The 56,568-nt window shown below is 40.7% G+C and carries 66 protein-coding genes (2 of these 66 running past the window's edge); 12 read left to right on the top strand and 54 right to left on the bottom strand.

Annotated features, from left to right (window positions below):
* Together BMY70_RS27950 and BMY70_RS27945 are read right to left on the bottom strand one after the other, a co-directional pair.
* On the bottom strand, positions 1–2,556 hold the 5' portion of the coding sequence (locus BMY70_RS27950) for a TonB-dependent receptor (RefSeq protein ID WP_090341265.1). It extends 216 nt beyond the left edge of the window; 2,556 of the gene's 2,772 nt are visible here — the first part of the coding sequence; the start codon lies at positions 2,554–2,556; the stop codon falls past the left edge of the window.
* Positions 2,553–3,287 carry a hypothetical protein gene (locus BMY70_RS27945; RefSeq protein ID WP_229209806.1) on the bottom strand — a complete coding sequence of 245 codons (735 nt, stop codon included), beginning with the start codon at positions 3,285–3,287 and terminating at the stop codon, positions 2,553–2,555. The genes BMY70_RS27950 and BMY70_RS27945 overlap by 4 nt, the downstream gene beginning before the upstream one ends.
* 259 nt (positions 3,288–3,546) lie before the next feature.
* Between BMY70_RS27945 and BMY70_RS27940 the strand changes: the two genes are divergently transcribed.
* Together BMY70_RS27940 and BMY70_RS27935 are read left to right on the top strand one after the other, a co-directional pair.
* Positions 3,547–4,608, top strand: coding sequence for an NAD-dependent epimerase/dehydratase family protein (locus tag BMY70_RS27940; RefSeq protein ID WP_090341263.1), 1,062 nt, complete (start codon positions 3,547–3,549; stop codon positions 4,606–4,608).
* Positions 4,609–4,695: 87 nt separating this feature from the next.
* On the top strand, positions 4,696–5,541 hold the full coding sequence (locus BMY70_RS27935; RefSeq protein WP_090341261.1) for a hydroxymethylglutaryl-CoA lyase-like TIM-barrel protein: 846 nt from the start codon (positions 4,696–4,698) through the stop codon (positions 5,539–5,541).
* Between the two features lie 20 nt (positions 5,542–5,561).
* On the opposite strand, the gene BMY70_RS27930 is transcribed toward BMY70_RS27935, so the two are convergent.
* Genes BMY70_RS27930 through BMY70_RS27920 form a run of 3 tightly spaced genes read right to left on the bottom strand, consistent with a single transcriptional unit; the run spans position 5,562 to position 8,445 of the window.
* The gene (locus tag BMY70_RS27930) at positions 5,562–6,332 is read right to left on the bottom strand and encodes a hypothetical protein (protein ID WP_143072163.1); all 771 of its coding nucleotides are present in this window, start codon (positions 6,330–6,332) and stop codon (positions 5,562–5,564) included.
* A gap of 59 nt (positions 6,333–6,391) precedes the next feature.
* Positions 6,392–7,273 (bottom strand): PorV/PorQ family protein, encoded by an 882-nt coding sequence (locus BMY70_RS27925; protein WP_090341257.1) that lies wholly within the window; start codon positions 7,271–7,273, stop codon positions 6,392–6,394.
* Positions 7,274–7,308: 35 nt separating this feature from the next.
* Complete coding sequence (locus tag BMY70_RS27920) at positions 7,309–8,445, bottom strand: DUF8457 domain-containing protein (RefSeq protein ID WP_090341255.1); 1,137 nt, start codon at positions 8,443–8,445, stop codon at positions 7,309–7,311.
* A gap of 115 nt (positions 8,446–8,560) precedes the next feature.
* On the opposite strand from BMY70_RS27920, the gene BMY70_RS27915 reads away from it, so the two are divergent.
* A complete protein-coding gene (locus BMY70_RS27915; protein WP_090341253.1) occupies positions 8,561–9,163 on the top strand; it encodes a thymidine kinase in 603 nt (200 codons plus the stop codon).
* Between the two features lie 49 nt (positions 9,164–9,212).
* Here BMY70_RS27915 and BMY70_RS27910 read toward each other — a convergent pair whose 3' ends face one another.
* The gene (locus BMY70_RS27910) at positions 9,213–11,300 is read right to left on the bottom strand and encodes a S46 family peptidase (protein WP_090341483.1); all 2,088 of its coding nucleotides are present in this window, start codon (positions 11,298–11,300) and stop codon (positions 9,213–9,215) included.
* 234 nt (positions 11,301–11,534) lie between these two features.
* Between BMY70_RS27910 and BMY70_RS27905 the strand changes: the two genes are divergently transcribed.
* Complete coding sequence (locus tag BMY70_RS27905; protein ID WP_090341251.1) at positions 11,535–12,167, top strand: GDSL-type esterase/lipase family protein; 633 nt, start codon at positions 11,535–11,537, stop codon at positions 12,165–12,167.
* 134 nt (positions 12,168–12,301) lie between these two features.
* On the opposite strand, the gene BMY70_RS27900 is transcribed toward BMY70_RS27905, so the two are convergent.
* Positions 12,302–13,396, bottom strand: coding sequence for a chorismate mutase (locus BMY70_RS27900; RefSeq protein ID WP_090341249.1), 1,095 nt, complete (start codon positions 13,394–13,396; stop codon positions 12,302–12,304).
* Between the two features lie 186 nt (positions 13,397–13,582).
* Here BMY70_RS27900 and BMY70_RS27895 point away from each other — a divergent pair, with 186 nt between their 5' ends.
* Both BMY70_RS27895 and BMY70_RS27890 read left to right on the top strand, forming a co-directional pair.
* Positions 13,583–14,785 carry a proline dehydrogenase family protein gene (locus BMY70_RS27895; RefSeq protein WP_090341247.1) on the top strand — a complete coding sequence of 401 codons (1,203 nt, stop codon included), beginning with the start codon at positions 13,583–13,585 and terminating at the stop codon, positions 14,783–14,785.
* Between the two features lie 51 nt (positions 14,786–14,836).
* Positions 14,837–15,661 (top strand): lipoprotein signal peptidase, encoded by an 825-nt coding sequence (locus BMY70_RS27890; RefSeq protein ID WP_090341245.1) that lies wholly within the window; start codon positions 14,837–14,839, stop codon positions 15,659–15,661.
* 45 nt (positions 15,662–15,706) lie between these two features.
* Here BMY70_RS27890 and BMY70_RS27885 read toward each other — a convergent pair whose 3' ends face one another.
* The 8 genes from BMY70_RS27885 to BMY70_RS27850 all read right to left on the bottom strand — a co-directional run bounded on the left by BMY70_RS27885 (position 15,707) and on the right by BMY70_RS27850 (position 25,774).
* Complete coding sequence (locus BMY70_RS27885; protein WP_090341243.1) at positions 15,707–17,323, bottom strand: hypothetical protein; 1,617 nt, start codon at positions 17,321–17,323, stop codon at positions 15,707–15,709.
* Positions 17,324–17,625: 302 nt separating this feature from the next.
* Positions 17,626–18,285, bottom strand: a complete 660-nt coding sequence (locus BMY70_RS27880; RefSeq protein ID WP_090341241.1) for an OmpH/Skp family outer membrane protein — start codon at positions 18,283–18,285, stop codon at positions 17,626–17,628.
* Between the two features lie 10 nt (positions 18,286–18,295).
* Positions 18,296–18,916 carry an OmpH/Skp family outer membrane protein gene (locus BMY70_RS27875; protein WP_090341239.1) on the bottom strand — a complete coding sequence of 207 codons (621 nt, stop codon included), beginning with the start codon at positions 18,914–18,916 and terminating at the stop codon, positions 18,296–18,298.
* A 50-nt stretch (positions 18,917–18,966) separates the two neighbouring features.
* A complete protein-coding gene (gene bamA / locus BMY70_RS27870) occupies positions 18,967–21,558 on the bottom strand; it encodes an outer membrane protein assembly factor BamA (protein ID WP_090341237.1) in 2,592 nt (863 codons plus the stop codon).
* Between the two features lie 6 nt (positions 21,559–21,564).
* Positions 21,565–22,317, bottom strand: coding sequence for an undecaprenyl pyrophosphate synthase (gene uppS, locus BMY70_RS27865; RefSeq protein WP_090341235.1), 753 nt, complete (start codon positions 22,315–22,317; stop codon positions 21,565–21,567).
* A gap of 322 nt (positions 22,318–22,639) precedes the next feature.
* The gene (locus BMY70_RS27860; RefSeq protein ID WP_090341233.1) at positions 22,640–23,422 is read right to left on the bottom strand and encodes a LytR/AlgR family response regulator transcription factor; all 783 of its coding nucleotides are present in this window, start codon (positions 23,420–23,422) and stop codon (positions 22,640–22,642) included.
* A 73-nt stretch (positions 23,423–23,495) separates the two neighbouring features.
* Entirely contained in the window at positions 23,496–24,929 is a 1,434-nt protein-coding gene (locus BMY70_RS27855; RefSeq protein WP_090341231.1) for a histidine kinase, read from the bottom strand.
* Positions 24,930–25,138: 209 nt separating this feature from the next.
* Positions 25,139–25,774 carry a 3-keto-disaccharide hydrolase gene (locus BMY70_RS27850; RefSeq protein WP_090341229.1) on the bottom strand — a complete coding sequence of 212 codons (636 nt, stop codon included), beginning with the start codon at positions 25,772–25,774 and terminating at the stop codon, positions 25,139–25,141.
* A gap of 94 nt (positions 25,775–25,868) precedes the next feature.
* Here BMY70_RS27850 and BMY70_RS27845 point away from each other — a divergent pair, with 94 nt between their 5' ends.
* Positions 25,869–26,390, top strand: a complete 522-nt coding sequence (locus tag BMY70_RS27845) for a fasciclin domain-containing protein (RefSeq protein ID WP_090341228.1) — start codon at positions 25,869–25,871, stop codon at positions 26,388–26,390.
* A 72-nt stretch (positions 26,391–26,462) separates the two neighbouring features.
* On the opposite strand, the gene BMY70_RS27840 is transcribed toward BMY70_RS27845, so the two are convergent.
* On the bottom strand, positions 26,463–26,882 hold the full coding sequence (locus BMY70_RS27840; RefSeq protein ID WP_090341227.1) for a nucleoside-diphosphate kinase: 420 nt from the start codon (positions 26,880–26,882) through the stop codon (positions 26,463–26,465).
* Positions 26,883–27,084: 202 nt separating this feature from the next.
* Between BMY70_RS27840 and BMY70_RS27835 the strand changes: the two genes are divergently transcribed.
* From BMY70_RS27835 to BMY70_RS27820, 4 genes are all read left to right on the top strand, one after another.
* The gene (locus tag BMY70_RS27835; protein ID WP_090341226.1) at positions 27,085–28,119 is read left to right on the top strand and encodes a DHH family phosphoesterase; all 1,035 of its coding nucleotides are present in this window, start codon (positions 27,085–27,087) and stop codon (positions 28,117–28,119) included.
* A 46-nt stretch (positions 28,120–28,165) separates the two neighbouring features.
* On the top strand, positions 28,166–29,071 hold the full coding sequence (locus tag BMY70_RS27830; RefSeq protein WP_090341225.1) for an FKBP-type peptidyl-prolyl cis-trans isomerase: 906 nt from the start codon (positions 28,166–28,168) through the stop codon (positions 29,069–29,071).
* An 82-nt stretch (positions 29,072–29,153) separates the two neighbouring features.
* Positions 29,154–29,729: an RdgB/HAM1 family non-canonical purine NTP pyrophosphatase gene (gene rdgB, locus BMY70_RS27825; protein ID WP_090341224.1), complete on the top strand. Its 576-nt coding sequence runs from the start codon at positions 29,154–29,156 to the stop codon at positions 29,727–29,729.
* A 77-nt stretch (positions 29,730–29,806) separates the two neighbouring features.
* Positions 29,807–30,697, top strand: coding sequence for a polyphosphate kinase 2 family protein (locus tag BMY70_RS27820; protein WP_090341223.1), 891 nt, complete (start codon positions 29,807–29,809; stop codon positions 30,695–30,697).
* Positions 30,698–30,776: 79 nt separating this feature from the next.
* Here the strand turns inward: BMY70_RS27820 and BMY70_RS27815 are convergent, their stop codons facing one another.
* The 6 genes from BMY70_RS27815 to eno all read right to left on the bottom strand — a co-directional run bounded on the left by BMY70_RS27815 (position 30,777) and on the right by eno (position 36,606).
* Complete coding sequence (locus BMY70_RS27815) at positions 30,777–31,733, bottom strand: DUF8428 domain-containing protein (protein WP_090341222.1); 957 nt, start codon at positions 31,731–31,733, stop codon at positions 30,777–30,779.
* A gap of 310 nt (positions 31,734–32,043) precedes the next feature.
* Entirely contained in the window at positions 32,044–32,643 is a 600-nt protein-coding gene (locus BMY70_RS27810) for a hypothetical protein (protein ID WP_090341220.1), read from the bottom strand.
* 114 nt (positions 32,644–32,757) lie between these two features.
* Positions 32,758–34,290: a 2,3-bisphosphoglycerate-independent phosphoglycerate mutase gene (gpmI, locus tag BMY70_RS27805; RefSeq protein ID WP_090341218.1), complete on the bottom strand. Its 1,533-nt coding sequence runs from the start codon at positions 34,288–34,290 to the stop codon at positions 32,758–32,760.
* A gap of 63 nt (positions 34,291–34,353) precedes the next feature.
* The gene (locus tag BMY70_RS27800) at positions 34,354–34,857 is read right to left on the bottom strand and encodes a low molecular weight protein-tyrosine-phosphatase (protein WP_090341217.1); all 504 of its coding nucleotides are present in this window, start codon (positions 34,855–34,857) and stop codon (positions 34,354–34,356) included.
* 96 nt (positions 34,858–34,953) lie between these two features.
* Complete coding sequence (locus BMY70_RS27795; protein ID WP_229209805.1) at positions 34,954–35,253, bottom strand: FtsB family cell division protein; 300 nt, start codon at positions 35,251–35,253, stop codon at positions 34,954–34,956.
* Positions 35,254–35,334: 81 nt separating this feature from the next.
* On the bottom strand, positions 35,335–36,606 hold the full coding sequence (eno, locus tag BMY70_RS27790; protein ID WP_090341213.1) for a phosphopyruvate hydratase: 1,272 nt from the start codon (positions 36,604–36,606) through the stop codon (positions 35,335–35,337).
* 128 nt (positions 36,607–36,734) lie between these two features.
* Between eno and BMY70_RS27785 the strand changes: the two genes are divergently transcribed.
* Entirely contained in the window at positions 36,735–37,442 is a 708-nt protein-coding gene (locus BMY70_RS27785; protein ID WP_090341212.1) for a thioredoxin domain-containing protein, read from the top strand.
* 67 nt (positions 37,443–37,509) lie between these two features.
* Here the strand turns inward: BMY70_RS27785 and carA are convergent, their stop codons facing one another.
* The 32 genes from carA to fusA all read right to left on the bottom strand — a co-directional run.
* The gene (gene carA / locus BMY70_RS27780; RefSeq protein ID WP_090341210.1) at positions 37,510–38,613 is read right to left on the bottom strand and encodes a glutamine-hydrolyzing carbamoyl-phosphate synthase small subunit; all 1,104 of its coding nucleotides are present in this window, start codon (positions 38,611–38,613) and stop codon (positions 37,510–37,512) included.
* A gap of 192 nt (positions 38,614–38,805) precedes the next feature.
* On the bottom strand, positions 38,806–39,372 hold the full coding sequence (rplQ, locus tag BMY70_RS27775) for a 50S ribosomal protein L17 (RefSeq protein ID WP_090341208.1): 567 nt from the start codon (positions 39,370–39,372) through the stop codon (positions 38,806–38,808).
* A 77-nt stretch (positions 39,373–39,449) separates the two neighbouring features.
* On the bottom strand, positions 39,450–40,439 hold the full coding sequence (locus BMY70_RS27770) for a DNA-directed RNA polymerase subunit alpha (protein ID WP_090341206.1): 990 nt from the start codon (positions 40,437–40,439) through the stop codon (positions 39,450–39,452).
* 137 nt (positions 40,440–40,576) lie between these two features.
* Complete coding sequence (rpsD, locus tag BMY70_RS27765; RefSeq protein WP_090341204.1) at positions 40,577–41,182, bottom strand: 30S ribosomal protein S4; 606 nt, start codon at positions 41,180–41,182, stop codon at positions 40,577–40,579.
* 91 nt (positions 41,183–41,273) lie between these two features.
* Positions 41,274–41,669: a 30S ribosomal protein S11 gene (gene rpsK, locus BMY70_RS27760; protein ID WP_090341202.1), complete on the bottom strand. Its 396-nt coding sequence runs from the start codon at positions 41,667–41,669 to the stop codon at positions 41,274–41,276.
* A gap of 42 nt (positions 41,670–41,711) precedes the next feature.
* Complete coding sequence (rpsM, locus tag BMY70_RS27755; RefSeq protein ID WP_090341200.1) at positions 41,712–42,089, bottom strand: 30S ribosomal protein S13; 378 nt, start codon at positions 42,087–42,089, stop codon at positions 41,712–41,714.
* 6 nt (positions 42,090–42,095) lie between these two features.
* Positions 42,096–42,212, bottom strand: coding sequence for a 50S ribosomal protein L36 (gene rpmJ, locus BMY70_RS27750; RefSeq protein WP_090341197.1), 117 nt, complete (start codon positions 42,210–42,212; stop codon positions 42,096–42,098).
* 48 nt (positions 42,213–42,260) lie between these two features.
* The gene (gene infA / locus BMY70_RS27745; protein ID WP_090341195.1) at positions 42,261–42,479 is read right to left on the bottom strand and encodes a translation initiation factor IF-1; all 219 of its coding nucleotides are present in this window, start codon (positions 42,477–42,479) and stop codon (positions 42,261–42,263) included.
* Between the two features lie 12 nt (positions 42,480–42,491).
* Positions 42,492–43,289, bottom strand: a complete 798-nt coding sequence (gene map / locus BMY70_RS27740) for a type I methionyl aminopeptidase (RefSeq protein WP_090341194.1) — start codon at positions 43,287–43,289, stop codon at positions 42,492–42,494.
* A gap of 6 nt (positions 43,290–43,295) precedes the next feature.
* Positions 43,296–44,609 (bottom strand): preprotein translocase subunit SecY, encoded by a 1,314-nt coding sequence (gene secY / locus BMY70_RS27735; protein ID WP_090341193.1) that lies wholly within the window; start codon positions 44,607–44,609, stop codon positions 43,296–43,298.
* 65 nt (positions 44,610–44,674) lie between these two features.
* Positions 44,675–45,121, bottom strand: coding sequence for a 50S ribosomal protein L15 (gene rplO / locus BMY70_RS27730; protein WP_090341192.1), 447 nt, complete (start codon positions 45,119–45,121; stop codon positions 44,675–44,677).
* A 14-nt stretch (positions 45,122–45,135) separates the two neighbouring features.
* Complete coding sequence (gene rpmD / locus BMY70_RS27725) at positions 45,136–45,315, bottom strand: 50S ribosomal protein L30 (protein WP_090341191.1); 180 nt, start codon at positions 45,313–45,315, stop codon at positions 45,136–45,138.
* Positions 45,316–45,351: 36 nt separating this feature from the next.
* The gene (gene rpsE, locus BMY70_RS27720; RefSeq protein WP_090341189.1) at positions 45,352–45,867 is read right to left on the bottom strand and encodes a 30S ribosomal protein S5; all 516 of its coding nucleotides are present in this window, start codon (positions 45,865–45,867) and stop codon (positions 45,352–45,354) included.
* A 15-nt stretch (positions 45,868–45,882) separates the two neighbouring features.
* Positions 45,883–46,236: a 50S ribosomal protein L18 gene (gene rplR / locus BMY70_RS27715; protein WP_090341183.1), complete on the bottom strand. Its 354-nt coding sequence runs from the start codon at positions 46,234–46,236 to the stop codon at positions 45,883–45,885.
* Positions 46,237–46,285: 49 nt separating this feature from the next.
* A complete protein-coding gene (gene rplF / locus BMY70_RS27710; RefSeq protein ID WP_090341181.1) occupies positions 46,286–46,840 on the bottom strand; it encodes a 50S ribosomal protein L6 in 555 nt (184 codons plus the stop codon).
* A 21-nt stretch (positions 46,841–46,861) separates the two neighbouring features.
* Complete coding sequence (gene rpsH, locus BMY70_RS27705) at positions 46,862–47,260, bottom strand: 30S ribosomal protein S8 (RefSeq protein WP_090341180.1); 399 nt, start codon at positions 47,258–47,260, stop codon at positions 46,862–46,864.
* Positions 47,261–47,337: 77 nt separating this feature from the next.
* Complete coding sequence (gene rpsN / locus BMY70_RS27700; protein ID WP_090341179.1) at positions 47,338–47,607, bottom strand: 30S ribosomal protein S14; 270 nt, start codon at positions 47,605–47,607, stop codon at positions 47,338–47,340.
* A 27-nt stretch (positions 47,608–47,634) separates the two neighbouring features.
* Positions 47,635–48,195, bottom strand: coding sequence for a 50S ribosomal protein L5 (gene rplE, locus BMY70_RS27695; RefSeq protein WP_090341178.1), 561 nt, complete (start codon positions 48,193–48,195; stop codon positions 47,635–47,637).
* Positions 48,196–48,273: 78 nt separating this feature from the next.
* Positions 48,274–48,615 carry a 50S ribosomal protein L24 gene (gene rplX, locus BMY70_RS27690; protein ID WP_090341177.1) on the bottom strand — a complete coding sequence of 114 codons (342 nt, stop codon included), beginning with the start codon at positions 48,613–48,615 and terminating at the stop codon, positions 48,274–48,276.
* A gap of 49 nt (positions 48,616–48,664) precedes the next feature.
* Positions 48,665–49,033, bottom strand: a complete 369-nt coding sequence (gene rplN / locus BMY70_RS27685; protein WP_090341176.1) for a 50S ribosomal protein L14 — start codon at positions 49,031–49,033, stop codon at positions 48,665–48,667.
* Positions 49,034–49,036: 3 nt separating this feature from the next.
* Entirely contained in the window at positions 49,037–49,300 is a 264-nt protein-coding gene (gene rpsQ, locus BMY70_RS27680; RefSeq protein WP_090341174.1) for a 30S ribosomal protein S17, read from the bottom strand.
* Positions 49,301–49,315: 15 nt separating this feature from the next.
* Positions 49,316–49,510, bottom strand: a complete 195-nt coding sequence (rpmC, locus tag BMY70_RS27675) for a 50S ribosomal protein L29 (protein ID WP_090341171.1) — start codon at positions 49,508–49,510, stop codon at positions 49,316–49,318.
* A gap of 42 nt (positions 49,511–49,552) precedes the next feature.
* The gene (rplP, locus tag BMY70_RS27670) at positions 49,553–49,978 is read right to left on the bottom strand and encodes a 50S ribosomal protein L16 (protein WP_090341168.1); all 426 of its coding nucleotides are present in this window, start codon (positions 49,976–49,978) and stop codon (positions 49,553–49,555) included.
* 47 nt (positions 49,979–50,025) lie between these two features.
* Positions 50,026–50,844 carry a 30S ribosomal protein S3 gene (gene rpsC / locus BMY70_RS27665; RefSeq protein WP_090341165.1) on the bottom strand — a complete coding sequence of 273 codons (819 nt, stop codon included), beginning with the start codon at positions 50,842–50,844 and terminating at the stop codon, positions 50,026–50,028.
* Between the two features lie 18 nt (positions 50,845–50,862).
* Entirely contained in the window at positions 50,863–51,264 is a 402-nt protein-coding gene (rplV, locus tag BMY70_RS27660) for a 50S ribosomal protein L22 (protein WP_090341163.1), read from the bottom strand.
* 55 nt (positions 51,265–51,319) lie between these two features.
* A complete protein-coding gene (gene rpsS, locus BMY70_RS27655) occupies positions 51,320–51,598 on the bottom strand; it encodes a 30S ribosomal protein S19 (protein ID WP_090341161.1) in 279 nt (92 codons plus the stop codon).
* 10 nt (positions 51,599–51,608) lie between these two features.
* Positions 51,609–52,433, bottom strand: coding sequence for a 50S ribosomal protein L2 (gene rplB / locus BMY70_RS27650; RefSeq protein ID WP_090341157.1), 825 nt, complete (start codon positions 52,431–52,433; stop codon positions 51,609–51,611).
* A gap of 45 nt (positions 52,434–52,478) precedes the next feature.
* Positions 52,479–52,766 (bottom strand): 50S ribosomal protein L23, encoded by a 288-nt coding sequence (rplW, locus tag BMY70_RS27645; protein ID WP_090341154.1) that lies wholly within the window; start codon positions 52,764–52,766, stop codon positions 52,479–52,481.
* Positions 52,767–52,768: 2 nt separating this feature from the next.
* Positions 52,769–53,398, bottom strand: a complete 630-nt coding sequence (gene rplD / locus BMY70_RS27640) for a 50S ribosomal protein L4 (protein WP_090341152.1) — start codon at positions 53,396–53,398, stop codon at positions 52,769–52,771.
* Positions 53,399–53,402: 4 nt separating this feature from the next.
* The gene (gene rplC / locus BMY70_RS27635; protein WP_090341150.1) at positions 53,403–54,023 is read right to left on the bottom strand and encodes a 50S ribosomal protein L3; all 621 of its coding nucleotides are present in this window, start codon (positions 54,021–54,023) and stop codon (positions 53,403–53,405) included.
* Positions 54,024–54,305: 282 nt separating this feature from the next.
* Positions 54,306–54,611 (bottom strand): 30S ribosomal protein S10, encoded by a 306-nt coding sequence (rpsJ, locus tag BMY70_RS27630; protein ID WP_015813787.1) that lies wholly within the window; start codon positions 54,609–54,611, stop codon positions 54,306–54,308.
* 137 nt (positions 54,612–54,748) lie between these two features.
* Positions 54,749–56,568 carry the 3' portion of an elongation factor G gene (gene fusA / locus BMY70_RS27625; RefSeq protein WP_090341147.1) on the bottom strand. Its footprint extends 301 nt past the window's final position, so 1,820 of the gene's 2,121 nt are visible here — the last part of the coding sequence; its start codon lies off the right edge, out of view; the stop codon is at positions 54,749–54,751.

The following is a 56,568-nucleotide window of genomic DNA, read 5'->3' as shown; positions in this document are numbered from 1 at the left end:
CGGAATCCTGAACTGGTTTCTATCCGCATAATAAACCCGTTGAGCACCATCAATGATGTACTTACCAATCGGCGGCGTGTAAGGCCGGCCTGTGCTGTATGTAAAGTTGAACGAAACACTGAATCGGTGAGATAAACGATAATTACTGATCATTGTAAAATCATGCGGCTTGTCGTAATTGCTTGGATAATAATTTCCCTTATTCGGTGCGTCAGGCGACTCCCGGTCCAGCGCGCGAAGCAGTGTCCGTGAATAGGTATATCCCAGCCAACCGTTCAATTTTCCAGTCATCTTTTTTACCATAAATTCCACCCCGTATGCTTTGCCTCTTGTTCCCAAAACAGCTGCTTCAATTCGTGGATTCATGATCAGCGAGTCGCCGCCTTTGTAGTCCAGGAAATTCTGGATATTCTTATAGTAACCTTCCAGTGAAACTTCGATTTTATTTCCTCTGAAATTTTTATACAGACCAACAGATACCTGATCTCCAGTTTGCGGTTTAATATACTGATCGCTCAACTTCCAGATATCCGTGGGAGACACCGTCATGGTGTTCGTAAGCAAGTGAATGTATTGCCGAAGCGTATTATAACTAACTTTCAGAGCAAGATTATCGTAAATCGTGTAGCGAAGAGAAAGACGGTATTCCGGCCCTCCATATCCTTTGATCTTTTTCCCGGAAGCATACTGCTGCGTTCCGTCTTCATATATTTTATCGATAGGGAAACCTGGAACATATTTATTGACCGTTCTCGGGCCGAGATATTGATAAAGTGAATAACGAAGACCGGCAGTAACAGAAAGTCTTGGGTTCACTTCAAATTTATCTTCGAGGTATACTGCACTTTCCAGAGCCTGCTCCTGTTCCAGTTGTTCCTGAATCACAAGCGACTCGGTTCCTTTTGGAGAAAAAAGTCCCGGATGCAGTTTGTAGTAAATCGAGCTTACCCCAAAGTCCAGCGTGTGTTTTGGATGAAGAACGTAATTAAAATCGGCCTTAAACTGCGACTGGTTAATATCAAATTTTAAATCGAAAGCATTCAGCGGCAATCCCTGGCTTTCCATCTGATAGTTGTACTTGCTATGGGAAGCAGTAAATTCTCCGTATAATTTCGTGTTAAATGTATGCTTCCATTTAATTGACGCGATCTGGTTTTGGTAAGAATACGTTGTGTCTCCAAACAATTTAAACCTGTCTTTGCTCATGTAGCCCGTCACGTAAATACTATTCTTCTCGTTGATCTCGTGGCTGATATTTGCATTCACATCATAAAAAGACGCCGAACTATTATTGTATTTAGCATCGTCCAAACGGCCCAGGAGCCAGCTTGAATAGGTTGAACGACCACCTATAATGAAGGAAGTTTTGTCTTTGATTATTGGGCCTTCCAAAGTCAGTCTGCCAGTGACCAGACCGATACCGCCAGACGCAACGAATTTCTTTTTATTCCCGTCGCGGCTATTGATATCAAGAACAGAAGACAACCTGCCGCCAAACTTTGATGGAATTGTACTTTTATATAATTCAACGTCTTTTAAAATATCAGGATTAAAAGCGGAGAAAAATCCGAAAAGGTGGGACGGATTGTAAATGACAGCGTCATTGAACTGAATAAGGTTTTGGTCCGTCGAACCTCCGCGAACGTTCAATCCGGTACTGTTTTCTCCAACCGATTTTACACCCGGCAATGTCATTACCGTTCTCAGCAAATCGGTTTCCCCGAAAACGGTGGGTACCTGTTTCAGGTTTTTGATGGTCAATTTTACCTGGCCCATTTGTGTACCTACAACATTCTTGTCCATACCCGCTTTGACAGAAACTTCCTTCAAAGCAATCACACTTTCACGCATTTCGACATCCAGTTTTCCGTCAGAGTAAAGAATAATCTGCCGCTGTGTTTCCCGCATACCGAAACTTTTAATTTTCAGTTTTTGCTTGCCTCGCGGAATTGTTAATGAGTAAAACCCTAACGCGTCTGTGGTAACACCGATGGATGGCGACTCGATAAAAACCGCAGCTCCGACAACTGGTTCTCCGGTTACTGCACTGCGGATATAACCGGTGATCGTAGAATTTCCAGGCGTAATCTTATACCGTTTGACGCCAATTTCATGCACTTTGCTTTCCGCGGTTGAGAGTAGTTTTTCCTGTGCCGCATTATCTGGAGTCGCGTAAGTTACGGCCTCGTTTCCATCGCCGCTGTTGGGATTAAATAAACCGGGTTGAAATTGTGTAATAATTCTCTGGCCTTCTGTGATGTATACACGTTTGTTTGCATCGATCGCATAGGTGAAGTCGGATCCTCTGAAAACTTGCTCTAAAACATTCCGGATAGTTTGATCTTTTACTTCCAGATCAATCGTCAAACTGTCAAACCTTGCAGCATCATAATAAAAAAAGTAACCGGTCTGCTGTTCCACGTCTTTCACAAAATCATTGAAACGCGTAGAATCCAGACGCATGGTTATGCGTGGTTCCGTGACTGTCTGCCCCCAGCTAAATTGTGAGAAAAGAATCAGAGAAAGAAGTAGCGTAAAGTTTCTGAATATGTTCATGGTTTAGTTAGTTCATCATAACGGGCGACCATAGCGACAATAGCCTTTTCACGATTCTTACGGAATTTGTTTTTCTGTTCACGCAATTCTTTTCGCAATTCCCTTTTCTGTTCCGGGAAAAGCGCGAACAATGACTTCTTAGAATGTACCGAGTGATACTTTCCATCTTTAAAGACGTAGAAAAAATTCTTATCCGGAAACAGTGCGATCACCTTTTTCTCTACAATTTTTTCCTGCCGCTGCTTTGTTCGCCGCACGAGTATTTTGGTTTTTCCCATATAAACCTGATCGTAAAACCCGGTTTTCATATCAGCATTAATTCCCTGACCTGACTCGAAACGTTTGAAATTATGATCGTGAACTGAGAAGTATTTGACTTTTGGAGATTGGAGCAGGATATTTTCATAACCATTTGCATGCGTTATAATTAATTCATCCCTGACAATATCATACATCATAGGAATATCTTCGTAACGCTGCCCGTCGTAATAAACGGTACCTTTTACCAGTTTACGACTGTCAAAAAACTGAAATTCTTCCTCTTGGGAATCATAAATGTAATAGAGCCGCCCGTTGTAAAGATTCTGCGCGTCGACTGTTGCAGCTTTATAAAGTGATAACGGATAGGAAGGGACATTTTCAGAAGTAATGGCTTTCGCATCGGAGAGCTGCGCGACACAATCGCCCATAACACTCAAAATAAAGAAAATGCAGGGCGTAAAAAATCTCATATGTGGCTCAGGAATTTAAACTCTGTACGAACAATTACAAGCTTTCGTGGCAAAGAATCTACTATGTCTTAAAGTTACCAATTTTAGTTACTTACTTTATACTTACCAATTTTATTTCTAATTAAAGTGTGTGATTGGTTGTTTGTGCACCGTTACATAAAAAACAGCAACTTATCCCTTCAAATTTGCCGAATGATCCTAACTTTGAAGTTCGAAGAGAGCACACATTCACTCAATCTTTCATATACTCATATTATTCATGAAAATACTTATTACCGGTGGGGCCGGATTTGTTGGATCGGCACTGGCGATATCCCTAAAATTAAACTATCCTGATTATCAGATTTTCGCATTAGACAACTTGAAACGTCGTGGTTCCGAATTGAATCTGAGCCGGTTAAAGGAAGCAGGTGTTGAGTTCGTTCATGGTGATATCAGAAATAAAGAAGATTTCGATGCATTTCCAGCCGTGGATACAGTTATCGAAGCTTCGGCAGAACCGTCGGTACTGGCAGGCCTGGATGGAACACCAGATTATCTGATCAACACCAATCTTGTCGGGACTGTAAACTGCCTGAACTATGCTTTGAAGCATAAAGCTGGTTTTATTTTCCTTTCGACAAGCCGTGTTTATCCTATAAAAACGATTGAAACGTTAAATTTTGTTGAAGAAGAAACGCGATTTTCTTTAGCTGATGATCAACCGGTTCCAGGAGTGTCTTCCAAAGGAATTGCAGAAGATTTTCCGTTGAACGGCGCACGTTCCCTTTACGGAACAACCAAGCTTGCTTCTGAATTAATCATTCAGGAATATAATGAGTTTTACAATTTGCGCACTGTAATTAACCGTTGCGGCGTGATCACAGGTCCATGGCAAATGGGCAAAGTTGATCAGGGCGTGATGGTACTCTGGATTGCCAAACATTATTTCGAGCAGCAATTAGGCTATTTCGGATACGGCGGAACAGGAAAACAAATGCGTGATATGCTCCACGTTGCAGATCTTTATCGTTTGATTGACTGGCAACTTCACAATCTCGATAAAGTGAACGGTGAAATCCTGAATGCAGGTGGCGGTTTGCAAAGCAGCGCTTCGTTGCAGGAATTGACAAAAATATGTCAGGAAGTAACTGGGAAAACTATCCCTATCAAAGTGGTTCCGGAAACACGTACGGCTGATATACGTCTATATTTGACAGACAACACGAAAGTGACGGCAATGACTGGCTGGGAACCAAAAATTGGTATCCGCCAGATTGTTGAAGATATTACTGCCTGGCTTGCTGAAAACGAAAAAGATTTAGCTCCGATTTTGAAATAAAATTAAAAAGGTTTTACCGGATCGTTTGGCATAAATAGCCGGTAAAACCTTTTAATTATCTCATAGCATTTTGTAATCCAATTGCCTATGAAACTCATCGAATGTCCTCGCGATGCCTGGCAAGGCCATCATCCTTTTATCCCTACTAAAAAAAAAATTGAGTACCTGAACAAACTTCTTCAGGTCGGTTTTGACACGCTGGATTTTGGCAGTTTCGTTTCCGCAAAGGCGATGCCTCAGGTCAGCGATACCGCAGCCATCATTCCAAAACTTGACCTTTCTACAACTTCGACTAAATTGTTGGCGATCGTTGCCAATGAACGCGGCGCTATGGAGGCTTGCGCTTTTGAGCAAATCACTTATCTCGGTTATCCATTTTCTATTTCTGAAACTTTTCAGTTGAGAAATACGAACTCATCCGTAGAAGAATCTTTGCAGCGCGTCGATGCGATTCAGTCCTTATGCATAAAAAATAATAAGAAACTGGTTATCTATATTTCAATGGGATTTGGTAATCCTTATGGTGATCTGTGGAACCCGGATATTGTTTTGCATTGGGTAAAAAAAATCTCCGAATACGGTGTGAAAATATTTTCGTTATCTGATACTGTCGGTTTGGCAAAGACTGATGACATTAAATCGCTTTTCAAACATCTAATTCCTACCCATCCTGATCTGGAATTCGGCGCACATTTTCATACCAAACCTGAGGAATGGAAAGCTAAAATTGACATGGCGTATGATGCAGGTTGCCGGCGATTCGACGGTGCGATGTTAGGATATGGAGGTTGTCCTCTGGCGCAGGATGATTTGGTTGGAAATATGCCGATGGAAAAATTAATTGACTATACAACAGAGAAAAACGAGTATGCCTTATTAAATTTAAAAGCGCTCAGCGACGCCAGAGAAATGTTCTTACACTTGATTCGGTGAGTCTGTCAACGTAGATTATATTAGTAAGCAGAGGGAGGCAATATTTTCCAACTTCTCTTTACTTCAGGGAAAACGTATCTCCATTTATTAGCAGGCCTGTATTCTCCTATGGACGTATAAAAATCGTCGATCTGATATGGGCAATCGGAGTGTTTCATGTCAAAATATTCTGTTTGTACTGGAACAGTTTTTGAATCAAGATCTCTATGATCTCTTCCTGCATACCAATTGACAATTAACCCTCCTTTAATTGAAGCTCTCCCGGATAATTTGACGATAGCACCATCAACTTTGCCCTTGCTTACTGTAAATCCTTTTAAAAATTGACCATTGATGTCTTCGAAAATTAATTTTCCTGAAAAATCAGGAATTTCCTGAGTGCTGCGAAGATAAACCAAGTCAGGTATTTTTGTCATTATTTCAAATACATATAACCCGTTTTTTCTAGAAATGATGAAAATAGAGGCATTATCATAGCTTATTGCTGAACTATCGTCCATGAAAGTGAAATGACTAGTTTTGGAAGAAAATGGAATCCGAATTATATTTTGGTCAGGATATAGAACGGCATCCTTCCAGTGGATTGTTGACTCTCGCAGATTCCCTTTTTTAGAAATATTCTCATCACTCTCTACTTCAGCAGATGATAATTTCAGAAAAGCTTCTTTAATTTCTTCTATGTTAATGTCTTCCTCAAATCCGTTTAAATTTTCCATTGGCCGTTCATTGACACATTCGCTACAACCAATTCCAAAAAGTGAAATCATCAGACTTAATATCGTTATATTCATTTGACTAAAGTTGAGCGGTTGCCTAAATATATAAAATATTAATAAATTTTATATTGAGCTCAATTTTTTATTGCAGTATTCTTATTGCCGAAAAATACATAGCAAATAGAAAAATGATGTGACCATCCCAATTGCGGATGTGTATGCATCGCGTAATTCAAATGAAACTGACTGACCTTAAAGCCTATTCCAAAATGGTTTGTCTGAGGTTTTGAATTTATTCCTGTACGGACAAAAAAATTTCTAACAATTTCATATTCGAGACCAATTCTTAAAGTCATAGGATTATCTGTAACCTTTTCTATTTCTGCACTCAACTCAACAGTTTTGGAAGGTTTGTACAAAAATCCAGTCCTTAAAGAAGTATCAACTCTTTCTCTTAAATTATCCGAATAAGACGACTGCGTAACATTATACATGTGCGCGCCAAAATATAATTTTGACGATATCATTACGATCCCGCCAAATTCTAAGACAAGTGCTTTTTTACTGAAAATAATTGCGGATGAACTAATAGCCGTCTGAAGATAATTGAGTTTGAGTCCAAGACTAAATCTTCCAATATGATGCCCGGCTCCTGCACCCACAGCTATCTGATTATAAACGTTATCCCCAAATCGCCGGATCGATAATCCTATTCCAAGATCTTCTGATAAAGGCATAACAGCACCGACACCCAAAGTACTAATACCCTCAAAATTAAAATGAGAATTATAGGTGGAAAAGATTGCTGCGGTTTTTATTCCACCAAGACCCGCGACGTTATTTCCGATTGAATAGTAATCAGAACGCGCAATTGTGGCATTTGCCAGTCCCCAAGATCTCGCACCGACGGGAAATGGAGACCCGTCGGCGAAGCTCTTCGTTGATAATATCAGAAAGATAACGAAAGATCGAAGGAAGTTTTTCTGTCGAGATAAATGTCCAGATTGCTCTTTCATTTAACACGCCAGTAAAATTATTTATTAAACTTTTCTCACGAACTGAATTTGCGTTTGACAATAGCAAGTAACGCCTGAACCGCTTCTCCGTTCACGTCCCAGGCATACTTCGATGCATAGCGATGCCAGATCAGATTTTCGGCTTCTTCATAGCTTTTTACCAGATCAAGCTCATAAATTGCCTTATCAAAATGCTCGGCATTTTTACTGAACAACTGGTTGACAAACATAAAACGTTGTCCCAAAGGAATAGAACCGGCAATATTTTCAACTTTCACCTGAACATTTCCGTACCGGTTTTCCTCAGACGATTTGGGCACTTCAACCTTAAAGCGATTGTTCAAAGAATCCCTTTCCGTAGAATTTGTTTTTGAAACTATTTCAGAAAGAATTGCCAATCCAGGTTCTGCGCGCTGCGGTACCGACGGTGCTACCGGAATAGATACTGGTTTCTTCGGATCAATTTCAGAAAAAGCAGAATCAAAAAAAGATTTTGGTTCGTTTTTAAGCGTTGTTTGTGACGAAAAACTTGAAGCCGGCGTCGCAGGAAGCAGCTCGGAAGAATCCAAAGGCAGTATTTCAGAGAACTGGCTGACAAATGGAGTTATGTCATCCAGCAATTCGGTATTACCTTTTATTTCATATAACCAACCGATGACCTGCGTCATATACACCGAATCAGAGCTGCTGTCTTCCAGACGCTGTGACAAAGCCTTGGCGATACCGTTATGAATTTGGGTATATTTAATCAACTGCTGCGCATTATCAGCTGTAAAGGTAGACTCTGGCATTGCTCTGAGTTTCTCTTCGAAATAACTTTCAGGCGCGTATAAAAGTGTAATCGTATCTTTGACCGACTCGATGAAAAGCGGTTCCAGATCATTGCGTTTAACAGCAATATTCTGAGAAACCGTATTCATGAAACTTTGAAGAGCCGTTTTCACGTCTTCACTTTCAAAATCAAAATATATGCTTCTAAAAGCCAGCGCTGTATTTTTCCATTGGTCAAACAAACGGTTCAGAATACCCAGATTTACCTGACGAACAGGTGTAAGTTTAAGTAATTCAGCCCCTTTTATAACAGCTTGGTTACGATACGCTTCATTTAGGACAGTAGCCGTAAATCGCGCTGCATATTGGTTAAGTGCATTTGTGTTCAAACTATTCGGCATAACGAATAAGAGCTTTGTAACAAGAGTGTTTAAAAAATGTGTTTGTTTTGTAAAGATAATTAAAAAATGGCTGTTCGGGCAGTCGATTCCAGATTCAACTTATTTCACGGCTATCATGTTTATTGAGCCTTCTCATACAAGACACCACCAATACCCTCGTACCGGATGGATTGAGGTTATTTGCGGATCCATGTTCTCCGGAAAAACCGAAGAATTAATTCGCAGGCTCAACCGCGCCAAAATTGCCCGCCAAAGAATAAAGATCTTTAAACCTGCTCTGGATAAACGATATCATATGGAGAACATTGTTTCGCACAATGAGAATTCCGTTGAAGCGATGCCTGTAAATTTATCGTCGGAGATCATTTCAATGGCAGGAAATGCGGAAGTGATCGGTTTGGACGAGGCGCAGTTTTTTGACGAATCAATTGTCTCTGTGTGTGACACGCTGGCGAATGCCGGAAAGCGCGTGATCATCGCCGGCCTTGATATGGATTATCTGGGTAAGCCTTTTGGATGTATGCCTCAACTGATGGCGCTCGCAGAATATGTGACCAAAGTCCATGCAATTTGTATGGTCTGCGGAGAAGTCGCTTCGCATTCTTACCGGCTCTCGTCTTCAAATGAGAAGGTACTTTTAGGAGAAACGGATCTTTACGAAGCAAGATGCCGCAGATGTTTTAATTTGGGAGAAGAGGCTTACGATCAGCCATGTTGAAATTCAGGTTTTACAACAGTTTTAAACCGCTGTAAAACCTGAATGTAGTTTATTTTGTCAACTCGTCAACCAGACGCGTTGCTTTGTAAATATGTTTCATCGCCGCAATCATTCCTCCGGCATGCACAGAGACTGTCCGGTTTCCGGCGTCAGGGGCGAAAATGAAATATCCGGGCAAACTTTCGACATTACCATCAAATATCAACCCAACCGCTTCCAGTTTTTGATTAATCATAGGCGATCCTGAATTTCCGCCAATAATATCGTTTGTGGAAATGAAGTTAACCGGCGCTTTCAAAAGTTCTGACGGAGGATTTAACCAACGTTTAGGCAACGACCATGGAAACACTCCGTTATTAGATTCGTAACGATCATACATCCCAAAGTAGGTTGTTTTGACAGGCGCTGTTGTGCCGTTATATTCAAAAGATTTCACTACACCATCACTGATACGTAAAGAAAATGTCGCATCCGGCGGAATATTGGTTCCGTAAACATCATAAAGCAGACGACCCAGATTACTGCGCTCAACATTTAATCTTGCGTTTGCATCGCGCGCAGCTGTCGCAGCTGTCATAAATCTTGGCTGTGAAATGATAGCCAGTATGATTAATGGATCTTCGGACGCCGCGATAGCAGCAGCCCCTCCGTCCAGCAATTTATTTACATAGGTATCATCGGAGAGTTTTGTATTTTTCAATGCGTCAGCGGCTGCTTCTTTTGGTGTTTTTCCAGCTAAGGCTATTCTCACATATTCATCCTGTTTGCCAAGAAAAGTTAGCGCTTCTTCAAAATGAGCTGCCAGGTAAGCCTCTTCTAACGAAGGTATTGATGGTTTAAAAGCTTTTAATGTTCCTTTCAAAGTCGCTGCACGATCCGGATTTGATTGAGCCAAAGTTGCAAAATCAACAAGTTGTTGTGCAAAAGTAAGCAGTTCGCCACGCGAAAGTGGATTTGGCTGCATAATGGACACATCGTTACGCCCCGAACGCAAAATTCTAACATTTTCAGAAATATCATCCCACATGCCGTAATTGGAAGTCAGTTTGGGATTTTCACGAACTGCCTTTTTGAAGTTCTTTTCAAAATCCCGCTTACGAGCCATAAGCACAGGATCTTTCATTCCCACTAATCTTCCTTCATAAGCCTTGTAGCTGTTTTCATAGCTGAATATTTCATTTAGAATACTATCGCTTTTTGCAGTTTTGTTATATTCCTGCAAAGCAAGCGAACGGTTTCGCAACAACTGCAACGTAAAAGGGATTACAAGATCGCGGTCAAATTCCAATTCATCCACTGTACGTAAACGTCCTGTACTTCCAGGATTCCCTACCACGAAAACAGGCTCACCGTCTTTAACACCATCTGTGTTGAATTTATAATAGTTTTCGGTTCGCAAAGGTTTTCCGTTGTCATCGTAAACACGAAAAAATGAGCAGTCGAGATTATAGCGCGGATACGTAAAATTATCAGGATCACCTCCGAAAAAACCCATCTGGAGCTCAGGCATAAAAACTACCCGCACATCCTTATATCTTTTAAAACCATACAACGAATAACGGCCGCCGCTGTAAAAACTAACCGTTTCCACTTCTAAATCTTTCCAGCCGTCTTTCGCCTGATATTCTTTTTTTATAGTTTCGAAAGCCTGATCCCGAAGTTTTACACGTTCGGTATTGGACTCTCCCTGATCTTCAATTTTTTGAATACGTTCGGTGATATCTTCAATTTTTACCAACTGATCAACAAAAAGTTCCGGCACTTTTCTCTCATCCCCGAGTTTGGCGGCATAAAACCCATTTGCGAGAAAATCTTCTCCTTTTTTCTGAACTGCAACGCCGGATTCGCGGGCACAGTGGTGGTTAGTCATAACCAGTCCATTGGATGACACGAATGAGGCAGAGCAATAAGTAGCAAATCGCAGTGCAGACAAGCGTGCCTTTTCAAACCACTTTTCATCAGGGGAGAAATTATATGTTTTCTTAAAATACTCAGCCGGCGGGGTATCAAAAGTCCACATCTTCCCCATATCAAACTCGCCTGCTTTCACAGAGTCATGTTTGATATCCTGCGCCTGAACCATTACATTCCCAAAGGAAAGCAGTCCAAGCAAGCTAAGTTTTTTAATGATTTTCATTGTTGACTGCATAAAATATTGATGTTAATAAAATGTAACAATGTTGCAAATAAGCCGCAAGTTTACTTAAAACTTATGTTATTATAAATATATCGTTATTATCTGGGCTATAAAATTGATCTTTGGAATTACAGATCGTTAATTTCAACTTTCGGTACAGAGGTGACCGTTGGATAAGTTGGAAGTTATATTGAGCGAAAGCTTTCAGTCTAACCAGACAAATAATAGCGAGGAATGAAAATCAAACAACTACTTTTTATTTCATTTTTATTCAACATCATCTTTCTCTTAACCGTTGCTTATATTTTTCGGGATAAGTGGATTCAAAAATTCGTGGCCATGAAGGGTGATTCGAAAATTGTCATGTTTGGCAATTCTTTAACTGCACAGGGAAAATGGGTTGAGCTTTTAGGCCGGACGGACGTACTCAACAGCGGTTTTCCAGGATTATGTACGTACCATTTTCTGGGACTTATTCAGGCAAATGTTGTTGACAGACATCCGGAAATTTGCTTCGTCGAAGCAGGCATCAATGATATTACTGTTGGTGTAGCACAAGAAAAAATCCAACAGAATTATCAGGTTATTTTAGAAACACTTTTGAAAAACAGGATAACGCCAATTGTAACATTGACATTATTTGAACAAAATGATCCTGTCAGCAAAGCGGAAGTAATTAGATTAAACAATTTCCTTATCGAGTATTGTCAGCAACACAAAATCAGCTATATAAATTTGAACCCATACCTGGCTGACTCTACTGGTCTCAAAGCTGAATTTGCAGTTGATAAGACACATTTGAATGCCGAGGCATATAAGATATGGGGAAGAGAAATTAATCGAATTTTGGCAGCGAAGAATATTTGATCATTTGAATGACACATTTCAGGTCAGAAAAATGATTCATCAGAGTAAGAGCTTTTTGATGAATCTATTAGCAAAAACGGGGTACCTTCCTGAGAAAGTGCCCCGTTTTATTATCTCAAAATCCTGACCAACAATTATGCGTTGATCTGGTTCATAACTTCAGTTTGTTTACGGATAGACTCCATGTGAACAAGTTTGAAAAGCTCGTCAACAAGGGCCGGGTAAAGATTCAAGCTTTTTCCCCATGCCGCACGTGTATCCAATACTTCACGGAAACGATCAACCTGGTAGGCAGCAACGTTATTGTCGCGTTTGTACTCAGCAAGTTTCTCAACCAATGACATACGGTTTGCAAGATTCTCAAGCAATTCCCGGTCAAGGTTGTCAATTTTTCCACGAACAACTTCCAGTTGAGACTGGTAGTCTGTTGGATAAGATTCCTTACGAACGTGAAGCTCATGCAACATTTCCGCCAAAGCAGGAGGAGTCAATTGTTGAGAAGCATCCGACCATGCCTTATCCGGATCACGGTGAGATTCGATGATCAAACCGTCATAGTTAAGGTCAAGTGCACGTTGTGCGATTTCAAACAACAATGAACGTTTTCCAGCCATGTGACTAGGGTCACCGATCACAGGAAGTTCAGGGAATATCGTTTTCAATTCGATCGCAATATTCCACATTGGAGAATTACGATATTTTGTTTCCTGCGCGTTAGAGAAACCACGGTGAATAGCACCTAGTTTTTTAACACCCGCCTGGTTTAAACGCTCCAAGGCACCAACCCAAAGCTGAAGATCAGGGTTAACAGGGTTTTTAACAAGAACCGGAACATCAACGCCTCTAAGCGCCTCGGCCAATTCCTGAACATTGAATGGGTTTACCGTAGTACGGGCACCAACCCAAAGAATATCTACACCATATTTTAATGCCAATTCGATATGCTGAGGATTTGCCACTTCAATAGCAACAGGTAATCCAGTCTCTTTTTTTGCAGCTTGCAACCATGGCAATGCTGCTTCGCCCATCCCTTCAAAACTTCCAGGACGAGTTCTTGGCTTCCAAATTCCCGCACGAAGTACGTGTGCAAATCCTTCTTTTTTGATCTGGCTTGCGGTTTCCAACATTTGTTCCTCGGTCTCTGCACTGCAAGGTCCGGCGATTACCAAAGGTTTTCCTTCGGTATTGATCCAACTGCTAAGCGGAAGGATATCTAGAGAAGCATTCATATTCAAAAACTTGTCCTTAATAAAACAATAAGATAACTATAATATTTCGACTCGGTATTATGCGTATTTAACGGATTGCCGTACATTTGATGCTCCAAAAGTAAGCGGCACAATATTTGTACTACTTTTGTCCAATTCGGTTTACTTACGAACCATGCGGAAACCCACTTACGATAAACTTAAAAAATGGCTTACGCTTCACAAAAAGATCAAATACCTGTATTTTTTGAAGACACTTCAATAGCATTTGCTTCAAAATCAGATTCTCAACTCAGGAAAACCTACTGGTTATTTAGCTTAATGAATCAGGCTCGAGTGGTAAATTTAGGCACTTTTTTTATAAAGATCGCTCTAAAGCTTCACTTACCTATAAAAAATCTTATCCGGGTCACTATTTTTGAACAATTCTGTGGCGGTGAGACGATTAGTGACTGCCAGCATACCATTTCAACATTGGCCAATTCAGGCGTTGGGACAATCCTTGACTACTCGGTTGAAGGAGAAGACGATGAAAAAAGTTTTGACGCAACGGCAGATGAAATTTTACGTACTATTCAAAAAGCATCTGAATCAAAAGACATCCCTTTTTCAGTTTTTAAGGTTACCGGAATTGCTTCTACGGAGCTTTTGGAAAAAGTACAGCATAAGAATGAATTATCCGAATCTGAAACAGCTGCTTTTGCACGTGTGAAGGAACGACTTGAAAAGCTGTGTTCATTGTCGCATAAATTGAATGTACGTATTTTCGTTGATGCAGAGGAAAGCTGGGTGCAAGGTATCATTGACGACCTTGCTTACGAAATGATGGAAAAATATAATAAAGAAAGAGCCATCGTTTATAATACATATCAATTTTACAGACACGAAACGCTGGCCGCGCTGAAAAGTGCTTATCTGACTGCAAGACAAAAAGGCTACGTACTGGGCGGTAAACTTGTAAGGGGTGCCTACATGGAAAAGGAACGTATCCGCGCACGTGAGCAAGAATATTTCAACCCGATCCACACTTCAAAAGAAGCAACGGACAAAGATTATAACGCCTCCATCGATTTCTGTCTTGAAAATGTTGAGCATATATCGATCTGCCTTGGTACTCATAATGAGTACAGCTCACAGTACTGCACCTGTAAAATGAAAAAACTGGGCCTTAAAAATGATGATAACCGCATCTGGTTTGCTCAGCTTTTAGGGATGAGTGATAATATTTCTTATAACCTTGCGAAAGTCGGCTATAATGTTGCGAAGTATGTGCCTTATGGCCCTATTGATGCTGTAATGCCGTATTTGATCCGTCGCGCAGAGGAAAACACTTCGATTGCCGGCCAAAGCAGCAGAGAATACCTTCTGGTAAAAAGTGAAATGCAAAGACGAGGATTGAGTTCTTTATAAGGAACTTGCTATTTTTGCAATCACATCGATATTAATTGTAATAATTCTGGAATGAATCAACCAAAAAACCCTAGTCGGTATTTACTGTTCAGTGTGTTATTAATTGCAGTGGATCAATTGTCAAAAATTCTGGTCTATAAGTATATGGAACCAGGTTTTTCAGGACAGATCTTGCTGGTCGGAAACTGGCTTAAACTGCATTACGTACTGAATCCCGGCATGGCTTTTGGCATGCAGCTTGGTCATGAATACGGTAAATTATTCCTTACACTGTTCCGTTTACTTGCTATGTGTGCGATTGGGTGGTACCTGGTTCATTTGGCTCGCAGCGGTGCATCCAAAGGGTTATTATGGGCGTTGTCTATGATTCTTGCCGGTGCCGTGGGAAACGTAATCGATAGCACGTTTTATGGTGTATTTCTTGACAATGCTCCATACGGATCACCAACTCCGTGGTTTCACGGGCAGGTTATCGATATGATTTTTGTGGATTTCTGGGAAGGATTTATTCCTGAATGGGTTCCTCTCTGGGGTGGACAATATTATTCTACTCCTATCTTTAATATTGCTGATTCATGTATTTTTCTGGGTGTCTGTAGTATTCTGATTTTCCAGGGGCATTTTTATAATCTGGACGAAGAAGTTCATCCGGCAACCACGAAAAATGATTCAGAAAACCTGGAGGTTACGCCCGAACCACATTTACCTCTTGACACTGAACCCACCATTCCTACGGAAGAATCTTCAAAAAACGAGTTGGATATGACTACTAACTTTGCAAATTCCGATATTCCCAAGAACATTGATCCGCAGGAAAGCGATCCTCCCAGGGAAATCGATTTACGAAAAGAAGAAAACAAAAACGAGAGCCTTTAAGCTCTCGTTTTTGTTTTACGCATGTTATTTATCCCGCCTCCAAGATTATTCATCTTTTTCCAGAGGCATGAAATCTTTGAAAGTCTTTTTAATTGCAGCATCGATTTTCTTTTCATCATAACCAGCTGCCTTCTTGTTTTCCCAATTCGCATCCAGTTCAAGAGCTACTAACCCACTCAGGTTCATCAGCGCTTTAAATTCATCCAGTTTACGAACAAAATCCGGAGAACGCCTGGCTGATTTCTGAGCATATTCACGGGCAAAAACATCTCCCTTATTCTGCAACTCGTTTTTCTTCTGCATTACATAGTTAAAGCGGTCCAGCAAACCATTGGTTGATTTACCAATAACCTCGGTAGCTTCAAGCGTTCCCAAAGTGGCCACAGTAGTTCCTCCCAACGTTGTGATATAACCTCTCGTATCCTGATTTGTTTTGGCAATTACAGGTGCCAAACCCGTGGTAGCTCCCAAAGACGCATTTATTAACGAACGACTCCTCTTGCCTTTCTTAGCTCTTCCATATGCCTTTTTAAGCTCACCCTCCTTCTCTTTCATCTGTTCAAGCAAACTCCAAGCATTTATCAATCCGCCGCGGTAGAGACCGTAAACATACGCATCACGCTCGGCTTCGTTCACCGTATTCTCAATCAAAAACCTTAATGTTCTTTCCTTCTTGTTTTGCGCTTTGTCCAACACGTAAAACGTGATATTGAATGCCAGTGAATCAAAAGGGTCTTTTACAAAATCATAACCCGGCTCCCAAATGAATTCATAACTTGTCGGCGCATTTTTTACCAAAGCCGAAGATGGAACATTTTTATTTTCAGAAACAAAGCCAAATTCAGCAATATCATCATCACCATTTGGATCCGACAAAGTAAATTTTAAATTGATCCTGTTATTCTCTTTACTGCGTACTAACTGACTTTGCGGTACAATTTTAAAATCAGGTTCAAGATCCATTTGGGTAACTTCCAGCTTCAGCCGCCCTTTTGTCCGTGTTTTCGACGGTTGGTCTTCCACATAGAATTCAATATATCTTGGGCCTTTTTTCAACAAGTTAAATTGGGTTGTAGATGGATCCCAAATAATTTCACCAGCAGCCGTCATTTTCATACCTTCCGGCATACCATCCAAAACAGGGATAAAAACAACAGGATCTCCATCGAGATCACGCACTGAATTCATATCAATCTGATAGGTGTTCTGGGTTTTATACTGAACATAAAAAGGTTTCAGTTCATCGACCTCGGGGGCACGGTTGACGTGCATAATTTTGAAGGCAACCTGCTGGGAAACCGTTTCACCAGCCTGATTTGTAGCTTCGAAAACGATAGGCCATAATTTCACAGTATTAATACGGTCGGCCATTTCATAAGTCGGCGTCCAGACAAAATGACCCAAAGAGTCAAACTTCATATCTTTTCTATATCCGCTCGAAATACTGTAACGAACAGAATCACTTTTCCCCCCTCTTACCTGTAAATGAAAGTTGATCTCTTTGCCTTCCTCCAAAGTGTTCCAGTCAGCCTCTCTCGGAAAAATCAGCTGAAATGATGATCCGCCTCCGCTATTTTGTGCATTATCCTGTGCCACAACCGGATATGAAAAAAACGCAGTTAACGTGAGTATGAGAAAGTAAAAGATATTTTTAAAAACCATAATTGCAGAAATATAATTTATTTTATGAGCTTAGGGATGTAGATTCCATAACGCAAAATTAACAAATCCTGTATGCTTAACGTTCTGAATACTTCTGTTTTTTTAAAAGCGTATTTTTTGGCGCCACTACATTGTCTCCTTTTTGCATTTTTTAAATACAACCACTTGTGAAAGTATTTGTATCTCAGTAGAAAATGAATTTATGAAAATAAAACCTCCCAAAACAAATACCGGGGAACAGTCCATAAAAGACTATTCCCCGGTAGTATAAAACAATTCTAAAATTAAAAAACTACTTCTTCTTATTTCTTCTTAGGAGTAGTTGCAGGCGTTGTTGCAGCTGGTTTGGTAGCGGCAGGCGCTGCCGTAGTTGTTGCTGGTTTAGCAGCAGGAGCAGCAGCTTCTACCTTGTCAGGATCAACTCCTAATTTTCTTAAGATCAGATTCGTTGCATTGTTTTCTTCAGAAGCGGCGAACAAAATGATTGGCGTCGTTCCTTGTCCTGCATCCATGTTCAGGATATAAAGAAACCCGTTTTCTTTTCCAACATCCTGAATTGCGTTGTTAACCTTCGTCAGGATTGGTTCAAGCAACTGCTGTTGTTTAGTTTGCAAAGACTGCTGAGCATTTGTTTGCATTTCCTGAATACGAGTCTGAAGGTTTTGCAACTCTTTTTCTTTATCCGCACGGATCACGTCAGTCATCTGAGCGCCGTTTTTCTGATAAGCCTCGTATTTTTCCTGAGCTTCTTTATAAGTTTCGCCAATCGCTTTGTCAAGCTGTGCTTTTGTAACTTCAATCTGGTTTTGCATTACTTTGCTTTCAGGCAACTTGCTGATCACGTAGTCTACATTGGTATATCCAATTTTAGTAAGACCGCTTGCAGCAGGAGTAGTTTGTGCCAAAAGAGGAGTACTAAGCATGGCCATTGCGACCATAAACACTATCAATTTTTGTTTCATTGTTTTGTTACTATTTAAGTTTATTGGTTGTACTTTTTTGTTTAGGGGAGCTCTCTTTTGGTGCTACCGTGGATTCATCTTTCACTGTCTTTTCTTTCGCAATACCTTTGGCAGGTTGGGCATCAATTCCCAATTCCTCCATAATGTAGTCAGAATAGTCATGTTTGGGATTTGAATAAATCATGCCGACATCACTCGATTTGTCAAACATGAAGTCAAGCCTTTTCTGCATACAAATTTTAGAAACTGCCCTTTGCACTTTCTCCATTACCGGTTTCATCAGCTCCTTCTTCTTTTGGAAAAGTAAACCTTCCATACCAAATATCTTGCTGTTGTATTCTCTTGCTTCCAGTTCCTTTTCCTTTATTTCTGCCTGGCGCTTTCTTTTAAGATCATCCGTCAGCAAAACTTCCTCTGCCATATAGGCACGCTGCATTCTACTGACTTCCGCAAACTTGTCCTGAATTTCCTTTGCCCACTTTTCGGAAAATTTCTTCATTTCCGTTTGTGCCTGCTGATATTCGGGCATTTTACTGGTAATATACTCCATATCGGTATAACCGAATTTCTGAGCCATTCCCTGTCCGATCGAAATAACGGACAAAACTAGTAAAATTATAATGTTCTTCATGCCAAGCCGCTAATAATTTAAATAGGTTTAACGAAAAGCGATCTATAATATTATCTGATCTGCTGACCGATTGTAAAGTGGAATTGCGCACCACTTTTCTGAGTCGAGCCCTGGATGGTGTCAAATCCATAACCCCAGTCGATACCTAACAGACCGAAAGCAGGCATAAAAATACGGGCACCCACACCGGCAGATCTCTTCAGATCAAAAGGATTAAATTCTTTATAACTTCCCCAGTTGTTACCACCTTCGGCAAAACCCAGAATGAAAATTGTGGCCTGCGGATTTAGAGAAACAGGGTAACGAAGCTCCATTACATATTTGTTGTAAACGATACCTCCACCTGATGCCGGGAAACCGCTCTGCGTCAATGGCCCAACCTTTTGATCTTCGTAACCACGAAGACCAATAATATCCTGGTCAGCCAGTGAAAACGAACCTTGTCCCGCCAAACCTGACCCGCCGACAATAAACCGTCCGAATTTACTAAAGTCCAGTTTCTTGTTGTATCTACCCAGATAACCCATGTGCGTTCTAGCACTCAAAACAAGCTTTCCTGTGATGGTTGCATAGTACGTCGCGTCAAACATCCATTTGTGGTATTCTACCCAACGGTAAGTGTCGCTGATATCCTTGTAATCATTCTTGCGAAGTGCAGAATAAGGAGGCGTCAACGTCATGCTTAAAGAGATGTTCGAACCGCTTCTTGGGAATTGGAAATCACTTAATGTATTTCTTGAAATCGTTGTATTGAATGATACGTTGTTTGAAACCCCATTGTTATACCCAATGCGGAAGATATCCAAACTATCAAGACGATAACGCTGGTATGACAAAGAGTGAGTCAAAACAAGGTTACGGTCCGGCTCTTTCAAACGACGTCCAAGCGAAAATGTAACACCGGTGTTGTAATAACCTCCACGGTAGCTAAGGCTCCCGCTTCCACCAGTTGAATAAATATTGTTATAATTTGCAACGCGATAAACTGTGTGCTGCAAAGAAACACCGAAGTTGATCGGTTTTTTTCCACCAAGCCATGGCTCACTGAAAGACATTGAATAGGTCTGATATTGCTTACCATTTGCCTGGAAACGAAGAGACAATTTCTGACCGTCACCTGATGGAAGCGGTCTCCATGTTTCACGGTTCGGAATGTTACGCAACGAGAAATTATTGAAAACAAGACCCAACGTGCCTACAAAACCGATATAACCACCCCAACCTCCGGAAAGCTCAATCTGGTCGGACGGTTTTTCTTCCACGTTCCATTCGATATCTACCGTTCCATCCTGAGGATTTGGAATCGGGTTTGGAGCAATTTTCTCAGGGTTGAAATAGCCCATTTGAGAAAGCTGGCGCTGCGTGTTGATTATTTCCGTTTTACTGAATTTCTGTCCCGGCAACGTGAAAAGTTCACGCAAAACCACACGGTCACTGGTCTTTGTATTACCATTCAGAATAATACGGTTGATCGTTGCCTGCTTGCCTTCAAACATACGAAGTTCAACATCAATCGAATCCCCTTCAACCGCTTTTTCAGTTGGTTCAATACGGAAATATAGATAACCGTCATCCATGTATATCGAGCTGATATCATTACCAGGAATCCCGTTAATTTTCTTGTCAAGTTCTTCCGGATTGTAGACATCTCCTTTGTTGATCCCTAACTTTTCACCCAATGCTTTTGATGGATATAAGTAGTTACCAGTCCAGGTAATGTTGCGGTAAAAGTACTTTTTACCTTCATCAATCTTCATGTTGATGCTAATCGTTTCGCCATTACTTTTAATCGTATCGAACTCAATCGTAGCGTCACGGTAACCGTTTTTACGGTAGTAAGCAATAAGTTTTTCCTTATCCTCGTCGTATTTTTTAGGAATATATTTTGATGGATTAAACAATCGGCCAATGCGTTTCTGCTTTGTTCCCTTCATCTTACGTTTCAGGGTTGTGCTGCTGATATCCGTATTGCCTTCAATATTGATCTTTTCAATTTTAACTTTACTTCCTTTGTTAATTGTAAAGTTAAGCGTCGCCTGACCACGTGTAGAATCCGGAATTTGCACCACCTTCACCTTGGTGTTGTAAAAGCCCTTATCCATATAATACTTCTTGATAACAAGCTGCGTATTTTTTATTACCGTCGGCGTAATTACACGTCCTTTGATCAACTTTACTTTATCGTTAAGCGTTTCTCGTTCTCCTTTGCGGACTCCTGAAAAAGATACTTTGTAAAGTCTCGGGCGCTCCTTGATATGAATATTCAGCCAGATTTTCTCACCTTCTACTTTGGTTGCAGCGATTTCTACATCATCCAATGTACCAAAATCCATCATTCTTTTAATAGAAGATGGAATTGCCGGACCCGGAACACGGATTTTATCACCAGGTTTAAGGCCTGAGATAGAAACCATCGAATTCGGATCCAGAAACTGAGTTCCTGAAACCGTAACTTCTGCAATAGTATATTCTTTTGGATTGGCAGGATCGATTCCCATATTGGCAGATGAAGGAGCAGGTTTTGCATTGCTTCCCAATCCGATTTTTTGCGCCTCAACCGAAAAACACCAGCATAACAATACTCCTGTTAGTGCCCAATTACTCTGTACGAATGTTTTTATAAAGTTTCTCACCAGGTTCATATAATTCTACTTAGCTCCATTCGCTTTTACTTGTTCACCGGTTTTACCAAAACGCCGTTCCGTTTTCTGGTATGCCAAAATTGCCTGATAAAGATGATCCTTGCGGAAATCGGGCCAAAAAAGGTCTTCGTAAAAATACAGCTCGGCATAAGCCAGCTGCCACAATAGAAAGTTACTTATCCGGTGATCGCCACCAGTACGTAACATCAGATCAACTTCCGGCCTGTCTTCTGTGGAAAGATTTTTAGTCAACAAAGTTTCATTGATGTCTTCCGGCTTGATATTTCCCATCTGTACTTCTGCCGCGATTTTTCTGGTCGCCTGCAGAATGTCCCATTTTCCACTGTAACCCAGTGCGAGAATTAAATTAAGCCCTGTATTTTGACGGGTAGCTTCGATCGCTTCGTTCAGTTGGTTTTGACAACTTCCCGGCAAGCTTGCCATATCACCGATGGTATCCAGCCTTACATTATTTTTCTGCATGGTTGGAAGCTCATTACGGATAGACTGTACCAGCAATTCCATTAAAGCGCGAACTTCAAACTGAGGGCGAGCCCAGTTTTCTGTTGAAAATGCGTAAAGCGTCAGGTAGGATACTCCGAGCTCTGCACAACCTTCGGTAACCTCTCTTACTGCCTTAATTGCATTACGATGGCCGAAAACACGTGCCGCTCCCTGGTTCTGTGCCCACCGACCGTTACCATCCATGATAACGGCTATGTGCTTCGGCAGATTGCCCGAATCAATGAGTTCTTTCATTATATCTGAACTCTTTTAACCTTTTTTAACAAAAACAAACGAACCATTATACGCCGATCTTATAAATTCTATTTGATGTTTTTTGAAATTCGACATGTAATGCATACCATCTGCTCCATTCAGGTACGCAGATTGTGATGCGATTGTGTCGAAAAATATTAAATTTCAACAACAAAAATTTGAGCCTAGAACACAAATGTACTGATAAACAGTACATTAAAGCAATTACTCAGACGTCGGATTTTAACAAGGGCGCAATTTAGGAATAAGTATGCCGTCTTCAAAATCAATATTTTAAACAGCACACCCGGTTGCAAGGTTATTAATTATCAAGAAGATGGCGGATGACTTCCCCGTAAGTGCTTCCGCTTTGCAGTTGAGACACCTTCTTATCACGCATAACAACGACGTATTTTCCGTTGAAGTGCTTCTGAATTTCTTTGATGTGATGAGAATTAACGATGCCCGCTCTGCTGATTCGCAGGAAATGCGTCGGCAGCTTTTCTTCGAGTGAAGTCAGTGTGTAATTGAGAAGATATTTTTGTCCGTCCAGCGTGTTTAGAAAAACATACTTTTCTTCCGCCTCAAAATGCGTAATTTCAGTGAGGGGTATCAGCAGAATTTTGTCTCCGGATTTGACCGACAAAGAAAATATTTCCTTCTTAGGCTTCATTTCTTCCAGCAGACGTAAAAGATTGTCCGAATAGGGGTTATGACTTTCTCCCGTCTTGAAACCAGCCTGAAGAATATTTCGGATCTTTTCGATCGTTTTTAAAAGTCTGTCATTTTCGACAGGTTTTAATAGATAGTCCACCGAGTTTTCCTCGAATGCCCGGATCGCATATTGATCATACGCTGTTGAAAAAACAACCAGCGGCATTTTTGTAAGCTTTGCCAACATTTCAAAACCGTTCAGAAGCGGCATTTCTATATCAAGAAAGATCACGTCAGGATTGTGTTTGTCAATTTCAAGCAAACCTTCCGCGCCGTTTTTAGCCTCGGCTACAATGATAAAAGTTTCCTGATGTTTTTCGAGCAATCTTCTCAGCCTGCTAAGCGCTAAAGGTTCATCGTCGATCAATATTGTTTTAAGAGGGAAATTCATTTTTATTATTATTTCGTGTTGACAGGACCGCAGATCTTAACAATTATTTTACAGAAGACTTCAAAAGAAGCTTTTACTCATTTTCTTCGTGTCCTTTCTCGATGGCCGTTTTTAAAATCGAAATGTTAACCGATTTACCGGGCTCGTTATGAAGTTCAAGTTTCGCGTCGTCGCCGTATAACAATTTCATTTTTTCCTGGATACTGCGGATACCATAACCAGCGCCCATGGTATCTGAGAACAAAGGGCCGTTGTCGTGCACACAAAGATGCAGCCACCCATTTTCCTCATAAATTTTCACAATAATTTTCCCCTGATCCGCCAATTTTGCAATACCATGTTTGATCGCATTTTCTACAATAGGCTGCAATATAAACTTCGGTACCTGGAGATGTTTAAGTACAGGGTTTGACACTTCAACTTCAAATTGAAGCCTGTCGCCAAACCTGACCTTCTCAACCTGCAGATAGGTTTGAACCATTTCAAGTTCATTTTCAATGGTATCAAAGTAATCCCGGTTCTTACGGCCTGTGGTATAACGGAAAAGTTTCGATAACAGCAGCGTCATTTCCTCAGCTTTGTCCGGATCTTCGTGAACAAGGCTGGCGATACTATTTAACGAATTGTATAAAAAATGAGGATTGATCCTGGCTTGTAAAGCATCCAGTTCAGCTCTTGTTTTCAGCTTTTCCAGATTCAGCAGCTGATATTCCTGATCCGATATTTTGCGGGACAATTGCCTCCCCTGCCGTGCCAGATAATAAAAAACGTTGGCAATAATGATGGGTCCGACTGTATACCAATACCATGCATTATTTTGAACCGCGGCCGCCGGATCTTGAACCTTAAGCGCCTGAAATATACTTTTTCCAAAAAGATAGTACATCCCGGCTGCCAAGCTCATATGAAAAAGTGAAATGATCAAACTCAAAACCAAATGACGAAAAAATATCTTTTCGATCATGGAATCCAGCCAGATTGCCAGATTTTGGGCGATCAAAACGGTGAAGACGCCACCAATAACATTTTGAGCGATCAAATATTGATTCAGCTGAACCCGGAGCGGATTGGAGGTGTAAATAATTTCCAGTGTAAAATATAAAATGGCGCTCGTTCCATATAACATCAGTGCTCCGATGAAAGCGGCGACCACAGTTCCTACCCAGCTCTGGCTTTGGATCAGGCCGATCAGGTTGAGATCCTGCCAGTTGAAAGATTTACCCTGAGAGGAAAAACTGAAATTCGCACCCTCAATCTTCGCACCGGTCATATCGGTATCGGTCAGACTGCTGAAACTCATATCAGCATTTGTCAGATCAGCATTTCGAAAAGTAGCTTTTTCCAGTGAAGCAAAACGAATTTTGGCATTGCGAAGATTAGAGCCATCGAAATTTATTCCTTCAAGGCTCGAAAAGCTGAAATCAGCACCTTCCAGATCCATATTACTAAAATCTTTTCCCTCAAGCGAGGTGCCAGTCATGCGCAAAGGCTTCTTTTTATTTTCCATATAATATTCAACATCTCTCAGTATCGTTTGTCATAAAAGCACCTGTTCTCCAAAAGCCGAAAATAAAAAAGCTTCACAACTGATACACTTTGTCTTTTATTGACACAAATCTATCAGCCATGAAGCCTTTTCGTTATTGAATTCCGACGAACTGCGCTTTAATGCAGCATGAACTTCGAAACAATGGAAATGAATATCGAATCGGAATTCTACAATTCTTCCAGAATTAAGTCTTTCCAACGAACTTTTATACCGCCGCCTGAGTGAATCTGAAGCGCGATTGAGCCATTTGCAGCACCAATTTTTGCATCATCAAAATCAACCATTGCATTGCCGTTTAACCAGGTTTGAACTTTAGGTCCAACCACGCGTATTCTCAATGTATTCCATTCACCCATTTTAAGGAATCCTTCTTTTTCGTCAGGAATTTTTACAAGCCACTCGCGGCCATAAGATTCGTAAACACCACCCGTATCGTGATTCGGCGGAGCAACTTCAACCTGCCATCCTGCTACCTTTGTTCCTTCGACTGTTGATCTGAAAAATACGCCGCTGTTTCCATTTGCCTCCTGTTTAAATTTCAGAGACAGGTCAAAATCTTTATAAAATTTGTCCGTCGTCAGGTAGCCATATTCTTTATCAGGGCCACTTTCACAGATCAGTTCGCCTTTTTCGGCATACCATTTTTCGGTACCATTGATTTTCCAGCCGGTTAAATCTTTACCGTTGAACAATTTTACAGTCTTCTTTTTAGTTACAGTTCTGTCCTCCCGAATGACGAGAAAGGCAGAGCTTGTGAACAGAATTACCGCACAGCATGCGGCCAAAAACTTAAACTTTAACATGTTTTCTTGGGATTAGGATTAAAAAAAATTAGTTTAACAATTCACCAAACTACATTTTCAATTAGTTTTACAAAAATTAAACCGATTCGAAGCTATGAAAAAAATCAACTTTATAGGGCGTTACGTGGCATTTTTTTTGTCTGTCACAGTATTTACCAGCATAGTAACATCCTGCAAAGAAAATGATGACGATATTGTTAAGCCGAAAACAATTACGGATGTAATTATGCAAAACGATGAGTTTTCGATACTTAGAGAAATTATTTTAGACAATAACCTCAGTGATGAGTTTAGGACAGAAAATCTAACGCTTTTTGCTCCCAACAATGCAGCTTTTATTAATTCGTCTGTAACTGCGGCCATGGTTAATGCCTTACCTGATTCTTTGGCTAGAAAATTTGTATTTAAACATAGCCTTAAAGGGAAGATACGATATGAAGAGCTTAAAGAGCAGACATACGATGGCTATATTGCCGGTGATAGTCTCATTGTAAAAAAAGCATCTATATCTGATACATCCTTGACGATCAACGGTGCAACTGTCAGTACCAAAAATATTAATGCAGACAATGGAATAATTCAGGTAGTAAGCAGAGTTTTAGTACCTGTCAGATAATCTTGAATTCTCAAAAAGTAAAGGCCTGCAGTCTACGACAACAGGCCTTTACTTTTTGAAATACCTCGTTTTTTAAAACTGCTCTGTGTGAGCAAAAAAGAAGTTACCTTCGATTTGAGCATTTTCATCAGAATCAGAACCGTGAATTGCATTTGCTTCAATTGATTTGGCAAACAATTTACGGATTGTTCCTTCGTCTGCATTTGCAGGATTCGTCGCACCGATTAATGTACGGAAATCAGCCACAGCATTTTCTTTTTCAAGAATCATCGGAACAATAGGTCCTGATGACATGTATGCACATAAATCGTTATAGAAAGGTCTTTCTTTATGTACTGCATAAAATTCTCCTGCTCGCTCGGGAGTTAATTTTGTTTTCTTTAAGGCCACAACACGGAATCCCGCTGCCTCGATCATTTTGATAATAGAACCTGAGTTCCCGTCTAATACGGCATCAGGCTTGATCATCGTGAAGGTCTTATTGGTTGACATACAGTTTGCTATAATTTATTTGGCTGTAAAACTACAATTTTCATTTTATATAGCCAGCAATTCTGCAAGGAACCTCGTTTCAGCACAAAAACATTGGCGTTGGAATAAGCCTTTAGTACTCAACATTAAACAAATCCCAACAGTTTTGTTAATTTTGTCATTAAAATGCCGGGTCCAAGTTTTCTTTTTGAATTAAATAACTGTGAATCAAACCATTGAAGAGCTTGTCGCTTTTCTGTCTACTCCTCAAAAAATCGTCATCACGATGCATAGGGATCCCGACGCGGACGCGCTGGGTTCTTCGCTTGGGTGGGGAAGTTATTTATCCAGAAAAGGCCATACCGTCACTGTTATAAGCCCAACCGATTATGCTGCGAACCTTCGCTGGCTTCCCGGAATGAGCGAAGTGATGGTGTATGAAAAGTCTGGTGAAATGGGAAAAGCGAAAAGAAGAATTGACGAAGCGACCTTAATTTGCTGCCTCGATTTTTCCGCATTGTCACGTCTAAAAGATCTTGGAAAAGTTGTGCAGGAGGCGAAAGCTCCCAAATTAATGATTGATCATCATTTAGAACCTGAACATTTTGCCAAGTGGATGATCTGGGATACAGGTGCGGCCGCAACAGCCCAGCTTGTTTATGCGTTAATAAAGGAAATTGAAGGAGATGTTCCGACAACGGATATTTTCGATATTCCCATGGCAGAATGTCTTTATGCAGGAATTATGACCGATACCGGTTCTTTCAGGCATGGAAATGTTACTTCGGCTGTTCATCTGGCCGTCGCAGATCTGATGTTGACGGGCTTTGATTCCAGTAGAGTTCACCGGTTGATCTACGACAATTCGCCGCTTTCCCGGTTACAGTTTTTAGGGTACGTCCTGTCTCAGAAATTAATCGTTCTGCCCGAATATCGTACTGCTTACATGGTACTTACTGAAGCTGAATTACAAAGATTCAATTCCAGCACTGGCGAAACAGAAGGTATTGTTAACTACGGACTTCAAGTCGAAAACGTCGTGATGTCCGCTTTATTTATCGAAAGAAAAGGCGAAGTAAAAATATCTTTCCGGTCGGTGGGCGAATTTTCTGTCCGGGATGTTTCCAGTACTTACTTCAACGGAGGCGGTCATAGAAATGCATCAGGTGGAAGAACTGAAACTTCGATCACAGAAACTGTTGAACTATTTTTATCCATTCTTCCTAAATACAAGGACGAACTTTTACAGGTTGACTAATCCTATTATAATATTCACATAAATATTTTTTAATTAATACATTCCAATGAATCTTAAAACAATCGGTTGTGTACTAGGCATAACTATTCTCGCAACAGCCTGCGACAAGTATAAGACAAAGGTGACTGATACTGGTTTGAAATATCAGATTTTTGAACATGACGAAGAGGCTCGCAAAGCGAAACTTGGTGATATCATGTCATTTCATCTTGTTCTTAAAAACGGAGCTGACTCAACCCTTCGTGATACTTACAAAGAAAAAACACCAGTGAAACTTGTTCTTCAGGCGCCTCCGTTTAAAGGAAGTTTTGAGGAAGGTTTGGCTATGCTTGCGACAGGCGACAGTGCTAAATTCTTCATCAATGCAGATACTTTGTTTGCGAAAATGATGCAGCCGTTGCCTCCGATGATCAAAAAAGGTTCTGAAATCACTTTCACTGTTAAAGTTTTGAGCGTTCTTACTTCTGAAGAATTCCAGAAACAACAGTCAGAAGCTGGCGTGAAACAAAAGGCAATCGATGAAAAAGTAATTCAGGAATATCTGACTAAAAATAATTTGACCGCCAAAGCACAGCATACAGCATCAGGTCTTTATTATATTGATGATGTTGTAGGTACAGGTGAAAATCCATCACAAGGCGATAACGTGAAAGTACACTACACTGGTAAACTTTTGGATGGAAAAGTATTTGACAGCTCGAAAAACCAAGGTAAGCCAATCGATTTCCAAGTTGGTGTTGGTATGGTTATTCCAGGCTGGGAAGAAGGAATTATGTTGATGAAAAAAGGTGGAAAACGCACATTGATCATTCCGTCAGGGTTAGCTTATGGTGTTGACGGATCTCCGGGAGCAATTCCTGGCAACTCAGTGTTGTTGTTTGACGTTGAATTGGTAGACTTTACAAAAGGTGCTAAACCTGCTGCTGCTCCAACACCGGCACCAGCAAGATAATTTAAAAGAAGTAAATTTGAGAAACGGCTGCCTCTTCTGGATGTAGCCGTTTTTTGTTGATTGTTAAAAAATATTACGGATTATGAAACTTTGTTTTGCTACCAACAATGCCCACAAATTAGAAGAGATTCAGGATTTGCTGGGTGACTCATTTTTATTGACTACGCTGCGCGAAATTGGATGCGATGAGGAAATACCGGAAACACACGACACGATTCCTGAAAATTCTTTTGAGAAAGCTGAATACGTTTGGAAAAATTATAACATCAACTGTTTCGCAGATGATTCGGGACTGGAAGTGGATGCGCTTAATGGAGAGCCGGGTGTGCATTCAGCTTACTATGGCGGTCCGGAACGCGATGCAAATGCCAATATGGATATGCTTTTAAAAAATATGGAAGGTAAAGAAAATTTGACTGCACGATTTATATGCGTCATTACACTTTTTCTGGATGGAGAATACCGTCAGTTTGATGGCGTGATCGAGGGCTCCATTTCTATGGAAAAAAGAGGAAGTCAAGGTTTTGGCTACAACCCGATTTTTATCCCAGAAGGCCATAACAGGACTTTCGCAGAAATGACCATGCAGGAAAAAAGCGAATTGAGCCATAGAGGCAGAGCGTTTGAAAAGTTAAAACAATATCTGCTGAGTCTATAGATGACTTGACCTGGAAGCGAAAAATCGTAAATTGAGAATCTTATCAACAAGTCATTCAATTAACTAAATCCAGGAACATGTCTAATTTCAAATCGGGGACATTCCGTGTTGACGGTACCGAAAAATTCGATATCAAGAAAGCTGTTACAACTTTCAAGGATATTTATGATGATAAAGCGGAATATGAATCAATGCTGGCTGAATTTGTCAAGCAACTTGATGAACTTCAAAGCAAAATGTACGCTCATAACCGATATGGCTTACTGATTATTTTTCAGGCGATGGACGCGGCAGGAAAAGACGGAACTATCAAACATGTTCTCTCTGGCGTCAATCCAGTAGGCGTTAAAATTCATTCATTCAAGCGACCAACTGATACGGAACTCGGCCACGACTTTCTCTGGCGCACTAATAACGTACTCCCGCAACGCGGAACAATTACGATTTTCAATCGCAGCTATTATGAGGAAGTCCTCGTGGTTAAGGTTGACCCTACGATTCTGACAACTTCACAGCGCTTGCCCGTTGAACTTACCCAGGATCTTGATAAAGTTTGGGAAAAACGGTATTCCGACATCAAAAATCTAGAAAAATACCTTTACAGAAATGGAATACGGGTTATAAAGTTCTTCTTAAATGTTTCAAAAAAAGAACAGGCCGACCGGCTGATTGAACGAATTGAAGATCCAAACAAGAACTGGAAATTCGAAGAGCAGGATGTCAAAGTGAGGGATAAGTGGGATGAATATCAGAAAGCATATGAGGATGCTATTAATGAAACAGCTACAAAAAAATCTCCGTGGTTTATAATTCCAGCCGATGACAAAAAGAATACTCGTCTGATTGTCGGGGAAATTATTGTGGAAGAATTGAAGAAAATGGATATGAATTATCCCGAAGTTAGCCCGGAGCGGGCGGAAGAATTGCAGCGATTCATTCAAATCATCCGGGATCAGAACGAAAAATAAAATCTGTTGTCTGACAAAAAATGGAGCCTGAAAATTCTCAGGCTCCATTTTTTGTTAAGCTAAAACACTGTCAGAGTTATTACTTAATCGTGAAATTCGTTCCACCGATTTTATAACCTTCTGAATAAAGTTCCACGCTATATTTTCCCGGACGAAGCTGAGAGTTATCATAAAGCATCTCAACTTTCTGGTTATTGTTCTGGTAAGCAATCGACTCACGGGCTGTGAATTTCGAAGGCGTTCCATCTACTTCGAACTCTCCTGATCCTGTTGCATCATCCGCAACTACTGCACCCTGAGGATCAAGTACTCGCAGATAAATATCTTTTGATTCCTGTGCCGTTAAAGCGTTTTCAGGAAGATTGAAAGTTAATTTCAACTTATCAACACGTTTCGCTTTGTATTCGTCCTTGTCTTTTGTTTTACCTCTCGAATTAACTGTTAGCACTTTAAGATTTTGCGCTTTCAAAGCGGCTGCCTGGCTAACCTTTGCAGACAATTCTTTGTTGGCAGCAGTAAACGTTACAACAGAGTCTGTAAGTTCAGCCTGACGCTGTACCAATCTCTGACGCTCATTAGTCAGTGTACCTACATGCGTACTAAGCGAGTCGTTAGAAGCAGTCAATTGTTCGTTCTCAAGTCTCAACTGAGCAATAACTTCGTCTTTTTCTGCAAGGAACTTTTCATATTCCTTAATTTTAGCAAGATATTTTCCAGTTTCAACCTTGTTACTTCTACGGAATGCAACTTTGTCTTTTTCAAGTTGTTCTTTAACTTTCGTAAGCTCCGAAACATCTCCGCCTAGTTTTTCAATTTCAGCAATTTTCGCATCAAGCACCGTAGAAATCGAATCAAGTTTCGTTTTAGTAAGTGCCAATTCCCTGGCCTTTTCTACTACCATTGATTCTTGCTGAGTCAATTCACTTTTTTGAGTGGTGAAAAGGTAGCCAAACATGGCTGTCGCCAGACCTAGGACAACTACCATTGCCCATGCTATAGTCTGTTTGTTCTTCTGTTGTTCTGGTTGTGATTGCATTGAGAATAGGTTTATTTAAATTGTGTAATGTTTGATTTATTTAGATTTTAGTTAGACTCTGAAACGAATATCACCAATATCATTCCTCACTTTCTTAAAGTCGCTAAAATGCATTACAAATCCTCTAAACCTAGTTCTACAAAAATGAAAAATACGCCTATTTAGCGTATTTTGAGGCATTTTGCATGATATAATCAAGAAACATACAAGTTTTATTCATCGAAAATGCCACTATATTACACGCTAAAAATTTGTGGCGGCCATACACAAAGTAGGGCAAAATAGGACAAAATGTTCGGTGTAAAAGTCGTTAATAAATCACCTTCGATTCAATCGAAAAATCCTTTTTGTCCATCGTCGCCAGCTTTTGATATCCCTTTATGGAATAATATGTTACGTGCCATTGATTGGATTCACCTATACAGTGAAGCTCGATATTTTTTTCAGACTGATACAGCTTATTTTCAGATTTTAACAGTGCCTTGATTAAAACCGGATTTCCTGTGATCTTATCCAATCTGACCGTCACAGATTTAACAGGAATATTTTCATCTGTTTTTAATGTAAAAGTAGAAGTCAGCGAGTCTGGTTTAGTCACTTCAAAACTTTTACTGTATGCAGGTTTATTGATATCTGCCTGAATAAATAACTCCAGCTCTTTTTTCCAGTCAACTTCTTTTGTAGATCTGCTTTCATTCTTACCTGCAACAGTCAAGATCTTGTTAACGGTTGGTTTTTGTTCCGACAGAAAGGTAATCTGTGTTTCAATAAAACCTTTCAAATCGTAATACATCTTTTTGTCAACCGCTTTTTCCTCGGGCTGATCACAGCCCATCAGAAAGAAAAGAAAGACGATGGAAAACAATTTCACAGAAAACTTAAAAAAAGAGCCTTTATATCTGGTATTCATATTATTATTTAATAGCATTGAGCCATGGTAAATTACGATCGGGGAACCGCATAAAAAATCAGAGAGCCTGAACCAGACTCTCTGTAAAAATAACACCTTTTAGACTCGTATAGTTTATAATATGCTTTCGCCAGTCATTTCAACTGGCTTGGCAACACCCATCAGATCCAGGATCGTTGGTGCCATATCGGCTAGTTTCCCATCTTTAATTGGCTTTTGATAATCGTTATCAACCAAAATACATGGCACTAAATTTAATGAATGCGCCGTGTTAGGTGATCCATCGTCGTTTGCCATGTAATCAGAATTACCGTGATCTGCGATGATAATTGAAGTATAACCGTGTTCCAAACCTGTCGTTACAACCGCCTGAACGCATTGATCAACTGTTTCACATGCTTTTACGGCAGCTTCAAAAACGCCGGTATGACCTACCATATCAGCATTTGCAAAGTTCAGACAAATAAAGTCAACTTCCTCTTTGATCAATTCAGGAACAATAAGATCACGAAGGCCAAAAGCAGACATTTCCGGCTGAAGATCATAGGTTGCTACCTTGGGAGATGGACTCAGCAAACGGCTCTCTCCTTCAAACGGCTTTTCACGACCACCTGAAAAGAAGAATGTAACATGTGGATATTTTTCAGTTTCAGCAATGCGGATTTGCTTTTTACCCGCAGCTTCCAAAACTTCTCCCAACGTATTATTCAAATTATCTTTATCAAAAATGACAGAAACTCCTTTGAAAGTGTCGTCATAATTTGTCATTGTAATATAACGCAGATTCAGCTTATGCATATTCTGCTCGTGAAAATCCTGCTGCGTAAGTGCTTCTGTAATTTCACGTCCGCGGTCAGTACGGAAGTTGAAGCATACTACAACATCATTTTCTTCGATCACAGCCAGCGGAGTTCCGTCAGGATTTGTCGCAATAATTGGCTGGATAAATTCATCCGATACACCCTCTTCATACGATTCTTCAATTGCAGACAAAATTCCTCCCACAGCTACATGTTTTCCTTCGCCATGAACCATCGCATCATATGCCAGCTTAACACGTTCCCAACGTTTGTCGCGGTCCATCGCATAATAACGCCCGGTAACACTTGCGATCTGTCCGGTTGTAGCCGCCATCGTTTCCTGCAGTTCTGTAAGAAAACCTAAACCACTTTTCGGGTCTGTATCACGTCCGTCGGTGAAAGCGTGAACAAAAACATTGCTCAAACCTTTATCCGCAGCAATTTTACAAAGACCTTTTACGTGATCAATATGAGAGTGAACCCCACCGTCAGAAACCAATCCGATAAAGTGGACTTTTTTATTATTCTCCTTTGCAAACGTAAGCGCATCAGCAAGCACTGGTTCCTCAGCCAATGTGCCTGAAGAAACTGCCAGATTAATTTTAACAAGATCCTGATATACCACGCGACCAGCACCCAGATTGGTATGCCCAACTTCCGAATTTCCCATTTGCCCATCCGGCAAACCTACCGCAAGACCACTTGCTTCGAGTTTGCTATGAGGATATTTTGTTAATATGCTGTCATAAAATGGCGTGCTCGCAGCCAGGATCGCTGAACGATTTTCTTCTCCGGCTTTGGCGATTCCCCAGCCGTCCATGATGATAAGAATTACTTTCTTTCCCAATGTATTACTTGTTTAAAAATTCAACCTTCATATTTCTAAATCTGATCCCGACCCAATATAATGTTAGGCTTTTGCAACCAGATTGTGTTTTTCAATCAAAAAATCAAGAAATGCAGTTCCGCTTCTTTTTACAATTCCATAGACATCGTCAAATGCGGAAAGTTCTTCATAGTAAGGATCAGGTACAATAACCGACTCTCCTCGCTCAGGATCAAACATCCTGTATAAATATAACTGATCTTCGGGCAAATAGAATCCATGTGCACGAAAGCTCTCCTTTCGAATATTTTCGAAATTTGCTTCGTCCATGGCAACAATATAATTGAAATTAATAAAATCCTCGAAGGATAGCTGCCTTGCCTTATGTGTTAGCGTGATGCCGTTAGCCGAAGCAACGGCCCTCATACGCTTATCGGCCAGGCTTCCGATGTGATAAGCTCCTGTTCCGGCCGAATCGCAGTGAATAAGATCATCCAGGCCCTTTTCTCTGACGAGATCCTTGAATACACCTTCTGCAATAGGAGAACGGCAAATATTACCTAAACAAATAAATAGTACGTTAATCAAAGTGAAGCGGTAATAAACAGTTTAAGAGTGAACAGCGATACCGGTGAGTCTGTTTGCTACTGTTATAAAAGCTTCCGATTCGCTCGGGCAGAACTTCTATTCCTCTTTCCGGCTTTCTATTGGTTGATTGCTTTCATCCACGATGACATAAACGTCTTCATGGGGTTTCCGCATGTAGTATTTTTCACGAGCCCATTTTTCAAGCATTTTAGGATTACCGAAAACCTCGTTCCGCTCGCGGACTACCTGCTTGATTTTATCTTGCAGAATCGCTTTTTCTTTTTCAAGCTCTTTCATTTTGACCCGATTGGACAAAACTACTCCGATATTATTATTATCTAAAAACAAAATCCATACCATCCATACCACTAAAGTCGCAGTATAGAATTTCCGCATGTTTTGCCAAAGTTTTTTGAAATCGATCATGCTGGGAAAAGAGAAAACCGGAGCCTGGGCTCCGGTTTCATTATACTAAAATTAGAATTTTAATCCTGGGAAGTAAGCGCTTTCTCCCAATTCTTCTTCGATACGAAGAAGTTGGTTATATTTCGCCATACGGTCAGAACGAGAAGCAGAACCAGTTTTGATCTGTCCTGTATTCAACGCTACTGCAAGATCAGCAATAGTTGAATCTTCAGTTTCACCTGAACGGTGAGACATGATCGTTTTGTAACTGTTTCTTTTCGCAAGATTCACTGTATCGATTGTCTCAGTCAACGAACCGATCTGGTTTACTTTAACCAAAACAGCGTTAGCGATCTGAGACTCGATTCCTTGCTGCAAACGCGTTACGTTTGTAACAAATAAATCGTCACCTACTAACTGGCATTTTTTACCAATCGATTCAGTAAGCGCTTTCCAACCTGACCAGTCATCTTCATCCATACCATCTTCAATTGAGATAATTGGATATTTGGCAACCCACTGAGTCCAGTAGTCGGCCATTTCAGCAGAGTTCAATTTACGTCCATCTGATTTTTTGAAGTGGTACAATCCATCCTCATAGAATTCAGAAACGGCAGCATCCATAGCGATGAAAATATCTTCACCTGGTTTGTAACCCGCTTTTTCGATTGCAGTAAGAACAACCTCGATCGCTTCTTCGTTAGATCTGATGTTTGGAGCAAATCCTCCCTCGTCACCAACGTTGGTAGAGAATCCTTTGCTTTTCAACACAGTTTTCAAGGTATGAAATACTTCAACGCCCATACGAAGAGACTCAGAGAAAGTATCAGCCTTCGCAGGAAGAATCATAAATTCCTGGAAATCGATTGAGTTGTCTGCATGGCTACCACCGTTAAGAATATTCATCATCGGAACCGGAAGTGTGTTTGCATTAACACCACCGATGTAACGGTATAACGGAAGACCCGCTTCCTGAGCAGCAGCTTTGGCAACCGCCAAAGAAACACCAAGAATTGCGTTAGCTCCAAGCTTGCTTTTGTTTGGCGTACCATCCAATTCAAGCATTATTTTATCAATCAGGTTTTGTTCGAAAACAGAAGCGCCGATCAATTCAGGGAAAATGATATCATTAACATTTTCAACAGCTTTCAAAACTCCTTTTCCAACGTAAACGCTTTTGTCCTCATCGCGAAGTTCTACTGCTTCGTGTTTACCAGTTGATGCTCCGGAAGGCACCGCAGCGCGTCCTAAATAACCATTTTCGGTACGAATATCTACTTCTACTGTAGGGTTTCCTCTTGAATCCAGAATTTGTCTTGCATGTACTGACTGAATCGTACTCATTTGCAGCTTTGGGTTTGATTTGAAATGGATATATTAACGGTACAAAATAACACAAAAAAAATGTCATACGTGAGCCGTCAATCTATTTTAAGGTAAATTTACATTATCATAAAATTAAATTTCTGCAAATGAAAAGTATTCTCATATCATTTCTGGGCATATTGCTAACCGCTCCAGCAGTGCTGGCACAGACTCAGTTATCCACGGATGATTTCCAAAAAAAGCTAAATGCGAGCAGTGAGGCACAATTGCTGGATGTAAGAACTCCCGCAGAGTACGGACAGGGGCATCTTGAAAAGTCGAAAAATATCGATTATAAAAATCCGGCTTTTAGAGAGCAAATAGATAAGCTTGACAAAAATAAGCCGGTGTTTGTTTACTGCCTGTCCGGCGGGAGAAGTTCGGCTGCTGCGAAAGTTCTCCATGAAAAAGGTTTTACTAATGTATATGAAATGCAGGGCGGTTACATGAAATGGACCTCTTCCGGAAAATTAATCGACGCGCCGGCGGGAGCATCGGATGAAAATAAAGGGATGACAAGTGTCGATTTCAAAAAGCTTATCAATTCAGATAAATTAGTCATGGTTGATTTTTATGCTCCATGGTGTGCACCTTGCATAAAAATGTTACCTACGGTTCATAAACTTGCCCAGGAATATAAAGCTCAGGCCAGGATTGAAACAATTCATTACGATCAAAATAAAGCACTGGCGAAGGAACTTGGTATCGATGAGATCCCAGCTTTTCTTTTTTACAAAAAAGGGAAATTGGTTCTTCGTAAAAACGGGTTGATGGAAGAAGCAGACTTTAAAAAGTTGATTGAAGAAAATCTTTGAACAGTCATCTATAACAAAAAATCCCGTCAAATTTCGACGGGATTTTTTGTTATGTTTCTATTTCAATCTATACTTCTGACAAAAGTTTCGCAAATTCATCAAATAAGTAACGCGAATCATGCGGTCCTGGTGAAGCTTCCGGGTGATACTGTACCGAAAAAGCTGGATAATCCTTGCGACGAATTCCTTCAATCGTTTTATCATTCAGGTTAACATGTGTAATCTCAACATCCGGATGGCTCTGGATTTCATCAGGATTCACAGCAAACCCGTGGTTCTGTGAAGTAATCTCACACATACCGGTAATCAGATTTTTAACCGGGTGATTCAATCCACGGTGTCCGTGGTGCATTTTATATGTATTAATTCCACTTGAAAGCGCCAGCAACTGGTGTCCCAGACAAATACCGAAAAGCGGTTTTCCTGTTTTAACCATTTCGTCAACGGTCTTGATCGCGTAAGGCATCGCCGAAGGATCACCTGGTCCGTTTGAAATGAAGAACCCATCCGGATTCCAAGCCATCACCTCTTCAAACGAGGTTTGTGCCGGGAAAACCTTGCAGTAACATCCACGTTTTGTCAGATTGTTCAGGATACTTTTCTTGATACCATAGTCCATTACTGCAATTCTCCACTTACTGCCCGTTTCTGCTCCCATAAAGTAGGGAGTATCCGTAGTAACCTGTGAAGAAAGTTCAAGACCATCCATAGAAGGTACCTTGTGCAGCTCATTCATCAATTCCTTTTCATCAAGAATCTGAGACGAAATGATGGCATTCATTACTCCTTTTTCACGAACATGTCGAACGATATGTCTCGTGTCAACATTGCTGATACCCACGATTTTTGCTCTTTCAAAATACTCCTGTAAAGAATAATCAGCAGTGTCCCTGGAATAAATCGTCGAGAAAGTATTACATACCATCCCCTTAATTTTCACAGAACTTGATTCTTCTTCATCTTCGAGCTGCACACCGTAATTCCCGATATGAGAATTGGTGTTCACTATGATTTGTCCAAAATAGGAAGGGTCAGTGTAAATTTCCTGATACCCCGTCATTCCCGTGTTAAAGCAGATCTCGCCACCGGTTGTGCCGTCTATCCCTAAAGCTAACCCTCTATATGCTGTTCCGTCTTCCAGCAGTAATAAAGCCTCTTTCTTTTGATTCATATATGGTTAAATCGATTTGCTAATTATAACACTCCTACTAATAAAGCAGTTCAATTTCAGAACCGTAAGAGCTCTGCGCCATCTCGCTATTCAATTTGGCGCTGCAAAAGTATATATTTTTAGTCAAAAAAAAGGGTTAAACGAAAACGTTTAACCCTTTTAATTAATATTTATCAGATGCTTTGCACAATACTATTCGCTTTTAGCATCTTCTTGAGATTCATCAGACTCTGCTTTCGGAGCTTCTGGTGCTTCATCTTCCGGTACAATTGTGAAATCAGCCTTAGGCGCCGCTGCTGGAGCCGCCTCTACTGCTGATGTTTCAGCACCTTCTTTTTTACCACCACGACGGCTACGACGAGTTTTCACAGGCTTATCTGCGTTAGCTAGTAATAATGCATCGTTGAAATCTACAAGTTCCATCAAAGCTACCTCAGCAGCATCACCCAAACGGTTTCCCAATTTGATGATACGTGTATAACCACCTGGACGATTTGCAATTTTGTCTGAAACAGTTCCAAAAAGTTCTTTAACAGATTCTTTGTCATTCAGGTAACCAAATGCGATACGACGATTATGTGTAGTATCTTCTTTGGCACGAGTCAACAAAGGCTCTACAAACTTTTTAAGTTCTTTCGCCTTTGCAAGCGTTGTTTCAATTCTTTTGTGTAAAATCAAAGAAGAAGCCATATTCGAAAGCATAGCTTTACGGTGAGAATGTGTTCTTCCTAAGTGATTTACTTTGTTTCCGTGTCTCATTTTTGTTTTGTTTAGTTGCTTCGAGCTGCGCAGTCTCTACGCGCTACAGAATACATACTTATTATGGAATACTTAAATTATTCTTCGTCCAAACGATATTTGGCGACATCCATTCCAAATACGAGTTGTTTGTCAGCAACAAGTTGCTCCAACTCAGTTAGAGATTTTTTACCGAAGTTACGGAACTTCATCATGTCCGAAATTTCAAGTCTTACTAAATCACCCAGAGATTTCACGTCAGCTGATTTCAAACAGTTGTAAGCACGAACTGAAAGATCTAGCTCTGACAATGAAGTCTTAAGCAATTTCCTCATACGCAACATTTCTTCATCAACCTGATTATCTTCCTCAGCTTTCTGTTTCTCAAACGTCATCGTCTGATCAGAGAATAACATGAAGTGTTGGATCAAAATATTCGCAGCTCCTTTAAGAGCGTCTTCAGGGTGGATTGACCCGTCAGTTTGAATATCAATTAAAAGACGTTCGTAATCGGTACGTTGTTCAACACGTGTGTTTTCAACGCTGTATTTAACATTTTTGATCGGCGTATAGATCGAGTCCATAGCGATGTATCCAAAAGGCAATTCATTTGCTCTTGGCTCATCAGCAGGAACGTATCCTCTTCCTTTATCCAACAAAAGTTCCATTTCGAACTCCTTGTTGTCGTCAATGTGACAAATTACTTGATCAGGATTTAAAACTTCGAAAGCGCTGGTAAACTTGCTGATGTCACCGGCAGTTATTACCGAAACATTTTTAAGATTAACAACAATTCTGCTTTCGTTTAAATCCGATACTTTTTTAAATCGAACCATTTTAAGGTTCAGGATGATTTCTGTTACATCCTCAACAATACCTTCAATGGACGAAAATTCATGAAGAACACCAGGGAACTTCACGCTCGTGATGGCATAGCCTTCCAAAGATGAAAGAAGAATCCTGCGTAATGCATTACCGATTGTTACGCCATACCCTTTCTCTAAAGGCTTAAATTCAAACAACCCGTGAAAGTCGTCTGCTTTTTCCATGACGACCTTATCAGGCATTTGGAAAGCTAATATTGACATAGTCCTTGCTCCTTTTATAGTAGTAAATGATAGTTGATCACGCTACCGTTACCTTTGCGATCGCAAATATTGCCGTTTTTCGGCTACAAGCACGCTCCAAAAATGAAGCGTGCTCATAAAATTTTGAAGATTACTTATTATTTCGAGTACAACTCAACGATAAGTTGCTCGTTGATATTTTCAGGAATCTGTTCGCGGTCAGGGAAAGTTATAAACTTACCTGAAAGCTCCTGTCCATTCCATTCCAGCCAGTTAAAACCTTTAGAACTGTGGCCAGCCAAGCTATCCGAAACAGCTTCAAGAGATTTAGATTTTTCACGAACTGTAACAGTTTGTCCAGGACGTAAAGAATACGAAGGAATATTAACTAGTTCTCCGTCAACAAGGATATGTTTGTGAGAAACCAACTGACGAGCTGCACGTCTTGTAGGAGCGATGCCCAGACGATAAACTGTGTTATCAAGACGAGCTTCGCAGAAACGAAGTAAGTTTTCACCAGTAAGACCTTCTTTTACAGACGCTTTTTCGAATAAATTACGAAACTGTCTTTCAAGAATACCATAGATGAACTTAACCTTTTGCTTTTCCATCAACTGTAAAGCGTATTCCGATTTCTTGGAACGACGACCCTTTCCGTGTACTCCGGGAGGGTAATTTTTTTTCGCAAGAGCTTTGCTTGGGCCTAAAATTGGTTCTCCGTAGCGTCTTGCAATCTTGGATTTGGGACCTGTGTAACGAGCCATTTGATACTAATTGTTTGTAAAGTTAATGATAACCATTCTGTAACCCCAGTGTCCAAATTACGAATGTGGAATCATTGATATAAAAAATAAACTAAACTCTTCTTCTTTTCGGAGGACGACATCCGTTGTGAGGAAGCGGAGTAATATCACGAATCGTGGTTACTTCGATTCCTGCATTTTGAATCGTACGAATTGCCGACTCACGACCTGAACCAGGTCCTTTAACAAAAATTTCAGCTTTACGCATTCCAAGGTCAAACGCTACCTGTGCACAGTTTTGCGCTGCAGTCTGAGCTGCGTAAGGTGTGTTTTTCTTAGAACCACGGAATCCCATTTTACCAGCCGAAGCCCATGAGATCACCTGTCCATTACTGTTAGTGATAGAGATGATGATGTTGTTGAAAGAAGCTCTGATGTGTACCTGACCCACCGCTTCTACTACAACCACTCTCTTTTTTGCCTTGTCTTTTCTTTTATTTTGTGCCATTGCTTATGGAATAAGATGTGGCTTTGAGACCACACTCATTGTTTATTTAGTAGCCTTTTTCTTGTTCGCGATTGTCTTGCGTTTACCCTTACGAGTACGAGAGTTATTCTTGGTTCTCTGTCCGCGCAATGGCAATCCCTTACGATGACGAAGGCCACGGTAACAAGCAATATCCATTAAGCGTTTGATACTCAATTGAACCTCCGACTTTAGTGCTCCCTCAACTTTATATTCGCCTGCAATAACAGAACGAATAGCCCCTGACTCTTCATCTGTCCAGTCAAGTACCTTTTTATCCAGATCCACACCTGCTTTGTCCAGAATTTTCTTCGCAGTACTGCGACCAATTCCAAAAATGTAAGTTAAGGCAATTTCGCCTCTTTTACGGTCGGGGATATCAACTCCTGAAATACGTGCCATAATTTATTAACCTTGTCTTTGTTTATACCGTGGGTTCTTCTTATTTATTACGTAGACCTTACCCTTCCGGCGTATGACTTTGCAGTCTACACTGCGCTTTTTAACTGATGCTTTAACTTTCATCTTACTTACAATAGTTATTTCCTAAACTAATCTATTCAAACTCTTAGCTTATTTGTATCGGTATACAATTCTCGCTTTCGATAAGTCGTATGGAGACATTTCAAGCTTTACACGGTCACCAGGTAAAATTTTAATATAGTGCATCCTCATTTTACCTGAAATGTGTGCGATAACCTCGTGCTTATTTTCCAATACTACACGAAACATTGCATTAGAGAGCGCTTCTAAAATTACTCCGTCCTGTTCAATTGATGCTTGTTTTGCCATTCGTAGCTTTTATTACTTTACTTCAACCATTAGGCTGGTATTCGCCGTGACTTGTTCTATATAATCAAAAGTGGTAAGAATTTCAGCTTTTCCTTTACGCACTGCAACAGTATGTTCAAAATGAGCCGAGTATTTACGATCCGTTGTTCTGATTGTCCAGCCATCTTTTTCCTGCATAACTGACTTAGTACCTAAGTTAATCATCGGTTCGATAGCCAGAACCATACCTTCTTTCAAACGTAATCCTTTTCCTCTTTTTCCGTAATTAGGAACTTCCGGGCTCTCATGGAGTTCTCTTCCAACACCATGACCTACAAGCTCACGAACTACAGTGTAACCTTTTTCTTCACAATAATGCTGAACTGCAAATCCGATATCACCGATTCTTAATCCGTCAACTGCTTGCTCGATACCCTTATAAAGAGATTTCTTGGTTGCAGTTAAGAGATCCATTACCTCTTTTGACACTTCACCCACAGGATAAGTGTAAGCACTGTCGCTGTGGAATCCATTTAACTTAACACCGCAATCAATTGAAACAATGTCTCCGTCTTTTAGTTCATAATTCCCGGGAATTCCGTGAACTACTACCTCGTTGACAGACATACATAGAGAAGCAGGGAAATTATTGAAACCTTTGAAAGAGGGGATTCCTCCGTAGCTTCTGATATAATCCTCAGCGATTGTGTCAAGCTTTTTGGTTGTGATACCCGGTTTGATCCATTGTGCCACTTCGGCATGTGCCTTACCTAAAACCTGAGCGCTTTCTTTAATGAGGTTTATTTCCTCCTCTGTTTTCAAATAGATCATTCCAAATCAGATAGCGACGCTTTCAGTCCTACCTTTTACACGTCCTGATTTCATTAGACCTTCATATCTACGCATCAACAGGTAACTTTCAACTTGTTGCAACGTATCCAGAACAACACCTACCATAATTAGTAACGATGTGCCTCCAAAGAAATGCGCGAAGTCTGTTGACACCCCAACCATACTGGCAAAAGCCGGAAGGATAGCTACCAGAGCCAACATTAATGAACCCGGGAAGGTAATACGATCCAAAACAGAACTAATATACTCAGAAGTTTGCTGACCAGGTTTTACACCCGGAATAAAACCGCCACCTCTTTTCATATCATCTGCAATTTGCTGCGGATTAACCGAAATTGCAGTATAAAAGAATGTGAAAACGATAATAAGGAAAGCAAACAACAAATTGTACTGCCATGTTGTATAGTTTGCGAAAATCGTGGCAACGTTACTGGCAAAGTCACTTTTCTCAGCAAAATAAGACGCTCCAAGTGAAGGAATGAACATTAACGCCTGAGCGAAAATAATAGGCATTACACCAGCTGCATTCAATTTCAATGGAAGGTATTGACGTTGGCCACCCATAACCCGGTTACCAACTACCTGTTTTGCATATTGTATAGGTATACGGCGAACTGCTTGTGTTAACATGACCGCACCCATAATTACAAAATACAAGGCTACAATTTCTAATACAAAAAGCAAGATCCCACCCGTTCCTCTTGATTGAAACTCTTTAAGAATTGCACCCGGGAAACGGGAAACAATACCAATCATAATCAACATAGAAATACCATTTCCTACACCTTTATCCGTGATACGTTCACCCAGCCACATACAGAACATAGTTCCGGCTGCTAGAACAAAAACGGATGATATCGAAAATAAGCTGCGGGAAACGAGCAATGCTTCATCAGGAACAGTTGTATTTAAGTACGCAGTTCCTTGCACTAGTGTAACAACAATCGTAAGAACCCTTGTAATTTGATTTAACTTCTTGCGCCCTGACTCTCCTTCTTTCTGCATCTTCTGGAAATATGGCAGTGCCATAGTTAACAGTTGAATTGCGATGGAAGCAGAGATATAAGGCATAATACCCAAAGCAAAGATGGAGGCTTTACTAAAAGCTCCACCTAAAAAGGTATCAAGAAGACCTAATAAACCCTGTGATGAAAAATTCATCTGATCCGGTTCTACACCAGGCAAAGCTACATAAGACCCTAAACGGAATATTGTTATAAACAAAAGAGTGTTGAGAATTCTAGTTCTCAACTCCTCAATCGAAAATATATGTTTTATCGTCTCAAAAAATCGTTTCATGTTATGGGGCTTACATTATCTGTTCGATAATCAAACATACACGGTTTAGAACTGAACCAACAAGGTTACAACTTAACTGCTTTACCACCTGCTTTTTCAATTGCTTCGATAGCCGATGCAGAAAAACCGTTTGCCTGAACTTCAACAGCAGATGTAATTTCTCCGCGGTTAAGGATTTTAACAAGGTCTTTTTTCGCGCAAAGTCCGTTTTCACGAATCAATTCAAGCGTAACAACAGTTGCGTTTGTTTTTTCAACAAGAGCTTGTATCGCATCAAGATTCAATGCTTTATACTCAACTCGGTTGATGTTGTTAAAACCGAATTTAGGCAAACGACGTTGAAGAGGCATCTGACCACCTTCAAAACCTACCTTACGGCTATAACCTGAACGAGACTGAGCTCCTTTATGTCCACGTGCAGAAGTTCCGCCTAAACCGGATCCCTGACCACGTCCGACACGTTTTCCGATCTTAACGGATCCAGCTGCCGGTTTTAATGAACTAAGATTCATACTTTTCGTATTTATTAAATTTCTTCTACTGTAACCAAGTGACTCACCTTACGGATCATACCCGCAATGGCGTCGGTATTTTCCTGCTCAACCGAACGGTTGATCTTACCCAAGCCTAACGCTTTGATAGTCAACTTTTGTCTCTCAGGACGGTCGATAACACTTTTAACTTGTGTAATACGTACTTTTGACATAATTACTCTCAGATAAAGGATAATCCCCTGTAAGGATTATCCGTTGAATACTTTGTCCAATTTAACTCCACGTTGGAAAGCAACCTGATGAGGAGCTCTCATTTTCAAAAGAGCGTCAATTGTAGCTTTGATAACGTTGTGCGGATTCGAAGAACCTTTTGACTTAGCAAGTACGTCTTTGATACCGGCACTTTCAAGAACGGCGCGCATAGGACCACCTGCAAGTACTCCTGTACCAGGAGCAGCTGGTTTGATCAAAACAAATCCGCCGCTGAATTTACCTTCCATTGCATGAGGAACGGTGTTTTTCAGCATAGGAATTTGAATCAAATTCTTTTTAGCATCGTCAATTCCTTTGGCAATAGCATCTGTTACCTCATTTGCTTTACCTAGTCCATGACCTACCACACCTTTTCCGTCACCCACAACCACGATGGCAGAGAAACTAAAACGACGACCGCCCTTTACTACTTTTGCTACCCGATTGATCGCTACAACGCGTTCTTTCAGATCCGATTCGTTAACCTTTGAAGGTTTTGTATTTGTAGACATAGTCTTTGCTTATTCTTAGAATTTCAGGCCACCCTCGCGAGCTCCTTCGGCCAATGCTTTAACTTTACCATGGTACAAATATCCGTTACGGTCAAATACTACCGCAAGAATACCTGCTGCCTGCGCCTTTTCGGCAATCTTCTTTCCAACCGCAAGAGCTGCCTCTACGTTAGAACTTTGTTTTCTCTCACCAAGGTCAAGCGTCGAAGCACTTACCAGGGTTATTCCTTGAATATCATCAATGATTTGAGCATAAATGCTAGTGTTTGAACGGAAAACCGAAAGACGGGGACGTTCAGCACTACCTTTCACTTTCTTACGGATGTGATATTTAAGGCGTTGTCTTCTATCTACTTTTGAGGTAGCCATTTTAAATCTTATCTAAACTTAGTTAACAAAATCATCCTGTGGCTACGCACTATTTCTTAGCAGACTTACCAGCTTTGCGGCGAACAATTTCACCAACAAAACGAATACCCTTACCTTTATAAGGTTCTACTTTACGTAGAGACTTAATTTTAGCAGCAACAGAACCTATCAATTCTTTGTCAATACCTTCCAAAATAACTTTTGGATTCTGACCCTTTTCAGAAGTGGTTGTAAGTTTCAATTCCTCAGGGATCGACATAAAAATATTATGTGAGTAACCCAATTGCAATTCCAAAACATTACCAACGGCACTAGCTTTGTAACCAACACCGATGATTTCCATTTCTTTTTTGTACCCCGTCGCAACCCCAATAACCATGTTGTTGATCAATGAACGGTACAATCCGTGCAACGCCTTGTGACGTTTTTGTTCGCTAGGACGCTTAACTTTCAATTCGCTGCCTTCGATTTCGATTGCGATATCGCTGTCAACAGACTGAGTAAGTGTTCCTTTTGGACCCTTAACTGATACCAGGTTATCGTCCGATACTGAGATCGTTACGCCTGCTGGTATAGTGATTAATTTATTTCCTATTCGTGACATTTCCTGAATAACTTTAAAATATTAGTACACGAAACATAACACCTCTCCACCTACATTCAGTGTTTTGGCTTCCTTATCTGTCATAACACCTTTCGATGTAGAGATAATTACAGTTCCAAGACCACCCAAAACGCGAGGTAGTGTAGATGTCCCGGAGTACTTGCGTAACCCTGGCTTACTAACGCGCTGCAATTTCACAATTGCATTTTGTTTCGTAACAGGATTGTATTTCAAGGCTATCTTGATTACACCCTGAGGGCCGACTTCGTCAAATTTATAACTCTGGATATACCCTTTATCAAAAAGTACCTTCGTTATTTCTTTTTTTATGTTGGATGCAGGTATCTCAACAACCCTGTGCTTCGCTTTGATGGCGTTTCTGAGTCTCGTCAGATAATCTGCTATGGGATCCGTTAACATTTTTTATGCCTAGTTTAAACACTCCCTTAAAACGGGAGTGCAAAGTTAAGTAATTGAAATCAGAATTGAAAGTATTCCTACCAACTTGATTTTGTAACACCCGGAATTTTACCATCAGAGGCCATTTCCCGGAACAGAACTCTTGAGATTCCGAATTTGCGCATATATCCACGAGGTCTTCCTGTGATTTTGCAACGATTGTGCAGACGTACAGGCGATGAGTTACGGGGTAATTTATCTAGGCCAACCCAATCCTCAGCAGCCTTTAATGTTTTACGCTTTTCAGCATAACGAGCTACTAAAGCTTGTCTTTTTCTTTCCCGTGCTTTTACTGATTCTTTTGCCATTGTCGGTAAATATCTTAGTCTTAAGAATTATCCTTGTTTGTTCGCATTAGTGAAAGGCATACCAAGTGCTTTCAACAATTCATAACTTTCTTCGTCAGAATTCGTTGAAGTAACAAATGTGATATCCATACCTGTGATCTTGTTTACCTTTTCGATAGAGATCTCCGGGAAGATAATTTGTTCTTTCACACCAAAAGTATAATTTCCACGACCGTCAAATCCTTTGTCGCTGATACCTTTGAAATCACGTACACGAGGCATCGCGATAGAGGTCAGACGATCAAGGAATTCGTACATACGATCTCCGCGTAGTGTTACTTTTGCTCCAATCGGCATGTTTTCACGCAACTTAAAGTTGGAAACCGCCTTTTTAGAAATGGTAGCAATTGCTTTCTGCCCTGTAATCAATCCAAGCTCTTCAACTCCTGTATCAACCAATTTCTTGTCAGATACGGCTGCGCCGATACCCTTATTGATTACAATCTTAGTTAAGCGAGGTACTTGCATTACAGACTTGTACTCGAACTTTTCTTTCAGTTGCGAAACTACTTCGCTAACGTACTTTTCTTTTAATCTTGGCTGTGCCATTTTCTGAATTAATTATGTGGATTACCGACCCACGCGCTTCGTATATAAAACTAACAACTGGTCCGAAAACCGGGAGGCTTATAAAAAGTCTCCTGATTTTTTAGAGAACCGCTGTAACTTTCCTTTATCGTTTGCTTTACGCCCTGTACGAGTCGCTTCGCCAGTTTTTGGATCGATAACCATCAGGTTGCTGATATGTATAGCACCCTCACGTTTTTCGATACTTCCCTGTGGGTTTTGTGCATTTGGTTTCACGTGTTTCGTAATCAAATTAACACCTTCCACAGTTGCTCTTGATTTCTCAATAAGCACAGTTTTGATAACCCCTGTTTCACCTTTCGCGTTTCCGGAGATTACTTTTACAGTATCTCCTTTGCGGATATGCAATTTTGCAGGTACGTTTTTATTTTTGCTTTCCATTTGAGGTATTCTCTAATCGGTTCTGAAGAAATACTTTTGTCTTTATTTCTTACAACACTTCCGGTGCCAGGGAAACAATCTTCATAAATTGTTTTTCACGCAATTCACGCGCTACTGGACCGAAGATACGTGAGCCACGTGGTTCGTCGTTGTTGTTAAGTAAAACGGCTGCATTATCCTCAAAGCGAATGTATGTACCATCCTTGCGGCGTACTTCCTTTTTAGTCCGTACAACCACGGCTTTTGAAACCGTTCCTTTTTTCATGCTGCTCGAAGAAAGAGCAGACTTTACTGTTACGACGATCTTATCGCCTACTGAAGCATAGCGTTTGCCAGTTCCACCAAGTACACGAATTACGAGTACTTCCTTCGCTCCACTGTTGTCTGCTACCGACAGTCTTGATTCTTGCTGTACCATTTGTTACTTAGCTTTTTCAAGGATTTCAATTAATCTCCAACGCTTATTCTTACTAAGCGGACGGGTTTCCATAACTTTGATCGTATCACCGATACCAACCTGGTTATTTTCGTCGTGCACCATCAATTTGGTAGTTTTAGTCATAAACTTACCATATTTCTCGTGCTTAACTTTACGTTCAACAGTGATCACGCAGGACTTCTCCATTTTGTTGCTCACTACTTTACCGACTCTTTCTTTCCGTAAATTTCTTTCTGTTGCCTCCATAATATCTTAACTGATTTACTGTTGGTTAGTTTTAGCCGACAGTTCGGTCATTAATTTTGCAATTTCCTTACGCGAGGCGCGAATACGCAAAGGGTTTTCGATCGGTGAAATAGCGTGCGCGAATTTCAATCGAAGTAAGCGCTCTCTTTCTTGTGCGATCTGTTCTTTCAGCTGATCCTGCGACAGGTCCTTTATTTCTTTACTAGTCATTGCTTTTAATAATTAGCGTTCTTAGATACGTTCGGGGTTGGTCTATTCTTGATAATCCCGACGTACCACGAACTTTGTTTTAACTGGCAGCTTTTGTGCAGCCAGACGCAATGCTTCATTAGCTGTTTCCAGTGGAACACCGGTTGCTTCGAAGATGATTGTTCCCGGCTTGATTGGTGCAACCCAATACTCAGGAGCTCCTTTACCTTTACCCATACGAACCTCTGCAGGTTTCTTTGTAATAGGCTTGTCAGGGAACACACGAATCCATACCTGGCCTTCACGTTTCATAGCGCGTGTAACTGAAATACGCGCTGCTTCTATCTGACGTGCTGTTAGCCAGCCTGGCTCAAGCGACTTGATTGCGAAAGATCCGAAAGCGATTTCAGCACCACGAGTGGCTAGTCCCTTTTCTGAACCTTTGTTTTTTTGTTGCTTGCGAAATTTTGTTCTTTTCGGCTGTAACATGATTCTAATCTATTTGAACCGATTTAACAAAATCGGAAAATGTCTGATTACTTCTTCTTATTTCTACTTCTCTTGCGACGATCCGCTTCGCTTCCGCCGCCTTCACTTCCGCCACGGTTACCTTCGTTACCGCCACGTCCGCCTCTTCTGTCCTTGCCACGGTCGTTTCCACCACCTGTGCCAGTTCCTCTGTCGCTTCTGTCAGCAGCAGCTGTTGCAGCACTTGGAGTCAAATCACGCTTTCCGTATAACTCTCCTTTGAAGATCCAAACTTTGATACCTATTTTACCATAGATAGTTTGTGCTTCCGAGATTGCATAGTCGATATCCGCTCTCAATGTATGCAGAGGAATACGTCCTTCTTTATACTCTTCAGTACGAGCCATTTCAGCTCCACCCAAACGTCCCGCAAGACGAATTTTGATACCTTGAGTTCCTACACGCATAGCAGAAGCGATTGATTGCTTCATGGCACGACGGTAAGAGATACGAGCCTGTAGTTGTTGTGCGATTGCTTCTCCAACTAGTTTTGCATCAATCTCAGGACGTTTGATTTCGTAGATGTTAATCTGAACGTCTTTACCTGTGATTTTTTTAAGCTCTTCTTTGATCTTGTCAACTTCACTACCACCTTTACCAATTACGATACCCGGGCGAGCCGTGTGAATTGTAAGCGTGATGCGTTTCAGTGTACGCTCGATAACTACTTTAGAGATTGATCCTTTTGGGATACGTGCTTTTATATAGTTACGAATTTTTTCGTCTTCAACAAGTTTGTCAGAAAAATCTTTTCCTCCATACCAGCTAGAGTCCCAGCCTCTAACAATTCCTAGTCTCAGACCTATAGGATTAACCTTTTGTCCCATTCGAAATAGATCGTTTACTTATGATTCGGTGATTACTTTGTTTTCAACGCTTGCGGCAACATCCGTTGTGGCAACTTCCGCTTTGTCGTCAACCACAAGTGTAATGTGGTTTGAACGCTTACGGATTCTGTGTGCTCTTCCTTGCGGTGCAGGGCGCAAACGCTTCAACATACGTCCACCGTCAATAAATACGGTTTTAACATAAAGATCAGCGTCTTCCAGCTTTGCATCTTCATTCAATTGTTGCCAGTTGGCAACCGCAGAAAGTAAAACTTTATGCAAAATTGGTGAAGAAGCTCTTGGTTGAAACTTTAACAGCGCCAACGCTTTGCTGACCTTTTGTCCGCGAATCATGTCGGCTACTAATCTCATCTTACGAGGAGAAGTAGGCACATTTCTTAATATAGCTCTTGCTTCCATGTTCTTTCAGATATAGGCTGGTTCCGATTGACGAAACCCAGCTATCGTCGACTAATTATTTTCTACCTTTATCTTTTTTGGCGGTGTGACCACGGAAGTTACGCGTTGGCGAAAACTCTCCTAATTTGTGTCCTACCATGTTTTCAGTTACATAAACCGGTATGAACTTATTACCGTTGTGAACTGCGAATGTATGTCCAATAAAATCCGGAGAGATCATTGAGCGTCTTGACCATGTCTTAATTACCGACTTACGTGCTGCGCTGTTCATCGCCTGAATCTTGATGTCCAGACGAAAGTCGATGTATGGTCCTTTTTTTAATGAGCGTGCCATATTATTCTAATTATTTTTTACGACGGCTGATAATCAATTTCTCAGAATGCTTATTGCGATCACGAGTCTTAAGTCCTTTTGAGAACTGTCCGTTTCTTGATCTAGGCTGGCCTCCTGATGAGCGGCCTTCACCACCACCCATTGGGTGATCGACTGGGTTCATAGCAACACCACGAACTCTTGGGCGACGACCTAACCAACGTTTACGGCCTGCTTTACCGTAATTCACATTCATGTGACTTGAATTGGAAACTGTTCCAACCGTTGCGATACAAGTTGAAAGAATCATACGCATTTCGCCAGATGGCATTTTAATTACTGCGTACTTACCTTCACGCGCTACAAGCTGAGCATAAGCTCCTGCGCTTCTTGCAAACTGACCACCTTTACCAGGTGTCAATTCAATATTGTGAACAATTGTACCAATTGGCATTGAACCTAGTGGAAGTGCATTTCCCATTTCTGGTGCTACTGAACTTCCTGAAACAATTACTTGTCCTACTTTCAATCCGTTTGGAGCGATTACGTATCTTTTTTCGTCATCAGCATATTGTACCAAAGCGATACGTGCTGAGCGGTTTGGATCGTATTCAATTGTAAGAACTGTTGCTGGTGCATCAAAACGATTTCTTTTGAAATCGATAACACGGTATCTGCGTTTGTGACCACCACCTATATGACGCATGGTACGATGTCCGGAGCTATTACGACCACCTGTTCTTTTAACAGGCTCTAATAGGCTCTTTTCAGGTTTTGACGCTGTGATCTCCTCAAAAGCAGGAGCCATGCGAAAACGTTGACCAGCACTTGTCGGTTTTAATTTTTTAACTGCCATTGCTATACTTAACTCTTCTAAGATTTGAATAGATCAACCAAAATTCTAAGCTTCACCGTAAATGTCGATGATCTCACCTTCAGCTACTGTTACAATAGCTTTCTTAATGGTTGACGTTTTTCCACTTACAAACTTTCCACCCGATGTACGGGATTTGCTTTTACCAATGCTGCGCATTGTATGAACGCTCTCTACGGTAACCCCAAACAGTTTCTCGATAGCCTTTTTGATTTCAACCTTGTTAGAAGTAAGTGTTACTTCAAAGGCATACTTTCCCTGACCACCCTGAGCCGTTACCTTTTCTGTTATAATCGGTCGTTTCAGTACACTCATCACTATTTGTTTAATAGGGTTTCCAAATTAGACAGAGCAGATTCACTTATTAAAAGGCGGTCTGCATTCATCAGATCATATGTATTTACCAAATCAACAGTAGTAACTTTCGCTTTAGGAATGTTTCTGCTTGACAGGTACACATTGCTATCAACTTCAGGAAGGATCAACAATGTTTTTGTGTTCACTAATGAAAGTGAATTAAGTACAGTCAGATATGACTTTGTTTTTGGGGCGTCAAAAGTAAATGACTCCAAAACAGATATTGCGTCAATTTTCGCTTTCGCAGAAAGAGCTGAAATACGCGCTAACGTTTTCACTTTTCTGTTGATCTTGAAAGTATAGTTACGAGGGCGAGGACCGAATATACGACCACCACCTACGAATACCGGGGATTTAATGCTACCTGCACGTGCTCCACCTGTACCTTTTTGTTTCTTGATCTTGCGTGTTGAGTGATTGATCTCAGCACGTTCTTTTGACTTGTGTGTACCCTGACGCTGATTGGCCAAGTACAATTTTACATCGAGATAGATCGCATGCTCGTTAGGTTCGATTCCGAAAATTTCTTCAGACACACTTACCTTCTTGCCGGTATCTTCTCCTTTTATATTTAATACGGACAGTTCCATGGTACTATTTCTCAATGATTAGAAATGAATTCTTTGAACCCGGTACTGAGCCACTTACAACTAGCAAGTTTTGCTCAGGTATCACTTTCAGAATACGCAAATTCTGAATTTTTACACGATTGTTACCCATGCGCCCACCCATACGAATGCCTTTAAATACGCGTGAAGGGAACGAACAAGCACCAATCGAACCTGGGTGACGTGCACGGTTATGCTGACCGTGAGTTTGTCCACCAACCCCTGCGAAACCATGGCGTTTTACAACACCCTGAAAACCGCGGCCTTTGGCAGAACCAACTACATCTACGAATTCACCTTCCTCAAATACATCTTGTACTGATAGTGAAGTTCCAAGTTCATGCTCCACTTCAAATTCCTTGAACTCAACAAGCTTGTGCTTTGGAGTTGTACCGGCCTTTTTGAAGTGACCTATTAACGGCTGAGTAGAGTTTTTCTCTTTTCTCTCGCCAAAACCTAATTGGAGGGCCTTATACCCATCCTTTTCCTCGGACCTAACTTGTGTAACAACACAAGGACCAGCTTGAATCACAGTACATGCCAGAGCCTGCCCGTCAGCATTGTACAAACTAGTCATTCCGATTTTTTTACCTATTAAACCAGACATCGTAATTAATTTAAATTAGCAGGTAAAACCCTATTCCTTAAAACGGACTGCAAAGATAGAAATTTGAATTTTTATATCAAAGCGGTATTTTATTATTTCTCACTGATAATCAGCAAAAAAGGTCAGATGTACTAAACATCTGACCTCAGTTAATTCCTGGTATCGATCGAACACAAAAAAACATTCGAATAATTACCTGAATGAGCTCAGATGTGGTTTCCAGAATTCCGGACCTTCACCCAATTATGTAATAGGTTTAAATAAATAAACCTGTAAGAATCACTAAACCTTGATCTCTACATCAACACCGCTTGGCAATTCAAGCTTCATCAGTGCATCAACAGTTTTAGCACTTGTAGAGAAAATGTCTACCAGACGTTTGTAAGTACAAAGCTGGAATTGTTCACGAGACTTTTTGTTAACGTGAGGAGAACGTAAAACAGTGAATTTCTCTGTTTTAGTTGGCAATGGGATTGGACCGCTAACAACGGCACCAGTTGCCTTAACAGCCTTAACGATCTTTTCAGCAGATTTATCTACTAAGTTGTGATCGAATGACCGCAATTTGATACGAATTTTTTGATTCATCTTATTTGCTTATTTCCGGTTCTTGAAAAACTTGATGGGAACGAATCCCGACAATCCACCAGCGAAAGAACCATTTACTTCACTGGCTTAAATATTTTTAGCCACTGCCCTTTTCAGAGCAGTGGCTGATATTTTTATTAAGCTTTAACTAAGCCTTTTGCTTTCTCAATTACTGTATCAGAAATATGCTGAGGTACAACTTCGTAGTAAGCGAAAGTTAACGAAGCAGTAGCACGTCCTGATGACATTGTACGAAGGTCAGTTACGTAACCGAACAATTCTGACAAAGGAACGTCCGCTTTGATAACCTGAGCACCATTACGTGAATCCATACCTCTCATGATACCACGACGACGGTTAAGGTCACCAGTGATAGGTCCTGTATAGTCATCCGGAGTAAGAACTTCAACGTGCATGATAGGTTCCATCAATTTTGAACCTGCATGACGCGCAGCTTCTCTGAAACCGATCTTAGCTGCCAATTCGAAAGATAGTGCATCTGAATCGACATCGTGGAATGATCCGTGGAACAAACGCACTTTCATCGAATCCAAAGGATATCCTGCAAGGGCACCATTTGACATAGAAGCTTCGAAACCTTTCTGGATTGGAGCGATAAATTCACGAGGAATAGTACCACCTACAATCTGGTTAACAAACTGTAAACCGGTTTTTGGCTCTTTGCCTTCTTCGTTATCGTCTCTCGGTCCGATTTCGAATACGATATCGGCGAATTTACCACGACCCCCAGTTTGTTTCTTATATACCTCGCGGTGCTCAAAGTTCTTCGTAAGAATCTCTTTGTAAGCAACCTGAGGAGCTCCCTGGTTTACTTCAACTTTAAATTCACGACGCATACGGTCGATGATAATTTCAAGGTGAAGCTCTCCCATTCCTTTGATAATCGTCTGACCAGTTTCTTCGTTACTTTCAACTTGTAACGTAGGATCTTCTTCGATCAACTTAGTGATTGCCTTAGAGAAGTTATCGCTATCCGCAGCTTTCTTAGGCTCGATTGCATAACCGATTACAGGCTCAGGGAATACCATTGATTCAAGAATAATTGGATTCTTTTCATCAGATAATGTGTCTCCTGTTTTGATATCTTTGAAACCTACTACCGCTCCAATATCGCCCGCTTCAAGACGATCAATTTGATTTTGCTTGTTTGCGTGCATTTGGAAAATACGAGAGATACGTTCTTTATTTCCTGAACGGTTGTTCAATACATAAGAACCTGAATCAAGGAATCCTGAGTATGAGCGGATAAAGCAAAGACGTCCTACATAAGGGTCAGTTGCAATTTTAAACGCTAATGCACAGAAAGGATCTTTGTCAGTCGGCTGACGAGAAATCTCAGCACCTGTACGTGGATCAGTTCCGATAATGCTTTCACGATCTTGTGGAGAAGGCAGAATAGCCATCACATAATCAAGCATCGTTTGAACACCTTTGTTTTTAAAAGAAGAACCACAAACCATAGGAACGATTTTCATGCTGATTGTCGCTGCGCGCAAAGCTGCAAGAATTTCGTCTTCTGAGATTGAAGTAGGATCTTCAAAATATTTTTCCATCAAAGTGTCGTCGAATTCGGCAACAGCTTCAAGAAGTTTTTCTCTCCATTCAGTTGCTTCTTCCAACATATCATCAGGAATAGGAACTTCTCTGAAAGTCATCCCTTTATCTTCTTCGTTCCATTCGATACCACGGAAGTTAACCAAGTCAACCACACCTCTGAACGTATCTTCAGCACCAATTGGTAATTGAAGAGGTACAGCGTAGCTGCCCAGCATTTCTTTCACCTGCGCACAAACTTTAAGGAAGTCTGCACCAGAACGGTCCATTTTATTAACGAAACCGATACGTGCTACGTTATAGTTGTTAGCCAGACGCCAGTTAGTTTCCGACTGAGGCTCAACACCATCAACCGCACTGAACAAGAAAACCAATCCATCCA

The sequence above is a fragment of the Dyadobacter koreensis genome (genome assembly GCF_900108855.1).
Lineage (GTDB): Bacteria > Bacteroidota > Bacteroidia > Cytophagales > Spirosomataceae > Dyadobacter > Dyadobacter koreensis.
Note: the sequence above shows the minus strand (reverse complement) of the source record. Positions and strands in the feature narration are given on the sequence as shown.

Coding starts and splice junctions, on each gene's coding strand:
- BMY70_RS27860 (WP_090341233.1), bottom strand. CDS start 23,422: ATGAATTTCCCTCTTAAAACAATATTGATCGACGATGAACCTTTAGCG.
- map (WP_090341194.1), bottom strand. CDS start 43,289: ATGATCTATTTGAAAACAGAGGAGGAAATAAACCTCATTAAAGAAAGC.
- rdgB (WP_090341224.1), top strand. CDS start 29,154: ATGAAACTTTGTTTTGCTACCAACAATGCCCACAAATTAGAAGAGATT.
- infA (WP_090341195.1), bottom strand. CDS start 42,479: ATGGCAAAACAAGCATCAATTGAACAGGACGGAGTAATTTTAGAAGCG.
- rplR (WP_090341183.1), bottom strand. CDS start 46,236: ATGGCTACCTCAAAAGTAGATAGAAGACAACGCCTTAAATATCACATC.
- uppS (WP_090341235.1), bottom strand. CDS start 22,317: ATGAAAGAACTCATTGATTCGGGCAATCTGCCGAAGCACATAGCCGTT.
- rpsK (WP_090341202.1), bottom strand. CDS start 41,669: ATGGCACAAAATAAAAGAAAAGACAAGGCAAAAAAGAGAGTGGTTGTA.
- BMY70_RS27830 (WP_090341225.1), top strand. CDS start 28,166: ATGAATCTTAAAACAATCGGTTGTGTACTAGGCATAACTATTCTCGCA.
- bamA (WP_090341237.1), bottom strand. CDS start 21,558: ATGAACCTGGTGAGAAACTTTATAAAAACATTCGTACAGAGTAATTGG.
- rpmD (WP_090341191.1), bottom strand. CDS start 45,315: ATGTCAAAAGTACGTATTACACAAGTTAAAAGTGTTATCGACCGTCCT.
- BMY70_RS27890 (WP_090341245.1), top strand. CDS start 14,837: ATGAATCAACCAAAAAACCCTAGTCGGTATTTACTGTTCAGTGTGTTA.
- BMY70_RS27915 (WP_090341253.1), top strand. CDS start 8,561: ATGTTTATTGAGCCTTCTCATACAAGACACCACCAATACCCTCGTACC.
- BMY70_RS27840 (WP_090341227.1), bottom strand. CDS start 26,882: ATGTCAACCAATAAGACCTTCACGATGATCAAGCCTGATGCCGTATTA.
- rplD (WP_090341152.1), bottom strand. CDS start 53,398: ATGGAACTGTCCGTATTAAATATAAAAGGAGAAGATACCGGCAAGAAG.
- BMY70_RS27810 (WP_090341220.1), bottom strand. CDS start 32,643: ATGAATACCAGATATAAAGGCTCTTTTTTTAAGTTTTCTGTGAAATTG.
- carA (WP_090341210.1), bottom strand. CDS start 38,613: ATGAATCAAAAGAAAGAGGCTTTATTACTGCTGGAAGACGGAACAGCA.
- eno (WP_090341213.1), bottom strand. CDS start 36,606: ATGAGTACGATTCAGTCAGTACATGCAAGACAAATTCTGGATTCAAGA.
- BMY70_RS27875 (WP_090341239.1), bottom strand. CDS start 18,916: ATGAAGAACATTATAATTTTACTAGTTTTGTCCGTTATTTCGATCGGA.
- rplX (WP_090341177.1), bottom strand. CDS start 48,615: ATGGAAAGCAAAAATAAAAACGTACCTGCAAAATTGCATATCCGCAAA.
- BMY70_RS27880 (WP_090341241.1), bottom strand. CDS start 18,285: ATGAAACAAAAATTGATAGTGTTTATGGTCGCAATGGCCATGCTTAGT.
- BMY70_RS27815 (WP_090341222.1), bottom strand. CDS start 31,733: ATGCAATCACAACCAGAACAACAGAAGAACAAACAGACTATAGCATGG.
- BMY70_RS27940 (WP_090341263.1), top strand. CDS start 3,547: ATGAAAATACTTATTACCGGTGGGGCCGGATTTGTTGGATCGGCACTG.
- BMY70_RS27785 (WP_090341212.1), top strand. CDS start 36,735: ATGAAAAGTATTCTCATATCATTTCTGGGCATATTGCTAACCGCTCCA.
- BMY70_RS27925 (WP_090341257.1), bottom strand. CDS start 7,273: ATGAAAGAGCAATCTGGACATTTATCTCGACAGAAAAACTTCCTTCGA.
- BMY70_RS27855 (WP_090341231.1), bottom strand. CDS start 24,929: ATGGAAAATAAAAAGAAGCCTTTGCGCATGACTGGCACCTCGCTTGAG.
- rpmJ (WP_090341197.1), bottom strand. CDS start 42,212: ATGAAAGTTAAAGCATCAGTTAAAAAGCGCAGTGTAGACTGCAAAGTC.
- BMY70_RS27910 (WP_090341483.1), bottom strand. CDS start 11,300: ATGAAAATCATTAAAAAACTTAGCTTGCTTGGACTGCTTTCCTTTGGG.
- BMY70_RS27770 (WP_090341206.1), bottom strand. CDS start 40,439: ATGTCAATATTAGCTTTCCAAATGCCTGATAAGGTCGTCATGGAAAAA.
- rplB (WP_090341157.1), bottom strand. CDS start 52,433: ATGGCAGTTAAAAAATTAAAACCGACAAGTGCTGGTCAACGTTTTCGC.
- BMY70_RS27945 (WP_229209806.1), bottom strand. CDS start 3,287: ATGAGATTTTTTACGCCCTGCATTTTCTTTATTTTGAGTGTTATGGGC.
- rplP (WP_090341168.1), bottom strand. CDS start 49,978: ATGTTACAGCCGAAAAGAACAAAATTTCGCAAGCAACAAAAAAACAAA.
- rplC (WP_090341150.1), bottom strand. CDS start 54,023: ATGTCTGGTTTAATAGGTAAAAAAATCGGAATGACTAGTTTGTACAAT.
- rplE (WP_090341178.1), bottom strand. CDS start 48,195: ATGGCACAGCCAAGATTAAAAGAAAAGTACGTTAGCGAAGTAGTTTCG.
- BMY70_RS27820 (WP_090341223.1), top strand. CDS start 29,807: ATGTCTAATTTCAAATCGGGGACATTCCGTGTTGACGGTACCGAAAAA.
- rplN (WP_090341176.1), bottom strand. CDS start 49,033: ATGGTACAGCAAGAATCAAGACTGTCGGTAGCAGACAACAGTGGAGCG.
- rpsJ (WP_015813787.1), bottom strand. CDS start 54,611: ATGAATCAAAAAATTCGTATCAAATTGCGGTCATTCGATCACAACTTA.
- rpsN (WP_090341179.1), bottom strand. CDS start 47,607: ATGGCAAAAGAATCAGTAAAAGCACGGGAAAGAAAAAGACAAGCTTTA.
- rpsE (WP_090341189.1), bottom strand. CDS start 45,867: ATGTCTACAAATACAAAACCTTCAAAGGTTAACGAATCGGATCTGAAA.
- rplW (WP_090341154.1), bottom strand. CDS start 52,766: ATGAGTGTACTGAAACGACCGATTATAACAGAAAAGGTAACGGCTCAG.
- BMY70_RS27895 (WP_090341247.1), top strand. CDS start 13,583: ATGGCTTACGCTTCACAAAAAGATCAAATACCTGTATTTTTTGAAGAC.
- rplV (WP_090341163.1), bottom strand. CDS start 51,264: ATGGAAGCAAGAGCTATATTAAGAAATGTGCCTACTTCTCCTCGTAAG.
- rplQ (WP_090341208.1), bottom strand. CDS start 39,372: ATGAGACACGGAAACAAAGTAAATCACTTAGGAAGAACACATTCTCAC.
- rpsH (WP_090341180.1), bottom strand. CDS start 47,260: ATGTTAACGGATCCCATAGCAGATTATCTGACGAGACTCAGAAACGCC.
- rpmC (WP_090341171.1), bottom strand. CDS start 49,510: ATGACTAGTAAAGAAATAAAGGACCTGTCGCAGGATCAGCTGAAAGAA.
- secY (WP_090341193.1), bottom strand. CDS start 44,609: ATGAAACGATTTTTTGAGACGATAAAACATATATTTTCGATTGAGGAG.
- BMY70_RS27920 (WP_090341255.1), bottom strand. CDS start 8,445: ATGCCGAATAGTTTGAACACAAATGCACTTAACCAATATGCAGCGCGA.
- BMY70_RS27845 (WP_090341228.1), top strand. CDS start 25,869: ATGAAAAAAATCAACTTTATAGGGCGTTACGTGGCATTTTTTTTGTCT.
- rpsD (WP_090341204.1), bottom strand. CDS start 41,182: ATGGCTCGTTACACAGGTCCCAAATCCAAGATTGCAAGACGCTACGGA.
- BMY70_RS27795 (WP_229209805.1), bottom strand. CDS start 35,253: ATGCGGAAATTCTATACTGCGACTTTAGTGGTATGGATGGTATGGATT.
- BMY70_RS27885 (WP_090341243.1), bottom strand. CDS start 17,323: ATGGTTTTTAAAAATATCTTTTACTTTCTCATACTCACGTTAACTGCG.
- rpsQ (WP_090341174.1), bottom strand. CDS start 49,300: ATGGAGGCAACAGAAAGAAATTTACGGAAAGAAAGAGTCGGTAAAGTA.
- rplF (WP_090341181.1), bottom strand. CDS start 46,840: ATGTCACGAATAGGAAATAAATTAATCACTATACCAGCAGGCGTAACG.
- rpsC (WP_090341165.1), bottom strand. CDS start 50,844: ATGGGACAAAAGGTTAATCCTATAGGTCTGAGACTAGGAATTGTTAGA.
- BMY70_RS27930 (WP_143072163.1), bottom strand. CDS start 6,332: ATGAATATAACGATATTAAGTCTGATGATTTCACTTTTTGGAATTGGT.
- BMY70_RS27900 (WP_090341249.1), bottom strand. CDS start 13,396: ATGAATGCTTCTCTAGATATCCTTCCGCTTAGCAGTTGGATCAATACC.
- rplO (WP_090341192.1), bottom strand. CDS start 45,121: ATGAATCTTAGTTCATTAAAACCGGCAGCTGGATCCGTTAAGATCGGA.
- BMY70_RS27850 (WP_090341229.1), bottom strand. CDS start 25,774: ATGTTAAAGTTTAAGTTTTTGGCCGCATGCTGTGCGGTAATTCTGTTC.
- BMY70_RS27935 (WP_090341261.1), top strand. CDS start 4,696: ATGAAACTCATCGAATGTCCTCGCGATGCCTGGCAAGGCCATCATCCT.
- BMY70_RS27905 (WP_090341251.1), top strand. CDS start 11,535: ATGAAAATCAAACAACTACTTTTTATTTCATTTTTATTCAACATCATC.
- rpsS (WP_090341161.1), bottom strand. CDS start 51,598: ATGGCACGCTCATTAAAAAAAGGACCATACATCGACTTTCGTCTGGAC.
- rpsM (WP_090341200.1), bottom strand. CDS start 42,089: ATGGCACGTATTTCAGGAGTTGATATCCCCGACCGTAAAAGAGGCGAA.